The organism is Salinibacter sp. 10B (assembly GCF_002954405.1).
Classification (GTDB): Bacteria; Bacteroidota; Rhodothermia; order Rhodothermales; family Salinibacteraceae; genus Salinibacter.
Window position 1 is genome coordinate 3,257,801 of sequence record NZ_MQWC01000004.1, and the last position, 57,671, is coordinate 3,315,471.

50 protein-coding genes and 1 tRNA gene (1 of these 51 cut by a window edge) are annotated in these 57,671 nt (G+C 61.1%); 23 read left to right on the top strand and 28 right to left on the bottom strand.

The genetic code is table 11. The annotated features are described in order from the left end of the window. Positions 1–143: 143 nt before the first annotated feature. From BSZ35_RS13255 to BSZ35_RS13280, 6 genes are all read right to left on the bottom strand, one after another. Positions 144–500 (bottom strand): AraC family transcriptional regulator, encoded by a 357-nt coding sequence (locus BSZ35_RS13255; RefSeq protein ID WP_105012893.1) that lies wholly within the window; start codon positions 498–500, stop codon positions 144–146. A 41-nt stretch (positions 501–541) separates the two neighbouring features. Then, on the bottom strand, positions 542–1,771 hold the full coding sequence (locus BSZ35_RS13260) for an efflux RND transporter periplasmic adaptor subunit (RefSeq protein WP_105012894.1): 1,230 nt from the start codon (positions 1,769–1,771) through the stop codon (positions 542–544). 337 nt (positions 1,772–2,108) lie between these two features. Next, positions 2,109–2,585, bottom strand: a complete 477-nt coding sequence (locus BSZ35_RS13265; RefSeq protein WP_105012895.1) for a hypothetical protein — start codon at positions 2,583–2,585, stop codon at positions 2,109–2,111. Between the two features lie 364 nt (positions 2,586–2,949). Continuing rightward, the gene (locus BSZ35_RS13270) at positions 2,950–4,650 is read right to left on the bottom strand and encodes a spondin domain-containing protein (RefSeq protein WP_105012896.1); all 1,701 of its coding nucleotides are present in this window, start codon (positions 4,648–4,650) and stop codon (positions 2,950–2,952) included. 415 nt (positions 4,651–5,065) lie between these two features. Continuing rightward, positions 5,066–6,541: an ATP-binding protein gene (locus BSZ35_RS13275; protein WP_105012897.1), complete on the bottom strand. Its 1,476-nt coding sequence runs from the start codon at positions 6,539–6,541 to the stop codon at positions 5,066–5,068. Positions 6,542–6,666: 125 nt separating this feature from the next. Then, positions 6,667–7,407, bottom strand: coding sequence for a response regulator transcription factor (locus tag BSZ35_RS13280; RefSeq protein WP_105012898.1), 741 nt, complete (start codon positions 7,405–7,407; stop codon positions 6,667–6,669). Between the two features lie 460 nt (positions 7,408–7,867). Here BSZ35_RS13280 and BSZ35_RS13285 point away from each other — a divergent pair, with 460 nt between their 5' ends. Further along, positions 7,868–9,226, top strand: a complete 1,359-nt coding sequence (locus BSZ35_RS13285; protein WP_105012899.1) for a 3-deoxy-7-phosphoheptulonate synthase class II — start codon at positions 7,868–7,870, stop codon at positions 9,224–9,226. Between the two features lie 246 nt (positions 9,227–9,472). On the opposite strand, the gene BSZ35_RS13290 is transcribed toward BSZ35_RS13285, so the two are convergent. Beyond that, a complete protein-coding gene (locus tag BSZ35_RS13290) occupies positions 9,473–10,543 on the bottom strand; it encodes a M42 family metallopeptidase (RefSeq protein WP_105012900.1) in 1,071 nt (356 codons plus the stop codon). A 241-nt stretch (positions 10,544–10,784) separates the two neighbouring features. On the opposite strand from BSZ35_RS13290, the gene BSZ35_RS13295 reads away from it, so the two are divergent. Then, complete coding sequence (locus BSZ35_RS13295) at positions 10,785–11,495, top strand: response regulator transcription factor (protein WP_105012901.1); 711 nt, start codon at positions 10,785–10,787, stop codon at positions 11,493–11,495. A gap of 110 nt (positions 11,496–11,605) precedes the next feature. Here the strand turns inward: BSZ35_RS13295 and BSZ35_RS13300 are convergent, their stop codons facing one another. Beyond that, positions 11,606–12,268 carry an HD domain-containing protein gene (locus BSZ35_RS13300; protein ID WP_105012902.1) on the bottom strand — a complete coding sequence of 221 codons (663 nt, stop codon included), beginning with the start codon at positions 12,266–12,268 and terminating at the stop codon, positions 11,606–11,608. Between the two features lie 191 nt (positions 12,269–12,459). On the opposite strand from BSZ35_RS13300, the gene BSZ35_RS13305 reads away from it, so the two are divergent. After that, entirely contained in the window at positions 12,460–12,921 is a 462-nt protein-coding gene (locus tag BSZ35_RS13305; RefSeq protein WP_105012903.1) for a GNAT family N-acetyltransferase, read from the top strand. Positions 12,922–12,986: 65 nt separating this feature from the next. Here BSZ35_RS13305 and BSZ35_RS13310 read toward each other — a convergent pair whose 3' ends face one another. Together BSZ35_RS13310 and BSZ35_RS13315 are read right to left on the bottom strand one after the other, a co-directional pair. Next, positions 12,987–14,021, bottom strand: coding sequence for a peptidylprolyl isomerase (locus BSZ35_RS13310; protein ID WP_105012904.1), 1,035 nt, complete (start codon positions 14,019–14,021; stop codon positions 12,987–12,989). A gap of 305 nt (positions 14,022–14,326) precedes the next feature. Continuing rightward, positions 14,327–17,485 carry a basic secretory protein-like protein gene (locus BSZ35_RS13315; RefSeq protein WP_258096371.1) on the bottom strand — a complete coding sequence of 1,053 codons (3,159 nt, stop codon included), beginning with the start codon at positions 17,483–17,485 and terminating at the stop codon, positions 14,327–14,329. 237 nt (positions 17,486–17,722) lie between these two features. Between BSZ35_RS13315 and BSZ35_RS13320 the strand changes: the two genes are divergently transcribed. Together BSZ35_RS13320 and BSZ35_RS13325 are read left to right on the top strand one after the other, a co-directional pair. Further along, positions 17,723–18,070, top strand: coding sequence for a hypothetical protein (locus BSZ35_RS13320; RefSeq protein ID WP_105012905.1), 348 nt, complete (start codon positions 17,723–17,725; stop codon positions 18,068–18,070). Positions 18,071–18,285: 215 nt separating this feature from the next. Then, positions 18,286–21,132: a UPF0182 family protein gene (locus BSZ35_RS13325; RefSeq protein ID WP_105012906.1), complete on the top strand. Its 2,847-nt coding sequence runs from the start codon at positions 18,286–18,288 to the stop codon at positions 21,130–21,132. 320 nt (positions 21,133–21,452) lie between these two features. Here the strand turns inward: BSZ35_RS13325 and BSZ35_RS13330 are convergent, their stop codons facing one another. The 8 genes from BSZ35_RS13330 to BSZ35_RS13365 form a co-directional block, all read right to left on the bottom strand. Next, positions 21,453–21,713, bottom strand: a complete 261-nt coding sequence (locus BSZ35_RS13330; protein ID WP_146110100.1) for a DUF5996 family protein — start codon at positions 21,711–21,713, stop codon at positions 21,453–21,455. A 295-nt stretch (positions 21,714–22,008) separates the two neighbouring features. Further along, positions 22,009–23,247 carry a hypothetical protein gene (locus BSZ35_RS13335; protein ID WP_146110101.1) on the bottom strand — a complete coding sequence of 413 codons (1,239 nt, stop codon included), beginning with the start codon at positions 23,245–23,247 and terminating at the stop codon, positions 22,009–22,011. A 364-nt stretch (positions 23,248–23,611) separates the two neighbouring features. Next, entirely contained in the window at positions 23,612–25,408 is a 1,797-nt protein-coding gene (locus BSZ35_RS13340) for an ABC transporter ATP-binding protein (RefSeq protein WP_105012909.1), read from the bottom strand. Between the two features lie 144 nt (positions 25,409–25,552). Beyond that, positions 25,553–26,380, bottom strand: a complete 828-nt coding sequence (locus tag BSZ35_RS13345; RefSeq protein ID WP_105012910.1) for a sugar phosphate isomerase/epimerase — start codon at positions 26,378–26,380, stop codon at positions 25,553–25,555. Continuing rightward, a complete protein-coding gene (locus BSZ35_RS13350; protein ID WP_105012911.1) occupies positions 26,380–27,468 on the bottom strand; it encodes a Gfo/Idh/MocA family oxidoreductase in 1,089 nt (362 codons plus the stop codon). Before BSZ35_RS13350 ends, BSZ35_RS13345 begins: the two co-directional genes overlap by 1 nt. A 49-nt stretch (positions 27,469–27,517) precedes the next feature. Further along, on the bottom strand, positions 27,518–27,787 hold the full coding sequence (locus tag BSZ35_RS13355) for a hypothetical protein (RefSeq protein ID WP_105012912.1): 270 nt from the start codon (positions 27,785–27,787) through the stop codon (positions 27,518–27,520). Positions 27,788–28,180: 393 nt separating this feature from the next. Beyond that, complete coding sequence (locus BSZ35_RS13360) at positions 28,181–28,816, bottom strand: nitroreductase family protein (RefSeq protein ID WP_105012913.1); 636 nt, start codon at positions 28,814–28,816, stop codon at positions 28,181–28,183. 137 nt (positions 28,817–28,953) lie between these two features. After that, positions 28,954–29,238: a PLD nuclease N-terminal domain-containing protein gene (locus tag BSZ35_RS13365; protein WP_105012914.1), complete on the bottom strand. Its 285-nt coding sequence runs from the start codon at positions 29,236–29,238 to the stop codon at positions 28,954–28,956. 229 nt (positions 29,239–29,467) lie between these two features. On the opposite strand from BSZ35_RS13365, the gene dusB reads away from it, so the two are divergent. From dusB to BSZ35_RS13385, 4 genes are all read left to right on the top strand, one after another. Beyond that, on the top strand, positions 29,468–30,610 hold the full coding sequence (dusB, locus tag BSZ35_RS13370; protein ID WP_105012915.1) for a tRNA dihydrouridine synthase DusB: 1,143 nt from the start codon (positions 29,468–29,470) through the stop codon (positions 30,608–30,610). Positions 30,611–30,755: 145 nt separating this feature from the next. Further along, positions 30,756–31,652, top strand: coding sequence for a DMT family transporter (locus BSZ35_RS13375; protein ID WP_105012916.1), 897 nt, complete (start codon positions 30,756–30,758; stop codon positions 31,650–31,652). Between the two features lie 219 nt (positions 31,653–31,871). Continuing rightward, positions 31,872–32,315: an SCP2 sterol-binding domain-containing protein gene (locus BSZ35_RS13380; protein WP_105012917.1), complete on the top strand. Its 444-nt coding sequence runs from the start codon at positions 31,872–31,874 to the stop codon at positions 32,313–32,315. Positions 32,316–32,567: 252 nt separating this feature from the next. Next, positions 32,568–33,047 (top strand): phasin family protein, encoded by a 480-nt coding sequence (locus BSZ35_RS13385; protein ID WP_105012918.1) that lies wholly within the window; start codon positions 32,568–32,570, stop codon positions 33,045–33,047. A gap of 118 nt (positions 33,048–33,165) precedes the next feature. Here BSZ35_RS13385 and BSZ35_RS13390 read toward each other — a convergent pair whose 3' ends face one another. The 10 genes from BSZ35_RS13390 to BSZ35_RS13435 form a co-directional block, all read right to left on the bottom strand. Continuing rightward, the gene (locus tag BSZ35_RS13390; protein WP_105012919.1) at positions 33,166–34,539 is read right to left on the bottom strand and encodes a wax ester/triacylglycerol synthase family O-acyltransferase; all 1,374 of its coding nucleotides are present in this window, start codon (positions 34,537–34,539) and stop codon (positions 33,166–33,168) included. Positions 34,540–34,686: 147 nt separating this feature from the next. Beyond that, the gene (locus tag BSZ35_RS13395; protein ID WP_105012920.1) at positions 34,687–36,714 is read right to left on the bottom strand and encodes a S9 family peptidase; all 2,028 of its coding nucleotides are present in this window, start codon (positions 36,712–36,714) and stop codon (positions 34,687–34,689) included. A 166-nt stretch (positions 36,715–36,880) separates the two neighbouring features. After that, positions 36,881–37,081, bottom strand: coding sequence for a hypothetical protein (locus BSZ35_RS13400; protein WP_105012921.1), 201 nt, complete (start codon positions 37,079–37,081; stop codon positions 36,881–36,883). Positions 37,082–37,119: 38 nt separating this feature from the next. Continuing rightward, positions 37,120–38,268, bottom strand: a complete 1,149-nt coding sequence (locus BSZ35_RS13405; RefSeq protein WP_105012922.1) for a glycoside hydrolase family 18 protein — start codon at positions 38,266–38,268, stop codon at positions 37,120–37,122. A 204-nt stretch (positions 38,269–38,472) separates the two neighbouring features. After that, on the bottom strand, positions 38,473–39,645 hold the full coding sequence (locus BSZ35_RS13410; RefSeq protein WP_105012923.1) for a family 10 glycosylhydrolase: 1,173 nt from the start codon (positions 39,643–39,645) through the stop codon (positions 38,473–38,475). A gap of 359 nt (positions 39,646–40,004) precedes the next feature. Beyond that, positions 40,005–41,180, bottom strand: a complete 1,176-nt coding sequence (locus BSZ35_RS13415; protein WP_105012924.1) for a PAS domain S-box protein — start codon at positions 41,178–41,180, stop codon at positions 40,005–40,007. Between the two features lie 137 nt (positions 41,181–41,317). Beyond that, positions 41,318–42,514: a DUF445 family protein gene (locus BSZ35_RS13420; RefSeq protein ID WP_105012925.1), complete on the bottom strand. Its 1,197-nt coding sequence runs from the start codon at positions 42,512–42,514 to the stop codon at positions 41,318–41,320. Positions 42,515–42,616: 102 nt separating this feature from the next. After that, entirely contained in the window at positions 42,617–43,549 is a 933-nt protein-coding gene (locus tag BSZ35_RS13425; protein WP_105012926.1) for an MlaD family protein, read from the bottom strand. A 53-nt stretch (positions 43,550–43,602) separates the two neighbouring features. Beyond that, positions 43,603–44,379 carry an ABC transporter ATP-binding protein gene (locus BSZ35_RS13430; RefSeq protein ID WP_105012927.1) on the bottom strand — a complete coding sequence of 259 codons (777 nt, stop codon included), beginning with the start codon at positions 44,377–44,379 and terminating at the stop codon, positions 43,603–43,605. 249 nt (positions 44,380–44,628) lie between these two features. After that, the gene (locus tag BSZ35_RS13435) at positions 44,629–45,381 is read right to left on the bottom strand and encodes an ABC transporter permease (protein WP_105012928.1); all 753 of its coding nucleotides are present in this window, start codon (positions 45,379–45,381) and stop codon (positions 44,629–44,631) included. A gap of 284 nt (positions 45,382–45,665) precedes the next feature. Between BSZ35_RS13435 and radA the strand changes: the two genes are divergently transcribed. The 14 genes from radA to BSZ35_RS13505 form a co-directional block, all read left to right on the top strand. Further along, on the top strand, positions 45,666–47,048 hold the full coding sequence (radA, locus tag BSZ35_RS13440) for a DNA repair protein RadA (RefSeq protein WP_105012929.1): 1,383 nt from the start codon (positions 45,666–45,668) through the stop codon (positions 47,046–47,048). A 424-nt stretch (positions 47,049–47,472) separates the two neighbouring features. Next, a complete protein-coding gene (locus BSZ35_RS13445) occupies positions 47,473–48,384 on the top strand; it encodes a M23 family metallopeptidase (protein WP_105012930.1) in 912 nt (303 codons plus the stop codon). A gap of 102 nt (positions 48,385–48,486) precedes the next feature. Continuing rightward, positions 48,487–48,930, top strand: coding sequence for a polymer-forming cytoskeletal protein (locus tag BSZ35_RS13450; protein ID WP_258096391.1), 444 nt, complete (start codon positions 48,487–48,489; stop codon positions 48,928–48,930). A 131-nt stretch (positions 48,931–49,061) separates the two neighbouring features. Then, the gene (locus BSZ35_RS13455; protein ID WP_105012932.1) at positions 49,062–49,400 is read left to right on the top strand and encodes an AtpZ/AtpI family protein; all 339 of its coding nucleotides are present in this window, start codon (positions 49,062–49,064) and stop codon (positions 49,398–49,400) included. Between the two features lie 184 nt (positions 49,401–49,584). Beyond that, on the top strand, positions 49,585–49,884 hold the full coding sequence (locus BSZ35_RS13460) for a hypothetical protein (protein WP_258096394.1): 300 nt from the start codon (positions 49,585–49,587) through the stop codon (positions 49,882–49,884). 68 nt (positions 49,885–49,952) lie between these two features. After that, positions 49,953–51,182, top strand: coding sequence for a F0F1 ATP synthase subunit A (gene atpB, locus BSZ35_RS13465; RefSeq protein WP_105013842.1), 1,230 nt, complete (start codon positions 49,953–49,955; stop codon positions 51,180–51,182). A 77-nt stretch (positions 51,183–51,259) separates the two neighbouring features. Then, positions 51,260–51,490, top strand: a complete 231-nt coding sequence (gene atpE / locus BSZ35_RS13470) for an ATP synthase F0 subunit C (RefSeq protein WP_105012933.1) — start codon at positions 51,260–51,262, stop codon at positions 51,488–51,490. Between the two features lie 179 nt (positions 51,491–51,669). Beyond that, positions 51,670–52,161: a F0F1 ATP synthase subunit B gene (gene atpF / locus BSZ35_RS13475; RefSeq protein ID WP_105012934.1), complete on the top strand. Its 492-nt coding sequence runs from the start codon at positions 51,670–51,672 to the stop codon at positions 52,159–52,161. Positions 52,162–52,237: 76 nt separating this feature from the next. Beyond that, entirely contained in the window at positions 52,238–52,810 is a 573-nt protein-coding gene (locus BSZ35_RS13480) for a F0F1 ATP synthase subunit delta (protein ID WP_105012935.1), read from the top strand. Between the two features lie 66 nt (positions 52,811–52,876). Next, entirely contained in the window at positions 52,877–54,511 is a 1,635-nt protein-coding gene (gene atpA, locus BSZ35_RS13485; RefSeq protein ID WP_105012936.1) for a F0F1 ATP synthase subunit alpha, read from the top strand. A gap of 219 nt (positions 54,512–54,730) precedes the next feature. Continuing rightward, a complete protein-coding gene (gene atpG, locus BSZ35_RS13490; RefSeq protein WP_105012937.1) occupies positions 54,731–55,657 on the top strand; it encodes an ATP synthase F1 subunit gamma in 927 nt (308 codons plus the stop codon). Between the two features lie 118 nt (positions 55,658–55,775). Continuing rightward, positions 55,776–55,868 (top strand) — tRNA-Ser (locus tag BSZ35_RS13495). A gap of 205 nt (positions 55,869–56,073) precedes the next feature. Continuing rightward, complete coding sequence (locus BSZ35_RS13500) at positions 56,074–57,489, top strand: NAD-dependent epimerase/dehydratase family protein (RefSeq protein WP_105012938.1); 1,416 nt, start codon at positions 56,074–56,076, stop codon at positions 57,487–57,489. A gap of 154 nt (positions 57,490–57,643) precedes the next feature. Then, positions 57,644–57,671, top strand: partial view of an AAA family ATPase gene (locus BSZ35_RS13505; protein ID WP_105012939.1) — the start only. It continues 1,238 nt past the right edge of the window; 28 of the gene's 1,266 nt are visible here — the first part of the coding sequence; it begins with the start codon at positions 57,644–57,646; its stop codon lies off the right edge, out of view.

Below are 57,671 nucleotides of genomic sequence, written 5' to 3' on the forward strand. Positions count from 1 at the left end.
CTCGATCGATGGGGCGAGCATCCAGTCACCAGTTGAATGGTTACAAACGAAATAACACTCATCAACAAAATGCTTATCTCATTATAGGTTATTATATATGGTGTGTATTGTTAATTTTTACAAGTGGTGGAACCATGAAAAATCTAGTCCTCTTTTTTGTATTGTCGCCGGTATTCCCCCATCGTCATCCCCGTGTGTCGCTTGAAGGCTCGGATGCCGTTGCTATCGCTTGAGAATCCAACCTTCCAACAGATGACGTAGACCGGCTCGTCGGTTTCGAGGAGGAGCCACCGGGCTTCGTCGATGCGGACCTGCCGAATGAATTTCCCTAGCGGTATCTTCTTCTGCCGTCGAAATTGCTTCCGAAGGGTCTCATAGGAGACATCGACGACAGTCGCGACCTCCCGCGCCGTTTCGATTTCGCCGATGTTCTTCTCGATGTAGGAGGTCACTCGCTCGACCCGTTCGTTCCGGACGGTCTGAGAGGAGGAGCTAGACATATCAGGAATTACCGTCAATGTGAAAAGAAGGGGGGGAAGGGCTATTCCAGCCCGACCTCGCGTACGTCTGAAACTGTCACCGGCGCGTCGTGCGCGAGGGCAAAGTGTCCATCTACGGCAATTGAGTCGCCCGGCGCCACGCCCTTCGTGATCTCGACGTAGTCGCCCGAGCGGGCACCGAGCTCGACGTAGCTCCACTGCGCACGCCCTCCCTTGATGACGAACACGAGGTCGCGCCCCTGCCGCACGAGCACCGCCTCGTCCGGCACCACGAGTCGATCCTGCAGCCGCTCGGTCTCCAGCCGCACCTTTGTGTAGAGGCCCGACACGAGGCGGCCCTCCGGATTCGGAATGGAGACGGTGACCCGTCCGGTGCCCGACTGGCGCTCGACCTGCGGATTGACGGCCCAGACCTGCCCTACAAACTGGGCAGTTGAATCGTCCGCTGGGCCGAGGGCGGGAACGTGTACCTGAGCGGTGGCGCCTTCTCGAACGTGCACGAGGTCACTTTCCAGCACGTCCACCTCTACCTTCATCCGGTCGTCCCGCAGCAGGGTGCAGACTTCAGTTCCTGGGCTTACGTACTGCCCCTCCTCTACCTTGAGATTGGCGATGCGTCCGGAAAACGGGGCGGTAACCCGCGTTTGCCGCAGGTTGAGCCGGGCCCGCTCGACGGCCTGTCGGGCAGCGGTGAGGCCGCTCACGGCCGCCTGCGTGGCCCGACGCTCGTCGAGGGACGTGACGGAGGAGGTATCCGCCGACGCGAGGGGAACGGCAGAATCGCTGGCGTACTTCGCTTGGTATTCAGCGCGAGCTTTGAGCAATTTGGCCCGGGCTTCCTTGAGGGCAATGCGCTCCTCCTCGTGTTCGAGGCGGGCGAGAAGGGCTTCCCGAGACACGCGATCGCCTTCCTGTACCGCACGCTCGGTGACGTACCCCTCGGCTTCGGCGCGGAGCGTGGCTGTTTTCCACGGCGTGAGATGTCCGTTGGCCTGTGTTCGGAGCGGAAAGTCGACCCGTTTGGCCACCACGACGTCAATCACCGCTTCCGACGACGGAGCGTCCGCCTTTTCCTGGGCGGCGTCCTCGGCGGCCTGTCCGGTGATCATGGGCCAAAGTCCGTACAGACCCAGGCCCGCAATGGCCACAACGAGTAGAAGACCGGCGATGTGCCAGATTTGGAGGCCAGAAGGAGGAGACGTGTTGTCCTCCTGCGACGAAGTGGACGGTTCGGGATCGGACGAAACGGGATCCAGGTCGGTCGAAGACATACACACAATCGGCCGGAACAGGATGGTGCTGGGTGTCCCCCAGAGAAGATGAACATGAGGAGACTAAAGATAAGGTTACATTTAAGAGTAGTTACCCAAAGGAGATAATGTCAAAAAACGTACGTGTATGTGCGTATCCTATTAGATGAGGATATTGACGCGCTGGAGGGGGGACGGGGGAGCGTTTCGAAGAAGAGCGGATGCCTGCCCACCCCTTCCGAGACGGTGGAGGCGGTGGACGGCATCAAGGAAATGAGAACAGACGCAGCGACAGTGACGTCCCCGAGATAAATTGATCTATGAAAGATATGCAGTGCGGGGGAGGTCAGGCACGACATCACGAAGATAGCTGGACGGACCGGCCGTCCCGGCCCCGCATTCGTTCGTGCGGCGGGGGATCTTTCTTCTGCAGTCGCGAGCCGGCTCGTGCGACATACCCCTTCGCCAGAAAGTGGCGGAGGCAGCGTCGGGCCGTGTCCATCTCCATCCCCTCGCTCTCCGCAACCTGAAAGTAGGCGGGGAATGAGAAGGAGGGGGGCAGCGCCTGGTACAGCCGGTCGGCGATCGGGGGGACGGGCCGCGAGGATTGCTCCTGATCGTCCGCATCGGCAATCGACTGTTCAATCTCGTTGATTAGCCGGGAGTGCGTGAGGTCGCGTCGAAGTGTGCGATTTTCTTCCTGGAGTTGGTCGCGCTCGGCCTCTAGGCGTTCCTTTTGGGCGCGGAGTCGTTGTACGGCATCGGTAAGCGACTCAATTCGCTCCAGTAGCTGAGCGCGGGTCTTTTGAGGAGCAGACTGTGGTTTGTTGGTCATCGGTCCAGGGGACGGTTATGAATGATACCGGGCGAATGCCGGCGGTCCCCGTACATATCCGCGTCGCGTTCGCTGCAAGGAGGTAACAATTCCAGTCGGATTCTCCGCACGGGTCTTTTTCACTACGACAATTCCGCAAGCTGTGTTACGGGCGCAGAGGCTCCCTACAAGAAATCGGAAGCTTTGGATAAGGGGCTCTGAGGCAGAGGGGACGGGTTGAGCACGTCTGATCCGGAAACCAGCGGACGGTTTTTCGAACAGGCCGTTGTTTGTGGCAACACGGTCGCCCGCAAGAAAAAAGCCGCCCGGCGGTACGAAACCGCCGAGCGGCATTTGATTCGTTGAAGGAGGCGGCGGTCTGTGATCAATTTTGCGGGGTAATCGTCACTCGAAGGATGTTGGCCGTCTCCTCGTATTCGAAGCCATCGTCGTCCAGAAATCGATCCTCGTCCGCATTACGAACCGCGGCGATCTGGCCTTCGCCGTCGGGGCCAGTGTCGGGGCCGGATTGGCGCGGGGCCTGGTTGAGGCCCGTCCCCGGTTCCTCGTCGCCCTCGGTGCCGGCATCGTAGAGGATGACCGATTCGGTCATTGTCCCGTTAATCGGCGCATCATTTTCGAAGAGGGGCAGCCCCTCTGCCGGGAAGCTGTAGAAGAGGTCGTTGGACTGGATGTACATGGTCGCAAACGAGAGCCGATCGCCCGGCTGTCCCTCCACCGTGAAGGAGTAGGTGTTGCCCGGGGCAAGCGGGCCCGCCTCGTCCGCGCCGTTCGGCGTGTTGAAGATGCCCGCGTCTCGAATATCATCGGTTGAGGCGTCCAATTCCCCGGCCAAGGTCTCGGGCAGGCCGTCCTCTGCCACGCCCTCGATGCCGGCAGACGCACGTTCGCCGACCGTAAATGCCTGCACGGCGTCTGCGTGGGAGGCGTAGGCGCCCGGGGAGAGCGGCACCGTGGGGCCCGTAAGCGGCGCGGCGGCTTCGGCCCGCACGCTCGGGTCGCCGTCCTCGGCAATTTCCTCGATGCCGTCGATGCTTTCGGACTCCGCGGCATCCGGCACAAAGAAGGCGACCTCGTTCCCGTTGGGAGGAGCCTGGTCGAAGTGGGCCGCAAACGCACCCGGGGAGATTACGAGCGGGGCGCCGTTCACCTGACGTCCCCCACCCACGTTCTCAATTGTCACGGTAAACTGGATTGATCCGGTGGCGTCGTCCATCGTACTGGAGATGGTCATGTTGAGGCCGTCGGCCACGGCCGGGTATTCGAATCCATCATCGTTGGGCGTGCCGTCCCCGTCGGTGTCCGTGACCTTCACCAGGGAGCCGTCCTCGTCGGGACCCGTATCCGCTTCGCTCTGGCGCGGCGCCTGGTTGCTGCCCGTGCCGGGCTCCTGGTCGACCTCCGTCCCGGCATCCCAGTACGAGATGTGCTTCGTCACATCCGCAGGAGTGTCCATCCCGATGGGGGTGCCGTCGCTTTTGAAGAGGGAGAGGCCACCGGGGTCAAAGCCGTAAAAGATGTCATTCGACTGTACGAACATTGTGGCGAACGAGAGCTTCATGCCCGATCCTGGGATCTCGTTCGGGCCGGCGGTAAACGAGAACTGGTAGGAATTGCCCGGTGTGAGCGGGCCTGGGCTGCTAGCCCCCTGCGGGGTGTTGAACACTCCGGCCTTCGTGAGCGGTTGGGCGGTGCCAACGTTCTCGATGGTGACGTCGAACGTGGTCGGGGTTCGGCTCACCATCACGTCCATCGCGGTCGAGGCCGTCGTTCCCGAATCGTCCTCGACCGTAAGCTCGATGGTGTACGTGCCGCCACTGTCGAAGTCGTGCACCACGGTCTCGCCGGTGTCGGTGCTTCCGTCGCCAAAGTTCCATGCGTAGGAGGCAATGCTGCCGTCCGGGTCCATGCTGCCGGCGGCGCTGAAGGCGGCACTGAGGCCGCTGCGCGAGTCGAGGGAGATGGAAGCCGTCGGCGCTTGATTGGGCGGCGGCTCATCTCCGGTCATCCCGGAGCTGTCGCATCCGATCAGGCCGACGCTGAGGCCTCCGGTGCGGCCGGCCATCGCAGTTCCTGAATGTCTTCCCGAGGGCCTGGAACATCCTCACAGAAGAGTCAGCCCTTCTAACCGTTGTATGACAAGGTCTAACAGATCTATAACGCGCCCAGTGCAGTTGTGAATTGCTACTTGCTTCGACGGCGGTGAGGCTCGTGTGCCTCCGATCAATGAGGGGGACGAGAACGAATGGGGGACGAATCCCCTCCGATTTTGCCCTCGTGCCCAGGACAAATCAGACAACCGTGAGGGGGCGCGACGTGGCATTAGAAGCGTCGTTGGACGCCAACGGCGCTACGAAGGTTGTCTTCATGCTGGAATAGGGGGGCGGGGGGCTGACAGAATCGGGACCGTCCTTCTATCCGGGTTGGGGGAGCCGGTCGGAGAGTGAGGAGACTCCGCCGGTTGGTTTTCCGCCCTCATGTTAGGAGGAACGCGTGGGGGAAGCGACGAGGGGCAGAGAAAACCGGAAGGTAGTGCCCTCGCCGACGGTGCTCTCCACTTCCAGCGTGCGGTCGTGGAGTTCCAGAATCGTTTTTGCAATGGCGAGGCCAAGTCCCGCGCCGCCTTTCTCGCGGTCGCGGCTCTTGTCGACCCGGTAGAAGCGCTCAAAGATGTGCGGAAGGTCGTCTTCGGGGATGCCGGGGCCGGTGTCTTCCACCTCTACCCGTACCGCGCGCTCCCGATTGGTCAGCAGTACGCGCACGTGTCCGCCCTCCGGCGTGTAGTGAATGGCGTTGTCGATGAGGTTGGAGAGCGCCCGTTCCACAAGCCCGATGTCGGCCTCTACGCGGGCGTGATGTTCCGGCAACTCCGCCCGCAGCTCGACCGCCTGCGCCTCTGCCTGGGGCTCGTACTGCATCACGATGTCCTGCACGAGCTCGGCGATGGGAAAGGATTCGATCGTCGGTTCGACCTGCTCGGTTTCCAGCTTGGAAAGCTCAAAGAGTTCGCCTACGAGATCATTCAGCCGCTGGGCGTTGCGAAGGGCCGTTTTGACGTAGCGCTGACGCTCGTCCGAATCGAGGTCCCCGTCCTTCATATGAACCGTTTCGAGGTAGCCCTGGATCGAGGCGAGGGGACTGCGCAGGTCGTGGGACACGTTGGCGACCAGCTCGCGCCGCATGCGGTCGGCCTGGCGGAGTTCTTCCATCGTCTCGACGAGCGTGTCGGCCATACGGTTAAAGCAGGCGGCGAGTTGACCGATCTCGTCGTTGGCGCCCTCGTCGATGCGCTGGTCGAAGTGTCCCTGTTCGAAGTTGGCCACCACGTGCTGCATGTGCCGAAGGCGCTGCGTGAGCCGACGAAAGAGCAGGAGGCCCAGTCCCGCTACGACGAGCAGAATGAGCCCGAAGCCGATGAGCGCGCCCTGGATGATGTAGCTGTCCTCGATCATGCCCGCGACGGAGGCATACTGTTCACTGCCGAGAATGACATAAAGGTAGCACTGCTTGCGACCCATAATTTCGATGTGGGCTACCGAGAAGGGCTTGTGCTCGCCCTGATCTCGTGGGTCGTCACCGAGGATGGGCAGATCATCGCCCGACATGAACCGCCGGATCGGGGCCATGTCGATTCGTTGCTGGTCGATGGCAGTGGCGGAGGAAGCAAACGAGGCTTTGAGCTCTCCTTGCCGATCGAGGAGGTAGATCTCAATCCGCCGGTTGATGCCGGTCATGTCCGTAATTTTCTCGCGGATGCCCGCCCGGTCGATGCTGTCTTTGAGCAGGGGCTCGAATCGGGGCACCATTTCTTGTGCGAGCGTTCGATTGAGCTTTTGCTCCACCTCGTCCGCGTAGCGTTGTGCCGTCCGTCCGCCCAGCACGGCCAGCACGATCCCCAGGCCCACAATCATAACGAGGAAGAGCCCGGAAAGCTTGGCGTAGAAGCTGTTGAGCATGGTGAAAGCCTGAACGGTCGGGAGAAATAGGTCCAGCGGAGCGCCCAATTCGGGGCAGAATGGATTTCATGTTGCATATTTCGTATCGCGTGGCTGCCCTCGTACGACGCAATACGAAATACGGTCTACGAATCCTGTTCTGCCAGCTCCTCCCGTTCGGCGAAGCGGTAACCCACGCCCCAGACCGTCTTTACGTAGCGGGGGGAGGACGGGTCGGGCTCAATCTTGTTGCGGAGGCGGTTGATGTGCGTGTTGACGGTGTGGCTGTAGCCGCTATACTGGTATCCCCACACCTCGTCGAGCAGTTCTTGTCGGCTGTAGGCGCGCCCTGGATTTTGGGCAAACAGAAGCAGCAACTCGTATTCCTTACTGGTGAGGTCGACTGTATCTCCCTCGGCCGTCACTTTTCGCTTCGTCGGCTCGACGACGAGACGGCCAAACTCGATTGGGGACTCGTCGTCGGAGGGGGAAGGGCCCTCCTGGTCCACCTCCACACGTCGAAAAATGGCCTTCACGCGCGCCAATACCTCCCGAATGCTAAACGGCTTCGTGATGTAGTCGTCCGCGCCCAGCTCGAGTCCCAGAACCTTATCCACCTCTTCGGTTTTGGCTGTCACCATCAGGATGGGGGTATGGCACTTCTCCTGCCGCAGGCGCCGACAGATGTCGAAGCCATCCGTGCCGGGGAGCATAATGTCGAGGACGATGAGATCATAGCTGCACGCCAGCGCTCGTTTGAGGCCTTCGTCGCCATCGTCGACCGCATCCACTTCATGTCCCTCGTCGGTCAGATGCAGCTCTAGCAGGTCGGCGATGTCGGGATCGTCTTCGACGAGGAGAATGTGTTTGGGGGCAGGAGGCGTCACGGGGAGAGCAACGGTTGGGGGACAAGCAGCAGGGACGTTAAGGGCGGCAAGGAGAAAGGGAATTGCCCGTCATGAGTGGGACGAATGGTTCGGAGGCCGTGAGGGGGAGACTATACTGTCGGGATCGAGGGCATTGGCGTTACGGTTCGTCCTGGTAGGGCGTCGAGGGAAGGCCTGCAGCTTATACCAATGGCCGTGGATTACTTTACACATCGCCGGAGGCTCCGAATCGATTTCGGGTGCCTACTTCATCCGGATAAGATCCCGAATTGGGGGGAGGCCTCCGCTCTCAAAGAAAGCATGGGCGTTGCGTGAGGGGCTCGGAAATGTGCAATCATCGTCGGTAGGCGGTATGATTTTGTACGGAGGCATCCGGCGGGGAGATTCGCCTCCCGAAACGTGTGCGGTCCCCGCTCGTAGATCGGACAGTTCCGTAATTCCCCCAACACCTTGATGCACCATGGCGCACGATGTAGCGACGGATTGGACGCTGAGTTCGTGGCGGGCGAAGGAGGCCCTACAACAGCCCACCTACTCGGACGAAGCGGCATTGGACGAGGCTCTTGATCACGTGTCTAGTCTCCCGCCCCTCGTCACCTCCTGGGAGGTGGAGAATTTGAAAGAGGAGTTGGCGCGCGCCGCTCACGGGGAGCGCTTTCTGTTACAGGGAGGAGAATGTGCGGAGTCCTTTCAGGGGTGCACGGCCGACGTCATTACGAGCCGGCTCAAGATCCTGATGCAGATGAGTCTCGTGCTCACCTACGGGCTCAATACCCGCATCGTCCGTGTGGGCCGCTTTGCCGGGCAGTACGCCAAGCCCCGCTCGTCGGATACCGAAACGCGCAACGGCACGACACTGCCGAGCTACCGGGGCGATATCGTCAACAGCGTCGAGTTTACGGCGGAGGCCCGGGAGCCCGATCCCCAGCGCATGGTGGAGGCCTACGCGAGTTCGTCCCTTACGCTCAACCTCGTCCGGGCGCTCGTTAAAGGCGGCTTTGCCGACCTCCGGCATCCGGAGTACTGGGACCTCGACTTCATGCAGCACTCGCCCCTGGCGGAGGAGTACCACGCCATGGTGGATGCGATTGAGGATACGCTCGATTTCGTGGAGGCGGTGACAAACGAGAAACTCGACACCGTGGAGAGCGTGACCTTCTACACGAGTCACGAGGCCTTGCTGTTGCCCTACGAGGAAGCACTCTCCCGCACCGTGCCCCACAAGGAGGGAGTGTACAACCTTGGGACTCATTTGCCCTGGGTTGGCAAGCGGACCAACCAACCCGAGAACGCACACGTCGAGTACGCTCGTGGCATCGAAAACCCGATTGGGTTAAAAGTGGGACCGGACATGACTCCGTCCACGCTCAAGCGACTCGTGCGTACCCTTGACCCGGAAGACGAACCCGGCAAGCTTACGCTCATCACCCGTTTTGGGAACGACAAAATCGCCGATCGGCTCCCCGGCCTCATCAACGCGGTCCGCGATACGGGGCAGACGGTCCTCTGGATCTGCGACCCGATGCACGGCAACACCGAGAAGACCGACGATGGTACGAAAACGCGCCGGTTCGACAATATTCTCGGCGAGCTGGAGCAGGCCCTCGACATCCACGCGGCCGAAGACTCATACCTGGGCGGCGTGCACTTCGAGCTTACCGGTGAGAATGTGACCGAATGCATCGGGGGGGCCCGCGGGCTCAGCGAAGCCGACCTCGGGCAGGCCTATGAATCCCCGGTCGATCCGCGGCTCAACTACGAGCAGTCCTTGGAGATGGCATTCAGCATCGTACGCAAGTATCGCGAACTCCATCGGTAATACCGAATTCTGTTGCAGACTTCAGGTAGGAGGTACGGCGGTGCAATACGCAAAAGCTTCTCGGATCGTCGGCACCGTCAAGGAGGACACTAGTAGCGCCGCTGGACTCCAACGGCGCTACGGACGCCTGCGTCCTACCGGAATAGAGCTCCCGGAGTTGGTATAAGGTTGTACGTGTGTATGTATGGAGGGAGGTACGTCCATTGCCTTCATACGTACACACGTACGCCCCTGCACACTTCAGTCCTATAGGGATACGCCAAACTCGTCGTTCGGGGCGAGAGAGCGGGCAAACGCGGTGAGGAGCTGCACGCACTGCTCGATGTCCTCCGTATCGACGACCTCCACGGTAGAGTGCATATAGCGGAGCGGGACGGAGACAAGGCCGCTCGGCACCCCGCTTCGGCTTTTGAAGATGGAATCGGTGTCGGTGCCGGTGCGACGGTCACTGGGCTCGTGTTGAAGTGGAATGTCCTCCTGCTCGGCCACCTGCATGAGCCGCTGCACCACCTGTGGATGCGTGGAGGTGCCGTGTGTGATGGCTGGGCCCTCGCCCATCTTCACCTGCCCATGCTTCGTGCTGTCGATGCCGGGGGAGTCGGTGGCGTGCGTTACGTCGAAGGCCACCGCGGCGTCGGGCTGGAGGCGGTGGGTGATCATCGAGGCGCCGTGGCCGCCAATTTCCTCCTGCACCGAGTTGGCACCCTGTACGGTCCACGCGGGGGGATCGTCGGAGAGACGCTTCAGCACCTGCGCGATGATGAAGCCGCCCAGCCGGTTGTCGATGGCACGGGCGGTGATGCGCGTGTCGGAGAGCTCCGTGGGCGCCACGTCGAACACCATCGGGTGCCCCACGCGAATGCCGTTTTCGTGCACGCCGTCCTTGTTCTCAGCGCCCACGTCCACGAACAGTTCGTGCACCTCGGGCACCTTTTCGTTTTTCGTGTCGCGGATGTGGATGGCCGTGTTGCCCACCACGCCGGTCACGGGACCGTCGTCGCCCAGCACGCGCACCCGAAGGCCGCGGGCAATGGCGCGGTCGGAGCCCCCGATCCGGGTGACGTAGATGAATCCCTCGTCGGTAATGTGGCGCACCATGAAGCCGATCTCGTCGACATGGGCGTCGAGCATCAGCGTCGGGCCGTCGTCGTCCGCTCCGTGTAATGTGGCCCAGGCCGTGCCGTACTCGTCGGCATCCACGGCATCCGCGTGGTCGCGCACATAGTCGGCCCAAACGCGTTGCCCGGGGGCTTCGAAGCCCGTTGGACTTGGGGTATCCAGGAGGTTGAAGAAGAAAGACTTCGTCTCGTCGGTCATGCGATCATCGGGTACGGTCGGTGAACAAATCGTGCCAGTCCCATGATACGAAGGGCACCGGGGTGGTGTCCAATCGGGACCGGAATCGGTGGGAACGGCGGACGCCGATCTTCTAACCTGCCTGTTACGGACGGATCTTTGGGAACAGACCGTCGCTTCCGTATATTGCAGCCGATCCAGCAGACAGCTCCCGGCGGACCTCTCTGCTCGCCACTCTCACTCACGCAGTGCCTCTTCCATTATGTCGAAGACGACGGACCAAACCTATCATATGCTCATCGTGGAGGATGACCCCGACATCCTCATGGGGCTCAAGGAATATTTCGAGCTCGAAGAATACGAGGTGGAGACGGCAGAGGATGGGGAGGAGGCCCTCCAGAAGATGCAAGACATGGACAAATGTGATGTCGTTCTTCTCGACGTAATGCTGCCGAAGAAGGACGGCTTTGAGGTGCTCCGCGAGTCGCAGGAAATGGGCTTCAGTGCGCCGATTCTGATGATTACGGCCCGGGGAGAGCAGGAGTCGAAGCTCAAAGGATTTGGGTTGGGGGCGGACGACTACATCACGAAGCCGTTCAACGTGGAGGAACTGGCTGCGCGGGTCAAGGCGATTCTGCAGCGTACCATGCCGCCGTCCGAGGCGCCGATGGATGTGTACGAGATCGGGGACGTGGAGATCAACTTTACGACCCACGAGGCCTACCGGGATGAGGAGGAAGTGGAGTTCACTGCCCTGGAGTTTGACATTCTCCGCTATCTCATCCAGCACAAGGGACGCACCGTGACGCGGAAGCAGCTGCTACGAGACGTGTGGGGCATCGATGAGAATATCGTCACCCGCACCATCGATCGTCACATGGCCTCTGTGCGAAAGAAGATTGAGCCGGACCCGTCGGCGCCCACCTACATCGAAACCGTCTACGGCATCGGATATCGGTTTGACGACGAGTAGGACGTGAAGCGTGATCCGGGAGGCGTGACGGCTGTGCAGCACTCCTGCAATCACTCGTGTTCACGATATACGGAACGACACCTTCGTTCCCGGCGGGCAGGTAGCACCGATCACTGCTCCTCAATTTCGGACGCGAGCTGATCGAGGTACGACTGCATGAATTGCACACGGCGCTCGGCTTCCTCGCGTCCCGCGGTCGTTTGCATCGTGTCCGGGAGGCGAAGGAGCTTAGCGTAGAAGTGATCCAGCGAGTACGTAGCGTCGTCCGGAGCTCGAGACTCGCAGAAGGGGTCCTCCGGGTCATAGAAGGCCGTGCCAAGGTCGCCCCCGACCATGAAACATCGCGCAATGCCGACGGCGCCGAGCGCATCCAGCCGGTCGGCGTCCTGCACGACCTCCGCTTCGATGGTGTCCGGTTGCACGGTGCCCGAGTAGCTATGCGCCTCGATGGCGTGGCCGATTGCATCGATCCAGTGGTCAGGATACCCAGCGCCCCGAAGAAAGTCGGTAGCGGCCTCCGCGGCACGTTGTGCGGCCTGTGCCCGCCGAGGATCATCTTTTGGAACGACGACACAATCGTGCAGCCATGCCGCGGGGACGACCACCTCCAGGTGCGCGTCCTCGATCCGGGCCAATCGGCGAGCGGTGGTCACCACTCGTTCGATGTGGGCACGATCGTGTGCGGCGTCGGCGTCGCTCGTTTGTTCGTGCAGGAAAGCAGAAAACCGATCTTCCCAGGCGGACCATTCGTTGCTGGAAAGAAATTCAGGCATGAGGGGCTCTAGTTGATTTCAGAAGGGCAACGGCCCGAAGGCACGGACAGGGCGGGAAAAGCAGAAAGGCATTTCCTTTTGGGTCTGGGGTTGTGCACGCCTTCCGCCTTCCGTCTGTATCCGACAGAGGGAGCTTTCATCCTGCTTCGACCGAACCCGCTCGACAGCATACCATCTCCAGCCGCATCATCATGGCCTCCCTCGACATCATTCCGGTACAGAGCAACGAAGACTGGCAGGCCGTCCGGGCCATCCGGCGGCAGGTGTTCATTGACGAGCAAGACTGTCCCCCCGAGGAGGAGTGGGACGGCCACGACGAGACGAGCCGTCATGTGGTCGGGCGCGTCGACGGGCAGCCGGTGGCGACGGCTCGCTGGCGCAGCGTAGCTCACAACAAACAGATTGTGGCCAAGCTCGAACGCTTCGCAGTGTTGGCCGAGCACCGAGGGCAGGGATACGGCACCCAACTCGTAAAGGCCGTTCTTGCGGACGCCCGGCGGGCTGGGTTCGAGACCTTCCTTCTCCATGCCCAGGCCCACCTGGAAGAATGGTACGCCAGTCTCGGCTTCACGTCCACGGGGCACCGGTTCGAAGAGGTCGGCATTCCGCACGTCGAGATGATGCGGCACGAAGGAGACACGAACAATCAATAGCAAACGCCGCCCCTTCCGATGGGAGGGGGCGGCGCCTGAGCTTGCAATACGTGCCGGATGAGGAGTTACTCCTCATAAAGGCCGGCTTGCACGACGTCGGGGTGGACCCGCACGGTCGCGTCCTGCATGAGCTTCTCGACCTCCGTGTCCACGGCCTGTTTGCGCCGCTCCTGCATCATTTGCTGACGCGCCTTGCTCGTGTCCATCGGTTCGCCGGCGTTGGTGAGCCGGATGACGTGAAAGCCGTATCGGGTGCGGACCGGCTCCGATGCGATGTCGCCGGAATCGGCGAGGGCAAAGGCCGCCTTCGAGAACGAGTCCACCATCTGGTCTTTCGTGAAGAAGCCGAGATCGCCGCCCTCGCTGGCCGACGGGCCTTCGCTGTGCCGCCGCGCAAGGGCCCCAAAGTCGGCTCCGGCCTGTGCGCTGTCGATGAGAGCGGTGGCGGCCTGACGGGCCGAGTCGACCTTCGACTGCGGCGCGTTCTGCCCCGCCCGAAGCAGAATGTGTTGGGCGCGGATGCGGCGGTTCTCCTGGCTATACGACTCGACCTCGGAGGAGGTGGGCTCCTCAGCGTTGTCCGCCATTTGCTGCTGGAGGGCCTGCGTCTGCAACTGCTCAGCAATGTAGCTGCGCAGGGAGTCCATCGTCATGTTGTTCTGCGCAAGCTGCTTCTTGAGCTGGGCCTGGTTCTGGTAGCGCTGCTTGATTTGCTGGAGGCGCCGGTTGACCTGGGCACTGTCCACCGCTACGTCCTCTGCCTGGGCCTTGCCGCGAAGCATGTGTCCACCAGCGAAGCGGCGGACGAGGTCGCGGTGGATGGACTGGAGCGTGTCCGAATTGCGCTGATTGGGCGAGAGGCGCTGCATCTGCATCTTCGACCGGCGCTGGTACTGGCGGGCCGTCAGCGTATCGGAACCGTACTGGGACGAGACGACCACAGCGAGCGTGCTGTCAGAGAGGGGGTCGCCTACCTGGTAGGGTACGCCGTTGCTGGAGCTCGACCCTCCTGAGCCGCAACCGGTCAGGACAAGGGCGAGGGCCGCGACCGATAGGCCGAGGCAGTGAACAAGTCGATTGAACAAAGGAGATATACGCATCTGGTGGTTGGGTGCAGGGGTTGGTCGGAAGGACGCGGGACGAACGCTGAAGACGAACCGGGGGCCTGACGCCCCCAGGGAGAGGATGGATCGTTCGAAATTATCCGGTAGATGCACGCCCCCCCAGCGGACGTGTTTCTACAACTGAACGAAATCCCGATTTACACCCGGGTTTTTCTCTGGAGGCAAGGGGCAACTCGACGTTCGAAATTTTTCTCACGTTGCTTCTGGATGGCCTGGGGCGACGAGGGAGCGTTTTTCTGGGGGGAGAAAGCTCTTTCGAGTGGGGGCAATGGTACTCATCGTTAGAAGCCGGGAGAGATGCGAAAGCCCCACGTCCAGGTGGTGTCGCCGCGCTGGAACGGCCGGGCGTAATAGGCCTCCAGCAACAGGCTCCCCAGGATGTTGAAGCGGGCTGTGAGGCCGGTACTCACCACGGGAATGTTCGTTTTGGGGCTGTCGGTTGTAAACTGGAAGTCCGGGGCCTGGTCTTCGGTCCAGGCGACTCCGGCATCGGTAAAGGCTGCGAGTGTGGTTGGCACGTACCGAAAAGGGATGAGACTAACCGATTCCGGGCCGAGAAGGGGCACCCGGGCTTCGGCCCGAGCGGTGAGGGAGCGCGTCCCGAAGAGACGGTCGATTTCGGCACACTGCGAGCGGGTTGGATCATTCTGGACCGGCGTACACCCCTTCTCCGCCTCCCGGATGCCGTTGGAGATGGACTGCACGCCATAGCCCCGCACGAAGCCCTGACCGTACGGATACCCGATGTACTCGTTGCCAATCCCGAGCCCGTCCCCAAACTCGGCCCCATAGTTGCCCACGTGGAGGCCCTGAAATGCAAAGGTGACTGGGTTGGCGTAGAGGTAGCGCCGGAGGTCCGCCCGGGCAGTCACGAAACTTTGCTCTCCAACAGCCGGGGCCACCTCCAGACGCCAGCGTCCGCCTTGGATGGGCCCGGTCAGGCCATTTACCGAAAAGTCGCGCACGTACGCTACACTCGCGTTAGCGAGATAGGCGGGGGCCCGCTCCTGAAAGACCTGTTCTCCTAGGAGTTGGTTTACGTCGTCGACGGTGAGGTCCTGCCGGATGCCGATTTCACGCACGTTGAGGCCAAACCCGTAACGGGTGGCGCCCAATCCGAATTCAAACCGACGGGTTGGATCCAAAGGATAAGAGGTAAAGGCGCCGCTGGACGTGAGGTAGGCCCGGCGCACCACGCTTGCATACCCGGCAACGAGGCCGGACTCGTTTGAGATGGGGATGTTGTTTGATCCATACACAATGGGACGGTGCCGCAGCGATCCTCCCCAGTTCCGCTGGCCGCGTCGATTGATGTATGATACCCCTCCCCCAATGTCTCGAAGTGTGCCGCGGGCCAGCACCGAAACCGTGAGCGTCTGGTGTCCCAGCATGTCACCGAATCGGAAGCCGATCCCTCCCCCCACCTGGCTTCCGTATCGCCCCCCGATCGATACGCCAGCCTGCGGAGGGGAGATCGCTTCCAGGGAGAGCGACGGATCGTAGTCGTGGACATTGTAATCGGGCGAGGCAGGAGGGAGGCCCGTTCGTGCATCCGCCAGATTCTGCGCCACGAGGCCGGTGCCGAGGGCCGAAATGGGCGGCAATACGCCGGCGGTTGTCGTATCGGCGTCCCCTGCATCGGATGGGGCCCGCAGTGGCCCCTCCGCCGTCGTTTGTGGCAGCGGCGTTCCCTGAAGAGCGTCGGTCCCGAGCCGCACGCCGGTATAGCCGCCTCCGCCGTAGACCGACAACATCATCTCGCCGTTTTGCGCGGCGACCGACATGGCGGGCGACAGGGCCGAGATGCCGCTGACTCCCGTTTTGAGGTGCGTGACACGATGCAGGTCGCCACGGGCCCGGTTCAGTCGGTACACGTCCTTGAACCCGTCCTGATCGCTGATAAAGTACAGGCTTTCCCCATCTGGGGAAAACTGCGGATTGTGATGGAGGGCATCCCCGAACGGCTCGCGCACGGTGACCTCGGTGCTTTCGACGTCGATGAAGCCGAGATCCATGTTTGAGGAGGGGGCCAGCAGGTCGAGGTCGGTCTCCGCGCGGTCGGTCGTGACGGCAATGGTCTCGCCGCTGGGGGCCCAGGTTGGCTGAAGGTAGGCGTAGCGGTCGTTCGTAAGCTGACGGACCGCATCGGTCTTCAGGTTCAGCACGTAGAGGTCGCTGATTCCCCCCTCGGTGCCCGAGAATGCAATTCGGGATCCATCGGGGGACCACGCGGGATTCTTAAGGGCCGTTACGTTCTTTATCTGGATGCTGCGTTCAATTTCCTCCGTCTGCACGTTCCAGATTGTAAGCTGGTTGTCGCCCTGGGCAGAGCTGACAAACGCGAGGCGACGCCCATCGGGCGACCACGTTCCCGCCGAGCTGATGAAGCGCAGTGCGTTGAAGTGCTGCGTCGTCCCGGCGCGGTCCAGTTTCGCGATCACCTCGCCGGTCTGGGCGTCGGCCACGTACAGGTTGAAGCCGAAGAGCTGTTCGGCGGAGATGTAGGCCACGTAGCGCCCGTCCGGGCTCAGAACCGGGCCCACATTCGTCTTCGCTCCGGTCGTCTTGGGGCCGAGAACGGTCGTTCCGAGCGAGTCTGGGGAGGTTCGGCCCTTCATGAGCGGACGATAGGTGTCGCGTGTGGCCTGGGCCCACTCCTTCGTCAGCGAATCCGGCTTCATTCCAAAAAGCTCTGTGTAGGCCGAATCCAGGCCGACCTGCCCGCCCCGCTTGAAGAGATCCGTCACGGCCTGGTCGCCGTACTTTCCGGCGATATAGGCAAGATACGCCTGCCCGTAGCGGTACGGGAAGTAGGCGCGCGGATTGTTGAGCTGCTCGAAGGTGGGCATCGTGTCGCGGCGCACGGCATCGCGCATCCACATGGCCGTGTGACTGCTGCGGCGGCCTACCGACAGGTATTCGGCCATGCCCTCGACCAGCCACGTCGGCAGATTCTGGAGGCGAATGTTGAGGCTATCCGCATTGAGGGCGAGATCATACTGGAAGGAGTGGATCAGCTCGTGGCCCAGGACATGGTTCGTCTCGCCGTACGAGGCTGAGAAGGGCATCACCACCCGCTCCCGGATGGATTCCGTAAAGCCCCCCGTGCCCGGCCCAATGGCTTGCTGGGCCACGTTCGTTTGCTGAAAATCGGCGTCGTTGGCGTAGAAAATGATTGGCTTCTTCTCGTCGAAGCGGTGCAGAAAGACCTGTGAGTGGCGATCGTACCACCGCTCGGCCATGCGGGCAGCGTCGCGCACCGCTGCTTCTTCGGCCGGGTAAAAGTGGAAAATAAAATGATCCGTCTCCAGGGTTTTAAAATCGAATTCCTCGTACTGGACGCGGTTGCGTCCGAAGTACTGTGCGTCGACTGTCGGGGCAAGCACGAGGCCCGCGACAAGGGCGATCAGCAGGGCGGCAGCTGAGAGCCGGTATCGCATGAAGAGGGGGGAACTGTTCAGGAAAACAATGAACAGGGGGGCATCCCCATGACGATAAACCCAACGGGCCGCGCGGCAGGAATATTGTGGAAACGAAGGAGTGGGCGTTACGGATATGTGAGTTGTAGGGCCCGTTTCTTACGAGGTGGACAACAGGAGGAGATGTTGCGTCGTCAGGCCTTACGCTTCCTATCGTACTGTCGTCCGTCGCGGTTCTCAAGGACATTTCGTGTCCCTATGTCTTCCACGTTGCCCGCAGAGTATACGCCCATAGAAGAGTATGCCATCATTGGCGACTGTGCCAGCGCCGCCCTTGTGGAAATGAACGGTTCGATTGACTGGCAGTGGGCCACGTGGTGGCTGGGCGCTCTTCTCGGGACGTTCCACGGGCTGTTCATCCTAATCGTCATCATGCCAGCCCTGCCCGATGTTCATCCCCGCATGGCCGGAAAGCACCACGGACCCACGCCCACCCGGCAATTGGAACCGCCTGGATTTATGGCGCTCAACTACGGGCGCAACACCCCTGCGATTACGCTTATCGCACACGCCGTCTATGGCATTCTACTCGGGGCGTTTTACTGAGGGTCGGCAGGGGGAAATGGGAGGGCAGGTGGGCGGGCGAGTCCAACGCGCCGTCCGTGGATTTTGGGAAAGAATTCCGGTGGGGGACGAGTGCTGTGAATCCCGCCCGGGGGGCACGCATTTGATAGAGCCACTGTTGATGTTCATACTGAGGCGTTCGGACATTCTCTCTGCCTCCGTTGGACGCTCTGTCACCTATATCCCGCGCGCGGATCATGTCTCTTTTGCGATCAAGTCGCACCTTCCAGATCCTTCTGGGAATTCTCGGGGTCATTCTGACCACTCTACTGGTGGCGCCGGAGCTACTCGTGGAATATCTTTGGCTGGGGGAACTGGGCTACGAAGGGGTGTTTTGGACCATCCGGTCCACTCAGGTGCTGCTGTTCCTGCTCGTGTTCGTCATCGCTGGCCTCTACTTCGGGGGAAACTTCAACGTCCTCCTCCGCCGCATTCCGCCGTTGTGGGCTTCCCGCTGGGCGCAGGGCGGAGAGGCGCCCGATCTTGGAGGGGAGCCCCTTACCCGCGCTCGCCTCAAGCGCTTTGCGTACGTCGTTGCTGGGGTGCTGAGCCTCCTCTTTGCGACTGGCTTTTCGGGGCGTTGGGACGACCTTCTGCGGTTCTGGTATGCCGGCTCTTACGGCACGTCCGATCCCGTCTTCGGCCACGATCTGGCGTTCCACATGCTAGAGCTGCCCTTCATTCAGGCAATGCAAAGCGCCCTTGTCGGGCTGGTTTTTCTGGGCCTTCTGGCACTGGGCACCGGCTACGTGATGGCGGGCGAGATCGGCGTGCAGAACGGTCAGTTTAAGGTCAAGTCCGGGCCGCTGCGCCACCTGGGCGCCAACCTCATTGTGCTGTTGCTGGGATGGGCCTGGGGCTTTTATCTTGATCGATACGAGATGCTTCAGGAAGGGGGCAGTGGGGCCGTCTATGGCGCTGGGTATACCGACGTGAATGTGATGATTCCGGCGCTGTGGCTCATGATTGTGGCGACACTCGCACTGGTCGCCATCGTGGCGTACAATCTGTACCGCGAAAACCTGCGCCTTCTGGGCATCGGCGTGCTCGGATACGTGGTGCTGTTGGTGGGCGGGCTTGTCGTGGCCCCAACCCTCGTGACCCAGCTCACGGTGCTGCCGAACGAGCTGGAGGTGGAGCGCCCCTATCTGGAACACAACATCGAGCTCACGCGCGAGGCGTTCGATCTCAATAAGGTGCAGGAAACCTCCTATCCGGCCCGGCCCAACCTCACGACCCAGGACATTGAGAACAATGAGGAGACGATCGAAAACGTGCGGCTGTGGGACCCGCGTCTGCTGATTGACACCTACAAGCAACTCCAACAGATCCGGACCTACTACGAGTTTTACGATGTGGATGTCGACCGGTACGACATCAACGGGGAGTACCGGCAGGTCATGCTCTCGGCCCGTGAGTTGACCCAGCAGTTGCCGCAGGGCTCCAACAACTGGGTGAACCGTCATCTGCAGTACACGCACGGCTACGGCTCCGTGGCAAACCTCGTGGCACGACAGGGCACCGAGGGGTCGCCTGAGTTTCTGGTGAAGGACCTGCCGCCTGTGGCCAGCGACTCGAACCTCGCGGTGGACAACCCGGCCATCTACTACGGCGAGCGGGTGCCGACCTATCGGCTCGTGACTACCACTGCGCAGGAGCTGGACTATCCAAAGGGCGACGAAAACGTCTACACCACCTACGACGGGACGGGGGGCGTGAACATCGGCAGCTTCTGGCGGCAGCTCCTCTTTTCCTACTACACGGGGGATTTCAACATCCTGCTCACCGATTATCTCACCGACGACAGCCAGATCCAGTTCTGGAACAGCCTCAGTGAGCGGGTGCGCCGCGTAGCGCCGTTCCTCCAGTTTGACGGCGATCCGTACTTTGTGCTCAGCGACAAGCGGCAGTACTGGATTCAGGACGCTTATACCACGTCTCGCTCGTTCCCTTATGCGGAACCGATCCGCGATCAGCGCGGCTATGAGGGGACCCAGTACATTCGCAACTCGGTGAAGATCGTGGTGGATGCGTACAACGGCGACGTGTCTCTGTACGTTACCGATCCGGACGATCCCATCATCCAGACCTATCAGGACATTTTTCCGGATCTCTTCCAGCCGCTGAGTGCGATGCCGGAAGACCTGCGCAGCCACATTCGCTATCCGCAGGACCTCTTTGAGATGCAGATTGAGCGGTACAAGCGATACCACATGACGCAGCCGCAGATCTTTTACAACAACGAGGACCTGTGGACACGTCCCAACGAGCAGTACGCGGGACGGCAGCGCAAGATGGAGCCCTACTACATCATGACGAAGCTGCCCGGGAGCGATCGTCAGCAGTTTATGCTGATGACGCCGATGACGCCCGAAAACCGGGACAACATGATTGGCTGGATCGCCGCAAAATCCGACGCGCCCAACTATGGCGAGTTGGTGGTCTACAATCTACCGAAGGAGCGACTCATCTTTGGGCCGAACCAGATCGAGTCGCGGATCGACCAGGACACGGAAATCTCGCAGCAGCTCTCCCTGTGGGATCAGCGTGGATCGAACGTGGTGCGGGGGAACCTCATCGTGGTGCCCATTGAGGAATCCTTCCTCTACGTGGAGCCCATCTTCCTCATTGCCGAAAACATTCAGATCCCGCAGATGCAGCGGGTGATCGTGGCGTACGGCGATCGAGTGGCCATGGAGCCGACCCTGCGACAGTCGCTCAATACAGTGATGGGCGAACAGGTGGTGGAGCCGCGTCGGCAGCGGGCGCTCGCGAGTATGCAGCGAGCGGCGACTGCTGCTCAAGCCGCAGCCCCGCAACGCATTGAGGAGCTGGAGCGAGCGAAGGAGCTCATCCAGGAGGCCCGTGATGCACTCCAGAGTGGGGACTTCGCGCAGTTTGGCAACCGGTTCAACGAGCTCGAAGAGGTGCTGAGCAACGTGCCGGTGGCGGATACGACTACCGCGCCGGCGCCTGCGACTCCGGCACCAACGACGCCGGCACCGGCAGACACGGTGGCGGCGACGGAGGCCGGGACGCCCTAGTGGGGCATCAGGGGCTCCAGATCGGGTAGAACGCTACTTGTGGACTGAATTCATACCAACTCCGGGTGCTCTCTATTCCGGTAGGAAGCAGGCGTCCGTAGCGCCGTTGGACTCCAACGACGCTACACAGGTGGCCTTTCCCTCGTCTGACGGAGACTCCCCAATCCTACAGTCCAACGCTGTTTCTGGTGCCCTCCTTGACGGCGCCGACGACACGAGAGGGGGGCGTATTGTACCGCCGGACCTCCTGTCTGAAGTCTGCAGCAGGATTCGGTATCAGGCTGCTGAATGCCGTATTCAATACGGCTGCCCCTCCAATCTCAGTTTGACTGACCACTCGCCCGGTCTACGAGTGGGACGGGCCAAATATCGACTCCCAGGGCCATTTCTTGAAGTGTGGTCATTGTGGTCCGGTAGAAGGTGGCGACCGACATCGGTTCGAGGGGAAACGACCGTTTCGCCCCCTGATCATCGCCGATGTGGAGCTTGTGGTCGATGAAATCGAAGTCGATATGGAAACGTCGGTTGCCGTGCGGCATGGGAGAGGTGGTGAGTCCTCGGCAGGTGACGTATAGCGTCACGTTCTACCAGTGGTTGAGGAGGGACGTTTGCTCCAGACGAATCTTCCCGACGATTTGCGTCCACATGTGGGGGAAAGGGTCGGGTGCCATGCCTCGGGGGAAGGAAGTGTGGTCAGCCGGAAGACGAGGAAGTGGACATGGGAGATCGCGGGTCGGGAGGGGGGCACATGACGCGGCCGGTCCCTGCCTTTGCAACGCCATTCTACTCCGTTTCAGCACCATTGCTCCTCGTGCGTGTCCCAGTTCTGCCGGAGCTGTCGAGGGAGTAGGAAGTGGATCTAGGCCCAAACCGAACTCACGATCCCGAGTGTACGGCCGAGATTGGCGTGCGCACCACGCGCACGGTAGAGGCATCGGCGCTATCCGGCCCCACCCAGGCCCCGTAGAGCTGTTCCTTTCGCCGTACGAGTTGAGGAAACCCGACGCTTCGCGAGGCGGACGGCACGGTGCCGATGGTTTTGGGGGGAGATGTTGGGCCGTCAGGGCTCACAGCCCTCACCTGAATGACTCCTCGGTCCTCTTGCTCCCCCAGCCAACTCACAATGGCAGTGCCGTCGTCGAGCAGAACGGCATCAACCCGGCCCTTTGTTTGTCCGTCCGCTACGATCACGGGCTCGGTGAACTGGTGCCCCCCGTTGTCCGAGAATGCTGTCTTGACACGTGGCTTTCCGTTCGCTGCCGTAAACCAGGCGGCCACGACCCGACCATCCTGTGCTGCAAGGACCGGTCCATTGACGGGACAGCCCTCGATCTTCCATCCGTCGTCGTGCAGGGGCATCGGATCCGACCACTGTTCACCGTCGAACCGTACAAGATGGATGTCGCGGATTTCCTCGGTCGAACGGTCGCGATAGGCCACCAGGGCTTCCGCTCCGATCCGTACGGCACTCGTCGCACAGCACTCGCAGGTGCGAGAGTCCAGCACGGCCCGATGGGTGACAGTTCCCGTTGAGTCGAGAACGGCCCCACGGAGCGTCATCTCCCCCTGTCCGTGCCCGTCGTCGGACATCTTGCGTCCATCGAGCCACACGGTCAGCAATTGGTGATTCTCCCACGGGAGGAGCGAGACGAATCCATGCTCCGTCGGAGTGGCGTCTCGATGAGGCGTAACGGGCGGATGCCACGTCCCGTCTCCCGTCGTTTGGGTGATGCGCACGGCATACGCAAGAGCGCGTTCTCCGTTGCTTTCCAGGTAGTGGGCAGCGATGCGTCCGTCTGGCAGGGGGTGTACCGAGGGAAGATCGGCCCAGTTGACGAACCAGTCGGTCCCCGTCGCCACCGTCGCTGGGTCGGTCCAGCGTGTATCCGTTCGGCGTGTGTACCGGAGGGCGTACTGGTCCTCCCCTCCAAGGGGCGCCAGCCAACTCAGCCACATCGTCCCTTCAGAATCCACTTGTAGGCGCGGTTGCCCACTTCCCGGCGTCACAGGGGGCGTCAGCATCTCGGGAGAAAAAGACGGAGAAGACTTCGATCCGCACCCCGATCCTACACAGAGCAGGACAGTGACGAGAACAGCAAGAACAGAGAGGCGCATGAGAAGAGGGAAGGGAAAAGAGCGCTCGGGCCAACGAGGGGGGAGTTTAGTACCACATGAGGAACGCGCGTCGACGCCTCGGTCTGCCCATCGCCAGGTGGGGAGAGATCTCCGCGGGAAAGCGCCTGAAGGGGAAGGACGATTGGGAGCGGTCGCCGAGAGCGTCCGAGACGACAATAGAGACAAAAAAAGAACGCCGTCTCGAACCCCGAGCGGCGTTTTTTACATCCTCATCTACTACCAGTATAACAAAACCGACCCCCAGGTACGAGTAAACTAAGAGCAACGTTCTTGTAACGTGGTGGTAGAGCCGGTCGGGCTGTGGAAGTAAAGAGGAAAGGGACGAAATACGGCGGTCTTACGGCTATGCGATGCTCTCACTCGATCCGAGGGGGACGGAGTCTGCGTCGCGGCGTTGCAACGCCCGGAGTTCTGCGTAGCGACCATCTAGGGTCAATAATTCATCGTGGGATCCGGCCTCGACCAGTCGGCCCTCTTCCAGAACAAAGATCGTATCAGCGTCCTCAATGGTACTGAGCCGATGAGCAATCACAATCGACGTGAGTCGCTGACCGCGAGCAAAGAGACCGTCGAGGGCGTCCTGGATTACGGCTTCCGATTCGCTGTCGAGGTCGGACGTAGCTTCATCCAACAGAAGAATCTGCGCATCCTTGAGGATGGCACGGGCGATGGCTACCCGTTGCTTCTGTCCCCCAGACAGACGCACGCCGCGCTCGCCGATTTGGGTCTCATAGCCTTTCGGGAGGCGCTGGATGAAGTCGTGGGCGTTGGCCATCTTGCCGGCCCGTCGCACGGCCTCTGCGGATGCGGTGGGATCGGCGTAGCGGACGTTCTCGGCCACTGTGCCAGAGAAGAGCGTGGGGGCCTGCGGGACGAGAGCAATGCGTTGCCGGAGGGCGTTCAGGTCGAACGATCTCAGATCCTGTCCGTCGATCGTGACGCGGCCTTCTTGGGGATCCCAAAAGCGTCCAATGAGGCTGGCGGCTGTACTCTTTCCGGCGCCGGACGAGCCGACGAGGGCGGCCGTATCTCCCGGCTCGATCTGAAGGGATAGCCCTTTCAAGGCCGGCTCGTCGGCCTCCGGATACGTAAATCGGACCTGTTCCAGGGCCACTGTTCCAACGGGGACGTCCGTTTTGTCTCCGCCGTCTTCCGGGGCCGTACTTGTGAGGTCCGACAGTCGCTCCAGGGCCGCCATCCCAGCCTGCAGCTTATCGTTGAAGAACATAACCGACTTGATTGGGCCCTGTAGCTGTCGCTGGTACATGATGAAGGCCGTGAGCTCTCCAATCGTGAGACTGCCGTTGGCCGTCATCCAGCCCCCTACGAGCAGTAGGGCTCCGATGCCGTAGTTGGCAGTGATGTTGATGAGGCCCTCCATCGCCCCCACGTCCTTCCGTCGGTCCAGGTTGAGGTCAACGTACGTCTGGTTCTGTTCGCCGAAGCGCTCGCGCTCCTGGTCTTCGCTTACAAAGGCCTTCACCACGCGGATGTTAGAGATCGCTTCCGTGGAGGCGGCCGTCATGCGGGCCACCGTCTCTCGAATATCGCGGGAGGCCTGGCGGAGCGGGTCCTGGTAGTAGTACGTGATAGCGGCCAGGAGGGGGAGCACGACCAGGTTCACGAGGGCGAGGGTCCAGCTCATCGAGACCAAAATGACGGCCACGACCAGGATGGCGACGAGCTGGCCCGACAGGCGGGAGGCCGCGGCCTGAATCATGCCTTCCAGGGCATTGGGATCGTTTACCACCCGTGAGCTCAGAGAGCCCGACTGTTCATCGGCAAAGCGGGAGACGGGGAGCTTGAGGAGATGCTCGTAGGCCTGCATGCGCACGTCACTCACCACCTGCTGGGTGAGGGCGAAGCTCCAGAACATTCCCCCGTACTCCACCACCGCTCGAAACAGATAGAAGCCCGCAAACGCGAGGCCGAACCAGAGAAAGAGTTGCATTTCTCCCTGTGGGATGACCGTGTCGAAGGCATACCGCACAAACTGCGGCCCCACTGCCTCCAGTGCCGCCGAGAAGCTAATGAGGAGGGCTAAGGCTACGACGCGGGTCTTGTACGGCGCCAGCACACGCCCGAGCTTTTTCAGAATGGTGAGGGTCGATTCCCTGGACTCGTTGTCAATGTCGGACATGGCAGATCGGGGACAGGAGCGAAACGTCGGCGGCACGGAGCGGGACGAACCCACAATCGTCGATCAATGCACGACGGCATGCGCCCGACTGTTTAGGAAAATTCCGTTCCGATCTGAGAGGACGCTTGACGGCGAGAAGAGTGGTTAGCTCGTCTCCAGGTGCTGCCGTAGAAAGGAAAGACAGTCTGGCACGTCTGCTTCGTCGAGTCCATGCAAGACGAGCGGCACGTCGACACCCGTAGCACGGAGCTCTCGAAGGTAGTGCTCGTAATCCAGAACGCCGAGTCCGGCCGGGCAAAATGATCCATCGGGCCGTCGGTCTTTGGCGTGAGCCATGACCACATGCTCACCCAAGAGGGATAGGCCCTCTTTGACGAGGCGCCGTCGTTCGTCAGGAGCGGCCGTTTTGAAGAGATTGGCTGGGTCGAAGACGACCTTGAGGTGCGCACTGCGCATGGTCTTAAGGAGTCGCAGGCCCTTTTGGGCAGTATTCACCACGTTCGCATGTTCGGGCTCAAAGGCAAGCGTAACGTCGTACGTCTCCGCGATTGCAAGGGCTCGCTCCATGCTTTCACAGAGGTCGTGCCAGGCGGCGGAGGTGTCATTGTCTGGATGACGACGCCACTTGTCGTTTGGGTCGCGGGTGCCGGTGCAGAGCGTAATGACGTCCGTCCCCATCGCGTCACAAGCAGCTGCTAGAACCTCCAAGCGCCGGAGGCCTCGTGTGCGGACCGATACATCCGGATGAATCATGTTAAACGTGCCGGAAACAGCCACAAGGTCAAGAGAGCGGGCGGCCGCAGTGGTTCCGATGTGTTCGGCAACCGAGTCGGGAATGGTTTCCGGCATAGAGGGCCGGCCGGCACAAGACATATTGAAGTGGGTGAGGCGTAGCCCCTGTGCCCGAACAGCGTCAAAGGTCGCTTCGACTGTCTCCCGGTCAAACGTTTTGGCAAAGATGCCGACAGTCATTACAACGATCCCTGTACCTGGTTGAGATCCACCCATTGTTCGGAGTCTACGGACCGAGCGGTGGCGATCATGGCCCGCACAACGGCAATTCCGTCGTCAATGCCAGTCCCCTGTTGGGGCGTTCCGTTCAGAATCGTATTTGCAAAGCCCTCCACCTGACGGCGGTAGAAGTGGGCATCCGATCCTAACGGACGATGATATTGTTCATCTGACTCGGAGAAACAGTCGACTTCGCTTGCTTTGAAGTACCAGGGGTTGAAGGTTTTCCCCTGTACGCTTCCCTGCTCGCCGTAGATCTCAAAGCCCTCGTGCCAGTCCATGCGGACAGCAACCGTGAGGTCAAGGTGGCCCAGGGTGCCGTCCGTAAATGCGACGTCGATGAACCAGCAGTGCGGGCCGGCCTCGTTCGTATGACGAGCCCGCACGGCCTCGATCGACCCTCCCAGAAACTGGGTTGTATCGAAGAGGTGGCTCCCGTGGGCCCGCATGTAGTAGTGCGCGAGATCGGCCTTCGGGTCGTCCTCCGGCGTCCGGGCCTGATCGCTCTGCACAATGACCGGCTGTGTGGCGTCGGTCATGTCGTAGCGGTGGGAGCTATCTGCATACCACGCCTTGAAGGCGAACATCTCTCCCAACTGTTCTCCGATGAAGTCGCGGGCGTACTCTAGACCGGGGTCAAACCGTTTCATGTGGCCCACCTGCAGGACCACGTCGTTCATCTGAACGCGTTCGCGGAGATCGAGGCAGGCATCGAGGTCAGTGCCCAACGGCTTTTCAACGAGCACATGCTTCCCGGCCTCGACGGCCTGTCGGGCGGCGGGGACGTGGAAGGCATCTGCCGTAGCGACGATCACAGCATCCACCGATGGGTCCGACAGCATGTCCTCGTAGGAGCCATACTGGACCTGCGGCTGGTGTACGGCAGCCATGCGCTCCCGGAGGTCGTTGGCTACGTCGCACAGGGCGTAGAGCTCGGCATTGTCGGCCTTGCGACACGCTTCGAAGTGGGCGGCCTGAGCAACCGGCCCGCAGCCAAGGACGCCAATTCGGAGCGAGGAGTCCAGGCTGGACGAGACAGAGTCGGGCATGGCACGGGAAGGAAAGTCCGAGGACGGAGGAGAGTCCGTCTGGGAATGGTTAGGTCTGGTTCCGTGCCAGCAGTTTGACCGATCGCAGCTCCGTGAGGGCCGCCACCATCAGACAGTGCTCCCACGACACGTCGGCCGTAGTGCCGGCGTCCCCGTGGGTGGCCGCATCGAGTGCCGCCCGTTGCACAGTCTGGTCTACAAGGTAGGAAATGAGGTGCTGTGTCGACACAGTCGTGGTTGGGGAGAGCGACAGACTGTCGGCGTCTACATCGGCCAACTGTTCCTCGAAAAACTGGCGGACCCAACGAATCGCATCCATGAAAATAAGGGGCTAACTGGAAGTTGTGTCGAATGGTCGGACGGTATGCAGATCCGACGCACAGTGATCGCGACAGGAGACTTCTGTCGTAAGGTACAGTACACCTGGGAGAATCATAAACCGGGCAGGCTCACCCTGCCGCCGGTACAGCCGGAAGGTCGGCGTTTGCCCACGTCCGACGGGGGAGGACACCTCCCTGTAGTGCCCATCAGCTCTTGACGGGACTCTAATCTTAACCAAAAATCGATCCAGTTTCGTACTCCGGTTTGTGAAGTCCCGTGCGGGGGCACTCTCGTTACAGAAACGAGTCCTCTTTTCCTTTCAGCTCTGTTTGGGCCTGTTCGGGTGAATCTCATTCGCGGCGCCCGAGAATACACGTGAATAAAATTGTGTTCACTCGTCGACCACAATACTGGTGGGCGAGTCCCAGGTCGAACCGAATGCAAAGTCGCGGAGGGACTTACGCGATCGCTGCGACTGTTCGGACGCTTGCATCTTCTCGCTGAGCTGTTCAGGGGCGCCCAGATATCCCACCGCAAGACCCGTCATCGGTTCAAAGTCGGAAGGAACGTCGAAGGCCTCGCGGATGACCTCCTGTTTGATTCCAGCCATCTGGTGAACGTACAGGTCCATTGCCGTGGCCTGGAAGGTAAGGGCGGCGGAGGCGGCCCCCAGATCATGCGGGGCTGCTCGGTTCGACGTGTCGTTTCGGGAGAAGGCCTTTTTGTAGAGGCCCAGCATCAGGACCGGGGCGTTTTCAGCCCACGCTTGGTTGCCCTCCGCGAGACACGTCAGCACCGTCTCGTAGGTCTCCGGATCGTCGTGTCGAGAGGCGACGATGTACCGCCAGGGCTGTTCGTTGTACGACGACATGGTCCACCGCGCTGCTTCCAGCATCCGGCGAATCTTCTCGGGCTCTACGCGCTGGTCCGAGAAGGCACGCGGGCTCCACCGCTCGGCAAATATATCAAGGATGTCGTGATCGGGAGCAGCAGTCTTTCGATCGTCGGTAGCGGAGAGGGACTCCATGAGCGAGATGCAGAAAATCCGTGAGTGGGGCCATGAGAAGGTATTTGTACGTTCTATCCCGTGGTAGTCTTTTCTGGAACGTTTGTTTCAAATCCGGCATCCACAGATTTATAAGGGGGCAGCGTCCCGAGTGCGGATTACTCTCGTCCAAGCAGGAAGTACAGAATGATGCCGCCTATGGGGAAGAAGACGATGAGGAGGGCCCAGATCACCTTGTTCATTGTACTTCGACCCTCATCCCCCAAGAGATCAATGAGGGCCACGATGTCGAGGACGATGATCGCTGTGCCACAGAAGCCCCATCGTGGGCGCGTCATGCGGTCGATGAGGTCCGGGCCGCCGCAGCCGGTGAGCAGGACCGTGAGGGGAGCAAGGAGAAGCAGGAGGCGAGACGAGAGGGAGGACCGACGTTCGGTTGACATAGAGGTATGGGAATCCGTGGAAGAGGACTCGGCAGTCAAAGATACGTTTTGGGATTGGGAATTGGTACAGCACTCAGAGTTGAGTGTAGGGATAGAGGGATGGGCGTGGTGTTTTGCACGGAAGCAACCGCTGAACGTCCAACCCGACACGAAAATTCGGAACCACTGCCCGCGGCTGCTTCGTTTCTAGGACGTTCGTATTGCCAAGCCACCACTCCCTGTACCGACGATGCGCATCGGCCACCTCGACTTTGACGATCGGCCGCTTTTCCTCGCGCCGATGGAGGACGTGAGCGACCCTCCGTTTCGCATCCTCTGCAAGCGGTACGGCGCCGACATGATGTACACCGAGTTCGTCTCCTCGGCCGGCCTGTTGCGCGAGCAGGAGCACGAGCAGCAGAAGCTGGAGATTTTCGACGAGGAGCGGCCCATCGGCATTCAGGTGTGGGGGGGCGAGATCGAAGAGGTGAAGAACGCCACGCCGATGGTGGACGCCGCAGGGCCGGACGTGATCGACATCAATTTTGGCTGTCCGGTACGCAAGATTGTACAGAAGGACGGCGGGGCGGGGGTGCTGCGCAACATCGACAAAATGAAGCGCATCACGGCGGCGGTGATGGAAGAAGCCAGTCGGCCCGTTACCGTCAAGACGCGCCTGGGGTGGGACGACGACTCGATCCACATTGTGGACGTGGCGCGGATGTTGGAAGAGATGGGTGTGGCGGCGCTCACGGTGCACGCCCGCACCCGCGAGCAGAAGTACAAAGGCGACGCGCGCTGGGAGTGGCTCCGCAAGATCAAGGAGGAGGGCGTGCAGGACATGCCCTTTATCGGCAACGGCGATGCGCTGGACCCCGAAGCCATCGAGGCGATGTTTGAAGAGACCGGCGTGGATGGCGTGATGATGGGCCGTGGCGCGCTGGGCAACCCCTGGATTTTTGACCGGGCCAAGAAATACATGGAGACCGGCGAGCTGCCCCCACCGCCCTCGTGGGAGGAGCGCGTGCAGGTCGTGGCCGAGCACCTGTCGCTCAAGTGCGAGTGGCTGGGCGAGCGCACCGGCGTGATGGAGATGCGCAAAAACTACAGCAGCTACTTCAAGGGCTTCCGCAACGCCTCCACGCTGCGACACAAGCTGATGCAGCCGGAGACGAAGGAGGGCGTGCTGGAGGTCATGCTCAACTTCAAGCCCGACGCGCCGGACATCCAGATTCCCTCTGCCTCCCTTCCCGAGCAGACCGCCGATCCGGACGCCGTGGAGACTAAAAAGCCCGACGTGCCGGACGACCTCCCGTCGCCGGGGGGGGATGGCGCCAAGTCGGACGAAGAGGTCGGCACGAAAAAAGCCGAACTGCCGCCGTCGATGGCTTAAACGCCTGGATGCATGGAGGCGAGAACGGTTTGGCCTCCAGATTCCCCCTCGTCCCTCTCCGACGCTCAGTATCCGATTACAATCACCCCATCTGTCAAAAGTCGACTGAGCATCGGCTTCACTACTCTTCCGCTTCCCACCGCCTGTGTTCCGTTTCTCCCCCGCCGATCTCCTGCTCCTCCTCGTCGTGCTAGTATGGGGGACCGACTTTTCGGTGTTGAAGTGGGCCCTGGCGGCAATGCACCCACACGTGGCCAACGCGCTGCGTTTCGTTGTGTCGGCCGGCGTGCTGGGAACGGTGTACGGCCTCCGGTGCTGGTGGACTGGTACGTCGGTGTTCGATCCGATTCGGGCCAACTGGCAGGCCGTGATTCCGCTGGGATTTCTGGGCTTTGGGGCACACCAGGCCGCCTTCGTCGTCGGGCTCAACCACACGACTGCGGGCAACGCGGCGCTCATCATGGCGACCAATCCCCTCTGGACGGCCGTGTTGGGCTGGGCTCTCGGGACTGAGCGACTGGGGCGCGGCGGGTGGGGCGGCTTGCTGGTGGCGCTCACCGGGGCGGGTCTGGTCATTGCGGCTGGGGGAACCGACGGGGCCGTGGGCGGCGGCACGCTCTTCGGCAACGGCATGATGCTCGTCGCCGCCATCTTATGGGGCAGCTACACGGCGCTTGCAAAACGGCTCGTGGACCGGGCGTCGATCCTTGCCATGACCTTCTTCGGGGTGCTGGGAGCCCTGCCGGTCCTCCTGGCCGTAGGGGCGGTGTACGAGCCGACCGTGACGTGGGGGGCGGTGGATGGATGGGCCGTGGGGGCGCTCCTGTTCTCGGGCGGGCTGGCCGTCGGGCTCATGTTCGTTCTCTGGAATCAGGGCGTTCGTCGCGTTGGCTCCTCGAATACCGCCGTCTACTATTATCTCGTACCGGTGGTCGCGCTTGTAGCAGGGATCGTGATCCTCGGTGAGCCCATTACCGGCTTCCAGGTCGTTGGGGGTGGGCTCATTATCGGTGGTCTGGTGCTGGTACGACGGACGGGGTAGATAGGCGGGGGCAAACGAACGCGTTGGGCCAGAAAATGCCTGTGTTCTCCATGGAACCCCAGGGACGATGGCGACTTCGGAGGCATGAGGACGACGGCGATTGTGCGTTCCCGCGATCAGGACGTGCCTATCGCCTCGTCCCAACGGCCGCTTGCCACTCTCCCCGCCGCTCGGCTACACTACAAACACATCCTTTCATAGAACTATTCGTTTCCGCACATGAGTGACGACACACCCCGCTACTGGACACCCGAATTCGTCGAACGCTTCGTCGAGGCCATCAATAACGACGAGGAATTTCAAGACAAGGCGGGCTCCTTTTCCGAAACCGTCGAGCTGCGGTGTTTCGATACGCCCGATGGGGACGACGTTTCTGCGACGTACACGTTTGAGGATGGGCAGATCGTCGACGTGGATCTCTGGATTGACGAAGCGCCCTCGGAGCAGATGCGCGAAGAAGAGGTGGACAAGAGTGAGGTGATGGTCCGGGCCACAGCCCCGTACGACGTGTGGGTGAAGATGGACAAGGGCGAGATGGGATCGACCGAGGCTCTCGCGTCGCCGGATTATCAGATCGAAGGCGCCATGATGCGGATTATGTCCAACATGGGCGTCTTTCGTGGCATGAACAAGGTGTCCGCAAACGTTGAGAAGTCGTACTGAATCGTGAGGTGTGAGGTCGGAGCGTAACTTCCGTATTGGGCATGTCGTATTGTATGTGGAGGTGTTGAAGCGGAAGGCCTCCCGGCAATACCATCAGCGAGATCTCTCTGGGAGTGTTCGCAGAGAGCGAAATCCAGTGCCCATATCCACATACGTTCGGCAGGCTCGGTTGGGGAGTAGGCAGAAGAGCCTTCCTCCACCGATCATCTTTCGAAGAACCGGTTGCCCCTTCATTCGCAACACGATCCGATCATGAGTGACAACGGTTCCCCTAGCATCAACGTCACCCGCGGAAAGCGAACCCGACGGACATCTTCGTCGAGCAAACAATCGTCCGGGTCGTCCCTGCTTCCCGATCCGCTGTCGCTCGTATCGGGCGTGATGCAGCGGGCCCAGGAGTTGTGGTGGGCCGGCCTTGGGGTGGTCTCCGTAGCCGAGGATGCGGGCTCGAAGGTGTTCGACGCGTTGGTTGAAGAGGGAAAGTCCTGGGAGCAGGCCCAGCGCAAGCGCCGGGAGCAGACGGCCAAGCGCGTCGAGGAGTTGACGGACGAGGGGACGCAGGCGGTCGAGGCTGTGGAAGCACGGGTGCGGGAAGAAGTGAACGAAGCCCTTCACCGCATTGGGGTTCCGCACCGCGACGACATCAACGAGTTGCGGAACCAGGTCGACACCCTCGCCGAGCGGATGGATCAACTGGCGGATGCGATCGACAGCGACTCCAACGATTCATGACGTCACCGCCAGGGGGAGGAGCGACCACTTCTTTTCCGGGCAGATATTCACACGTTCGACGTGGGAGGGGCTGGTCATCGTGCGATGAGGAGCGTCCCATTGGAATGGAGAGGGAGGATCACGCCTCCGGAGAGAGGTCGGCGGCGAGTTCGTCGAACTCGAGCTCAAAGCCCTCTATGATCGTGTCGGGGTCGGGGACGAGGTGCCCGTCGCAGGCAATGCCGAGCCGTACCTCGCCGTTGTAGCTGAAGATGCTGACCCCCAGCCCGATGTGGCCGGCGCGGGGCACCCACGGCATCACGTTTTGCACACGGCGGCCTTTGATGTGCAGTTGCTCCTGCGGACCCGGTACGTTTGTCATCACCGCGCTTGCCTTGTTGCCAAAGAAGCGGACGGCCTGCTCTTCTACTTCGATCGGGAAGTGCCCGAGCGCTTCCAGAATCCCAAAGGCAGCCCCTGCCTCGGCAGAGCCTTTTATTTCATCCATCTGCTTCTTGACGCCCATTACGCGCTCCAACCGGTTCTTCGTGCCTACCGGGAGGTTGAGGAAGACGAGTCCGAAGTGATTTCCCAACTCAAAGGCTTGCTCCAGAGGGCGGAGGTTCACTGGCACGAGGGCGCGCATCACCACCCCGTCTGTGGGCTCGTCGTGGGCCTCCAGGTAGTGCCGAAGCGCGCCCGCCACAGCGCCGAGCAGCACATCGTTTACCTTGGCGTCAATCGCGTGGCCGATGCGTTTCACGGTGGTGAGGTCGAGCGGGCCGGACCACGTTGCTTTTTGTGCGACCTGCAGGTCGCCCTTAAAGACGGTGTCGGTGTCGGTCCCCAAGAAGGCGAACTTCGACAACGCAGCGCCGAGGCTCATTCCCTGCTTGGCGCGGTGGAGTGCATGGGAGGGATTGAGGAGAGATTCAGTCCCCTCTGCCAAAATTCGACTCCCGACGGTCGCCGTTTCTTTGAGGGTCTTCCATGCCCCCTCCACAAATCCCGAAAGGCGGCCCGTGTGCTCAGTGGTCGGGAAGCGGGCCGGATCGAAGTGCTCGTCGGTGAGCGAGAGCAGCACCTGCACGAGGGCGATGCCGTCCCCGATGCAGTGGTGCAGTCGCACAATAATCGCGCTGCCGCCGAGGTAATCCTCGATCAGCTCCATGTGCCAGAGCGGCTTCGAGCGGTCGAGCGGATCGCTCATCAGGTCGCTCACCCGCGCCTTCAACTCCTCCTGATCTGCCGCGCCCGGAAGAGCGGCTCGGCGCACGTGACGGTCCAGATCGAAGTGCGGATCCATCTCCCAACGCGGACTTTCTTCTGGGTCGCGCACGCGCTGGCGAAATCGGGTAAAGCCGAGTAGGCGCTCCTCAATCACCTCCTTCAACGTCCCCACATCTATTGGATCCTCAAGAACCAGGACCGCCGTAATCGTCATCAGATTCGTCGGGTCGTCCATGCGGAGCCAGGCCGCATCGACGCCGGACAGCGGTTCGTGGGTTTTCATGAGGAGGAAGGAGAGCGGTCGATGAGAAGAGGGAACGGCAGCCGGAACGAAAGCCCCAAGGGGGAGAGGCAGGAGAGTTTCCCATGTAGCCCTGGTATGATCCTGGTCTCGATATGTGCCGCGGGGACTGCATTTCGCGCGTTCCTGCTACCGATACCGGTCAAACCAGGCGAGCACGTGGTCGACCTTCGCGATCAGCTGGCTCGGGCGCTGGGCAATGAAGTGAGACGCCCCCGGAATTTCGACGTAGGCCGCCTCAACGTCGCGAAGCTTCAATCCGTTGTACAGTTGTTTCGCCTGCCAGGGGGGCGTCCGAAGATCGGCGCCTCCGACAATGACGACTGTCGGCGTGTTGATGCTTCCAAGGAGAGAGACAGGCGAGACCTCCCAGTATTCCATCGGGTTCTCCCACGGTTGTCCCGGATACCGGTAGTCGTGGTATCCATAGTAGTTGTCCGCCGCCAGCGTTTTGCTGATCCAGTTGGTGACAGGCTTTTGGACGGCCGCGGCTCGAAACCGGTCGGTCTTCCCAACGATCCAGGCGGCGGAGGTGCCTCCGGCGCTGCCCCCGGTGACGTAAAGGCTGTCGGCCGCCACGTAGTCTCGTTCCACAAGACGGTCGACACCATCGATGATGTCCTGATATTCGCCTCCCGAAAAGTCGTTGTACAGCAGGTTGCCGAACTCCTCGCCGTAGCTGGTGCTGCCACGCGCGTTGGGGTAAAACACGACGTAGTCGTTGGCGGCGTATAGCTGAAGCTCGGCGGAAAAGCGGGGGCCGTAGTTGCTGATTGGCCCCCCATGAATCTCGACCATGAGCGGATAAGTACGTTCGGGGTCGAAGTTTGGGGGCGTCACGACCCAGCCATGAATTTCGCGCCCGTCCGCTGAGGACGTGTATCGGATTTCTTCCACTTGCCCGAGGCGTCGATGGTCGAGCAGGTCGCCATTCAGGTCGGTAACCTGACGCGTCTCCTGCCCCCGGCGCGTGATGGCCAGCTCGCCTGGGTGAGACGGAGCGGTTTGGTTGAAGGCAAGACGACCGGCATTGGACACCGAAAAGCTACCTCCGCCGTAGGGGCGTCCGATCGACGTTCCCCCGATGTCTTCGGCGACTGGTGTGGCGCTGCCTTGTAGGCGGGTGTGGGCGAGCTTCGTTGTTCCCTCGTCCGTGTACTTCAGGTACAGGCCTTCTCCGTCCTCGTCCCAGGCAAGACTCTGAATGGAGCGGTCTAGGCCCGTTTCCACCGTGCGCCGGTTGGTGCCGTCGCGGTTCATTACGCGAAGGGAGGTGACCTGATAGGTCTGCACCTCGTCCTGATAGCCGAGGTAAGCAATGGTTTCTCCGTCGGGGGACACGCGCGGCGTATGAGCGGGACCGAAGCGATCGGTCAGGGCGGTACTCTCGCCACTGTCGAGCGCCACGCGGTAGATCTCGCTGTTGCGTCGCTCTCGTCGCCAATTGTCGTGCCGGTTGGCCGAAAACAACAGAGCCTCCCCGTCAGGCGTCCAGACGGGACGGCTGGAGTGGTGGTAATTCCCCGAAGTAATCTGTCGGGCGCGCCCTCCCTCGACCGGTACGACGAACAAGTGGTCAAATCCATGCTTCAAGACGCCCGCGCCGTCGGCCTCGTGGTTCAGGCGCGTCTCCACGCGCGGCGGTTCTGCCCAGTCGGCACCTTCCGGGGCCGTAGGCGGCGATACGAGCTTCGGTTCTGGCTGCGACACGTGGGCCGAAAAGGCGAGGTGCTCCCCGTCCGGCGCCCAGGAGAGCCCACTCGGGGCGTGCTCCAGTTGGGTCAGCCGGGCCGTTTTTCCGGAGTCGACCCAGTGCAGGTAGATCTCGGTGCCGTGCTCGGCACTGCTGCTCGTGAAGGCAATTTTACGCCCATCGGGCGACCAGCGAGGACTGGACTCGTTCGCCTCTCGTGTTGTCAGCTTCTCGTGCTCCGTGCCGTCTGTGTCCACGATCCAGAGGTGAGACGTTCGGCGATCCGCCATGACGTCCATGCCCCGCCGCTCGTACACCACGTGGTTGCCGTTTGGGGAGATGCGAGGACGCTCGACCCATTCGAGATCGAACACATCCATTCGAGAAAACGATTGCTCCTGGGCGTGTCCCAGAAGGGGCGTGGTGAGGACGAAAAGAAAAAGGAGAAGAGCCCTTCGGACCATTGGTTGTTTGGGGGGTGAGGGAAAGAAAGACGGCGTCTTCGACAGTATTAGGGACGGGATCAGCGTGCTCAGAGTCAAAGGGGACGGGCCGATTGAGCATACGGACGGCAGAAATAGGGAGAGACCTGCTCGTACGGCCGCTCCAGCATGATTACTCGTCACTGAATTACTCGTTACTGATTCGGGCGGCCGTGCCGAAGGGGGATCTCAGGTGGACAGCGTCGGCCGTACCGCCTGTGGCCGGCTCATTTGTGGAGGAGTCGCCGATATCGTCGTGATAGACGACGTAGTCGGTGTGGAAGGGCGCGAACGCAATCGCCACCTGCCGATGGGCGAGACGGTCCCCAAGCTGATTTCCCCGAATCACCAGTCGGGAGGAGACGAGCAGGCACGGACATCGGTCGGTTAGTGCAGGTGGTCATAGAGGGTCTGGAGAAGAGTGCCGTCGTCGGAATTATGCTCCCAGTACATGATGCCGGCAAGCCCACGCGACTTCACGAAGTGGGTTTTGGCGCGCAGGGAGGCCGGGGTCTCGTAGGTGATTAGCAGTGAGGAGTCGGCGTTCCAGAGGGTGGGGGCTTGCGCTGTGGAATCCCACCGTCGCACGAAGGCCTCCTGTTTGGCGAGACTGGCAAGCGTGTCGTAAGGATACCCGCCGCGCGATGCCTCATAGGACTGGTAGAGGCCTTTATTCGTCGGGGTCACCCCGGCCCATCCCCGTCCGTAGAAGGGCACGCCGAGCACCAGTTTCCGGGCGGGCACGCCGGCCTTGATGAACTGAGTCACCGTGTGTGCCGCTGACAGTTGCATTGTGTCGGGCGTCGCGGGCGGGTAGAGGTTTGCGTGATGGCCGGTGTGGGACGTCCAGCTTCCGTGGAAGTCGTACGTCATGAGGTGGACGTAGTCGAGCGGTTTGTGGGCAGCCGCCATATTGGTGTGTGCCAGATAGTCGGCGCTGGCCCCGGCAGCAATCGTGAGCAGGTACCGGTCGTCTCCAGTCCGGCCGTCGCGCCGGCCCTGTCTGTTGAGGTGGCGGCGTACGGTCTGCAGCAGGCGAGTAAAATTGGAGTCGTCCTCCGGACGGTAGACGTTGTTCTCGCCCTGCTGGCCGGGATATTCCCAGTCCAGGTCGAGGCCGTCGAGCTGATGCTTACGGAGGAGGGCAACGGCACTCCGCGCAAACCGGACCCGCGACGAGTCCGTGAGGGCGGCGTTCGAAAAGTAGTCCGACCACGCCCAGCCGCCGATGGAGAGCAGAATCTTGAGGTCCGAATGGACTGACTTGAGAGCACGAAGCTGAGCCAGATTGGCCGAGTCCTGTTCCGATTCCAGTACCACCCGACCCTCCTCCGTAACATTCGCGAAGGCGTAGTTGATGTGCGTGAGCTGGCGGGCCTCCTCGGGCGTGACGGCCACGGTATCGTGGACGTAGCCGAGACGTACGTACGCATCGGTGCTGTCCGGAGCGTCGGAGGTCCCGCCGCATGCGAAAAGAAATCCGACGGAGAAAATGAAGGCGCAGCAGCGCACGATTCCCGTGGAAGCGGGAGGCATAACAAGGGGGAACTGGAGAGGAAGGGCTCTATCGCGCTGTCATGTCACGGTCCCGGACGACCCAGACTTCCGGGGGGCAGCCCGAGCCGTCAGGCCCAAAACTCTCGCGAATCAGGTCCAGCGTTGCACGCCACGACCGATTTGTTCACAAAGAGGCATTCGGAGCCCCCGGCACGCCCGCCGTGACGCTGCCGGCCGGGTGAGTCATCCGGACTGTAGCGCGGACGTTGTTTCCTCAAAGACCGACCACATCGAGTCGTTCATGGCGCCGGCAGAAAAGAGGGTAACCCCTGCTGCATCGCCCTCGTGGGCCTTTTGGAGGAGACGCTTGAGGCCGCCCGGGGCTACGGCGCCCACGTTGAGTCCGCTGTACAGCGCCGTGGATTTTCCTTGTCCGCGCAGGCGCTCAATGCCGTCCCGTGTTTGATTGCGCACCCAATTGGCGCCCGCATGGTAGAAGTTGTGGTAGAGCATCGGGTGGACGTAGTCGAGGTCCCAGTGGTGCCAGCGCTGCCGCACGGCCTGCCAGTTTGGGAAGGTGGCCGCGGAGACCGCCTTGTCGTTCTCTCGGGCAATGGGGATGAGGCGGTTGTTCACCAGATTCGTAATGCTCTCGTACCGGAAGAGCCGCCACTGCGTATGGGTGGGCGGGTCGTCGAGGGCCATCGGATCGACGCCGTGTGCTTCTTCGAACTTGGACCGGCAGACCTCGCAGTAGCAGTAGTCGTACGGGGCCAGCTCCTCGTTCTGTACAATGCCGTACTTCGGCTGCAGAGCCTCCGCGATGATCACGTCCGGAAACCGAATGTAGTCGAAGTGGATGCCGTCGAGTCCGTCAATAGACGAGATCTCCTCCACCCGTCGCTCGATGAAGTCTTGCGAGCCGGGACGGTTGGGGCAGGTGAACTTGTAGTAGTCGACATAGGCCGGATGATCGACGGCCGATTCCCCATTGCGGTTCACCACAAACCACTCCTTGTGATTTTCGACAATCTCCGGAATCGTGCAGGGCATCGAGATCATCCAGCCGTGCACCTCGAGGCCCGCATTTTTCGCCAAGGGAAGAATTTTTTCGAGCCATTCCCCTTCTACCGGGAGAAAGTCGCTGCCGTAGTACGCGGCACTGTTGCTGTAGATCTGTGGCAGGATGGCGTCGATGTTATGGCTCCGCAGGCGCTCAAAGCGACGCTTCCATTCGTCGGCGGACACGTCGAGCTCCGGGGTCATCCACACCCAGTTCGTGGGGGCGTTTTCCGGGCGCGAAAACGAGGAAGGAGAGGAGGGAGTTTTGGATTTCCGGGGAGGAGAGGAGAAGCCGGTCGTTGCCCCTAGGGCACCGAGGCCGAGGGCCTTCAGGAAGTCACGTCGCTTCGTCATAAGGAAAGAGGCATGGAGTAGGAGAGCAGTGGCGAGGATCACAGTGTCCCGGCGCTTCGAGGGTTTGCAGCAACCAGGGATGGAAGCGGTTCCGGTCACCGAATCTCGAAGTGTGCCCGCTCTAGGTGGCGGGACGGGGCGTTGTTTTTCTTCCTGTGAGCACTCAATGATACGACCCCATCTCCGGGCGAATCAAGAAAGAGGAGCACTTTGGAACCGATCCCAGAACGAAGAGAGTGCGGTCGTGCTCGATACCCCCTCTATTCGAGATCCGGCTGGAGAGACGCACGCCGCGAATGGAAGAGCAGGAAGGCCCCATCATAGTGCGAACCGGGTTCGCCGACGGGCCGAAGGACGCCTCAGTTTATGGGAAGTGCGCAGCGGACGATCGTGCCGCCGCCGTCCGGCGAGTCGATCGTAAGTGTTGCGTCGATCAGGTCTGCACGATAGGTCATCAGGTGGAGGCCGATCCCGTCGTTGAGGTCCTTTTCGGCTGGATCGGAGGACAGACGGTGTTCTGAGCATAGACTATTGGACACGGCGTCGGGAATGCCGGTGCCGTCGTCGCGAATTTGCAGCACGATTTGACGTCCGTCGGCAGTGCTCGGGGCCGATGGGGGAGGGGCAGTGTCGGAAGGGGCGTCGGAGGGCTCCACCACATCGATGAGAACGTCCACCTGGTTCGGGTGGCCGTGCTGAATTGCGTTGCGCACGGCTTCCTGGGCGATGCGGTAAAGGTGGCCGGCCACCGGGCCGTCGAGAAGCCCCGATAGCTTCTCGTCGGGCAACTGAAGCTGGCATTTTGCCTCCGAGGCCTCTTCGTAGGTTTTGACGAGTTCAGAGAGGGCGCCCGGCAACTCCGCGGGGGCAAGCTGACCGGCGGCCAGAAGGTGGGACAGAGACCGGGCACGCTTGGAGGCCTGTCGAACATTACGTTCGATGGTTTCGAGACGCGAATGCAGGTCGGGATCGTCTACGTTTTGGTTTGAAAGGTGTCCGCGGAGGTTTTCCAACTTCATGGCTGCCGCCACCAGATCCGAGGCAAGGGTGTCGTGCAGCTCCTGGCCGATGCGTTGGCGCTCAGTTTCGCTCACCTGGACGACGTCCCGTTCCAGCTCCCGCCGTTGAGAGATGTCTGTCCCGGTTGCCACGACATACGAGAGGCCCGAGTCGGTTTCTACCACCGCATTAGACCACGTGAGGTAGCGGCGCTTTCCACTTTTGGTGATCCATGGGTTTTGGTGGTGCGATGGGGCGTCCCCATTCAGAAGCTTTCCCCAGTAGCGTCGGGTTTTCTCTTGCTCGTCTTCGGGAATGAGCACGTCAAAGATGATTTCGCCCTGCAACTCGTGGGTCTTGTATCCAGAAAGATCCTCACAGGCCGGATTGAGGTATTCCATGCGGCCCACGTCGTCGAGGACGAGCACCGCCGTGTCGATGACCTCAAGGACGGTATGAGCAAGGGACGGAGAGAGAGGTGAGTCCGTTGCGGATCCCCATTCAGTTGGACACTCCGGAGGCGGATCGGGGCTCATGGGGCATGAGCGGAAATGGAATGGAGACAACGAGTTGAGTTTTCGTTAAGATAAAGAGTTGAGCGTGTTCCAAACAAGTGTGGGGACATGCGCGCGGCGGACATGGGAAGGCATAGCGCTCCTCCGGGCGGGCATCTTCAGGTGGTGTCGCTCGGGGAGTCCGAACGGAAGAGGGCCTCGTCGACGGCGTAGACGACAAGCCCAACCGTGGTGACCACAGCGAGCGACACGGCGGGGGCCCAGATGATGAGGCCCCCGATGATGCCGAGCACGGCTCCGAGGTACTTGATGTAGTTGAGTTGCTCGTTCGTGGTTCGGCGGAGCAGCATCTCGAGTTGTTGCTCGTCGTAGGCCCGCACGTTCTCGAACACGATCCGCTCGACGTCGAGCGTGCCCACGAGTCGGAGAATGACCTGCGTGAGCAACTCTTCAATCGTATCCCCGTGCCGCTCCAGGTGAGCGGGCAGCCGATCGAGTACCGGGTCCAACTCATCGAGAAGGGGGCCGACGGTTTCGGGCAGGCGCCGGGTGGCGGCTCGGAGTCGCTCTTGAAAGTCCTCCTCCCCGAACAGCCGGTAGGTGCGGAAGGCCACGCCCGGAAGCCCCTCCGCGTTTTTTTCCATCTGCTCGGCGGTAAACTCTGCAATGCGATCCTGGACCGCCGGGCTCGACAGCACATCGCGGAGCACGCTGCGGAGGAGCGTTTTCGTTTCCCGGCGCACCTCATCGTCGGTAATCACGTCGCCGGCCATGGCCACCAGCACGTCGCGATACTGGGCCGCGAGGCCGCTCTCGCGAATCTTCTCCATGATGATGCGCTTGTTGATAAGCTCATCGCTCACCGCCTGGGCAAGCCGGAAGGCCACGCGTTCGCGTTGGGCGGGGACGAGGCCTTGTCCCACGATGGGCCGCTCCTGGCGGGGGCGGAAGAGCATCGTGATGGCCAGCCAGTTCGTCCCGAACCCAATGAGGCCGCTGACGGTGGTGTAGCGCAGCAGGTTCTCCAGCGTGATCGAGTAGCCCGCCACGGAGAACGTTACGCCGGGGAAGTCCCACGCGAAGGACAGAGCGAAGAGGGCCCCGAGAATCCATGGCAGTCCGCGAAGCACGGGCAGCCAGCGGGCGTAGCTGCCGGTGCGCTTCGGGGGTTCCTCTACGCTCGGGGTCCCATCGGCAGATTCGGGGAGATGGTGCGACACGGTGGCGAGCACCCGGTCGCGCAGGCGGTCCAAGGACGAAGCGCTGGCGGAGGACGATCCGTCACTCGCCGCGGACGAGGGCGACGGTTCGGGAAGGTCACTCGACGAAGCGGAAGCGGGGCGATCGTCGGGCATAATCGAGACACCGCGATCGAGGGGAGAGAATCGCCGAGTTTGGGAGGAGGGGCACGCTCGATTGAACCACAACGCCCGAACGCGCCCCCAAAACGCTCCATGCTAAAATACTTTCACGAGCGTCATGTCTTCTAAATAGCGGCTGGGATTCTGCTGGAATTCCTCCAGGATGCGGTTAGTGTTGGTCGCCGCCGAGTCCAGCTTCATGTACAGGCTCGGGTCGTTTACGAGGCGCCCCGCGGTGCCCGTTCCTTGGTTGAGCTTGGTTGTAATGGTATCGAGGCTGGCCGTCGTCTTTTCGAAGGAGGCGAGGCTTCGGTTGAGGCGAGACAGCGACTGATTTAATCGGCGGACGGCCACGTCGAGAGAGTCTCCATTTTCTCCGGTAAAGTCCTTCAGGTCGTCCGACACGCCTTCTAGGTTTCGGAGCAACTGCTGGATGTTGTCCTTCTCCGCCTCCGTGACCTGTTCGAGGTCGCCCGACATCTTGCGCAGCGATGACAGGGTCTGCCGAAGGTCACTGTCCGGGTTTTGGAGAAGGCGGCGTAGCCCGCCGATAGTGGTATTCGCCCCGGTGAGGACGCTGTCGGCCTTGGAGGCGAGAGCGGGCGCCTGCTTGGTGAGTTGCCCTAGAGACGAGCCCTCCGGGGGATTCGGGAGGGTGGAGCCGGGAGAGATCTGTGGGTTCTCGTTGGGGCCGGGGGTGATGCTCACGTGGACCCCTCCAAGCGCGCTAATGCCGGTCACCTGGGCACGGGAGCCCTTGGGAATGCGGGGACCGCGCTCCATCTGAAGACGAACACGAACGGCCTGCGTCTCGGGGTTCAAGTTCACGCTTTCAACGGAGCCGACCCTCACGCCTTTCATGCGCACCGGATTCCCGGACACAAGCCCGCCGGCATCCTCAAACTCGGTGTACAGCGTGTAGGAGCTACCAAACAGGGGAAGGTCCTGAAAAAAGCGAATCCCGGCAAACGCCGCAAGCGCCGTGAGGACGATGGCGAGGCCGACCTTGAGTTCGTTGCTGTATTGCATGCGGGGAAAGAGGGAACAGAAGGACGAGATGAAAAGAAACCGAGGCCGTCCCGTCAGGATGAGGAGCCCGACAGGGAAGTGGCCGTGGACGTCGTACCAATTTTGTATTCGCTGGCTTTCACGAACGAGTTGAGATTCGGGTTCGTGCAGCTATGGATTTCCTCCACTGGACCCACCCACTCCAGGTCTTGCCCGTGAAGGAAGGCCACACGGTCCGCCACCTCCAGTACCGAGTGCATGTCGTGCGTGATCACGACGCTCGTCACGTTGAGCTCCTTGGCGAGGTGGTTGATGAGGTCGTTAATCGTGTTTGAGGTTTCCGGGTCTAGGCCGCTTGTCGGCTCATCATAGAGAATATACTCCGGCTCCATCGAGATGGCCCGCGCCAGGGCTACCCGTTTTCGCATACCGCCCGACAGCTCCGAGGGGTTTTTCGGGCCCACCCCAGAGAGGCGCACGAGATCCAGGCACTCCTCGACGCGTTCGTCGACTTCCGCGTCGGTGAGGGTCGAGAAATAGCGGAGTGGGAAGGCAATGTTCTCAAAGGTCGACATTGAATCGAAAAGCGCGCCTCCCTGAAACAGCACCCCGAACCGCTTGCGCATTTCGCGAAGGTGGCTGTAGTCGGCGCAGCAGAGATCTTCTCCGTCCACGTACACGTGACCGGTATCCGGCTTCAACAGCCCGACCAGGTGCTTCATGAGGACGCTTTTGCCAGAGCCTGAACGCCCAATAATCGCGAGCTTCTCCCCCTTCTTCACGTCCAGGGAGACGTCGCTGAGTACCTGAAGGTTGTCGAAGCTCTTCGAGATGTTACGAACTTCAATCATAGTACAAGCGGCAGCCCAGGGAGAGCCGACATCAGATGCTGGAAGTACGTGTAGCGGAGGAATCGTTCATTGCATACGCTCCCGATGCGGAAGCTATCCGGGATTGGGCGCAGGTGTGGCTGCACGGAACGGAAGAGGACAAATCTTTCGGAAGCGTTACAGGGCGATCGTACCACGGGCGGGCAGAGGGAGGCTCCAAGTCGGAGCCGACCCGCTCGCTGGGGGACCCGTCCCGTCATGAGCGTGCGCTTACAAAAGCAGCATGGCGACGAGGAGGTCCGCCACGAGAATGAACACGCAGCTCAGTACGGCCGCCTGCGTAGTGCTATCGCCCACGCCCACAGCCCCCCCGCCGGTATAGTAGCCTTTGTAGCAGGCGACCGAAGTAACAATGAAGCCGAATGCAAGTGATTTGACGAACCCGATGAAGGGGTCAAGGAGACTGAAGAACTGGCGGGCCCCTGCCAGAAACTCGCTTGCACTAAGGAAGCCCCCAACGTGGCCGGTAAAGATGCCCGTGCCGATGCCCACGATGCAGGAGACGACGTACAGGACTGGAAACATCACGACGCCTGCCAACACGCGCGGGAGAATGAGGAACCCGACGGAGTTTAGCCCCATCACCTCCAGTGCATCGATCTGCTCCGACACTCGCATGGTCCCGAGCTCGGCCGCAATGCGGGCGCCGACTCGTCCGGCCAGAATAAACCCGGCCACGACCACGCCCAGCTCCAGCATGATGGACGGAGCCACGATGGATCCGATGATTGTTTTCGGGATAAAGGGTGTTTCCAACTGGTAGGCCGTTTGCACCGTGAGGACGGCCCCGGAAAAGGCCGCCGCGAGGGCAACAATTGGAATCGAGTCGATCCCAATGCGCACCATCTGGATGAAGAGATTCTTCCAGTACATGCGAAACTCGTCGATCGATGCAAAGGCTCGGCCCATGAGGATTGCGTACTGGCCGAGGGCACGGAACGGAGAGAGCAGAGAATCGAGCAACGCGGACGCGGCGTCTGGTGAAAAGAAGACCTGAGGGGGACAACAGCGACGTCCCCAATGCGTATTGGCGTGTGCGCCGAAGGATGCACATTCAGTCCGTCGGCGAGGTTCCTACTGTCTCAATCACGATGGGATATCGGGGAAACAGGAAAGAGGCTCCAGCGGCAAACAATTCTCCGTACGACTCATCGCGATAAGACAATCGAACGGAGGGCTCCGGCGCGTGATGCCGCGCCCGGGCGGTCCACCGGTGTTTTCGCACAAATCTTCGTTTAACAAAACCAATGGCGAAGTCGAACCCCCGGTACGTTTGTCAGGAGTGCGGACACGAGGCCTATAAATGGATGGGCAAGTGTGCAGGCTGCGGTGCCTGGAATACGCTTGTTCGCGAAGAAGAGCCCGATGAGGTGGAGGCACAGGTGCCCGACCTCACCTCTAACGCGCAGAGCAGCAACGGAACGTCGACACATGGAGCGCCGGAACGCCTCACGGAGGTGGAGATGGAGGGCGACGCTCGCCTCGCCACCGGCATTGAAGAGCTCGACCGCGTGATGGGCGGGGGCATCATGCAGGGCTCGTTCAGCCTCATCGCGGGCGATCCGGGCATCGGCAAGAGCACGCTCATGACCGAGCTGGCCGGCTACCTGCCTGATCGCGACATCTTGTACGTGACGGGGGAGGAGTCGAAGCGACAGGTGAAGCTTCGCGCTCAGCGCCTGGAGGTGGACTCCGATAACCTGTATCTCCTGGCCGAAACGAACGTGCAGCAGATCGCCGACGCGGTGGAGGAGGTGGCCCCGGACCTCCTGGTCGTCGATTCGATCCAGACCATCTACCGGCCCGATCTGTCGAGTGCGCCTGGATCGGTAAGCCAGGTGCGCGAAAGCACCGCCTCGCTGCTGAAGCTTACGAAGGAGCGGGAGTTTTCGACGTTTCTGGTGGGGCACGTCACGAAGAAGGGGACCATTGCCGGGCCGCGCGTGCTGGAGCACATGGTGGACACGGTCCTCTACTTTGAGGGTGATCAGCACCACGCCTATAGAATCCTGCGGAGCGTAAAAAACCGGTTCGGCGCCGCCAACGAGATAGGCGTCTTCGAGATGCGAGAGACGGGATTGCACGAGGTGCCCAACCCGAGCGAGCTCTTTCTCTCGGAGCGCGGGTACGGCGTAAGCGGATCCACGGTCGTCTGCTCACTGGAGGGCACGCGGCCGCTGTTGGTGGAGATCCAGGCCCTCGTAACGCCCACCTCCTACAACACACCGCAGCGCACGGTGACCGGCTTTGCGTCGCAGCGCCTGCAGATGATTCTGGCGGTACTGGAGAAGCGCTCCGGCCTCGCCTTCAGCGACCACGATGTGTTTGTAAATGTGGCCGGCGGTGTCACGCTCGACGAGCCCGCTGTGGACCTCGGGGTGGCCATTGCCGCGGCCTCGTCGTTCCGCGACATTCCGGCGGATACCGGCTCGGTGCTCATCGGCGAGGTAGGATTGGGCGGCGAGATTCGCACCGTCAGCCAGATCGAGCCGCGCCTGAAGGAGGCCGCCAAGCTTGGTTTTGAGCGCGCCGTGGTCCCCGAGAACAATCTCGACCGCATTGCCGGAGCGTACGACCTGGACGTGACTGGGGCCGAGCAACTGAAGGGCGTGGTGGATTTGGTGCTGTAATCCGTTTATAATCCGAGGTACGTCTCTTCTGCCGTAGCGGCATTCTGGGGAGCCTCCGTGTTTCAGAACCTGTTTTAATTTACGCCCGTCTCCACATCCGATGCCGATATTTTCGTAGACCAAAAGCACATCGGAGCGTATACGCCTGCATCCCCGGCGGGGAGGAACGGGTCCGCAGTCGTAGCGTCCTGCCGAACTCACAGCGTGTGAAATTAAAACAGCTTCTCAGGGCGGGTCCCAACGCTAGATTTGGCGGTCGATCCCCAGTGAATCATCGCCCGGCCGTTGCCAACATGTTCAGAGAGGAGCGGTCCGTTCCAGGCCGCACTGTTGCGTCCACGTAGAGGGAAAGGAACCTCTCGGTACCGCTCTGTCGTTGGACACGGTCACCCAACTCTGCACTGCTTCACAGGAGGATGGTTCTATGTGGTCGTTCCTGACCGATTTGTTTCGCCGGCCCGGCTCGACCCACACCGTCGTAGTGATGGACGGGGAGGAGGTTGGGCGCACCCGTCGCTACGAGGTGCAGCCGAAGCGACTTTTCATTACATGGAGCGTCAGTTTGCTGGTCACCATCCTTCTTGGGGCAAGCCTCGTTGCGTTTACGCCCCTTCGCACCTACATCCCGGGCTATGGGACGGAAGAGTTGCGGCGGAATGCACGCCTGAATGCCATTCGCGTAGCGGCCCTCCAAGACTCCGTTGCCGTGCAGCGTCACTACATCAAGCGTCTGCAACAGTTGCTAACCGGTCAGGTCGACTCCGTCGCGCGAACGGCCTCGGCGAACGTTCAAGCCCAACCGACCCGCGAACCGCAGACCACTGATCGCGCCGTGCCGGATCCCGACCAGGACAATCCCAACACGCAAGCACACGAGCAGCCCGCCATTTCGGCGACGAGCTTTTCGGTGACGGCCCGTTCCCAGAAGGGGGGCGCCGGCCGGTATATAATGCCGAGCCTCTCGCTGCCAGTGGAGTCGCCGGTGGAAACCGGATTCCCAACCCGAAACTTCGATGCGAGCGACGCTCATTTTGGGATTGACCTTGCCGTGTCGGAGGGCTCGCTCGTGCGGGCGGTGGGGGAAGGATACGTCGTACTGTCCGATTGGACGCAGGAGGGCGGCTATACGGTTGCAGTGCAGCACTCCGATGGATATCTTTCCGTCTATAAGCATAACAAACGGTTACTCAAGCAGACCGGGGACCGCGTCGAAGCCCGAGAGGCCCTGGCCGTCAGCGGGAACTCGGGAGAAGTGACGACCGGGCCGCACCTGCACTTTGAATTGTGGAGGAATGGCCTCGCGCAGGATCCGCGCCCCTACGTTACCGGTTGGTAGTGTGCCGTTGGGCGCATTGCGAACGCCACAGTTGACTTTACACCGTTCCACGTTCCTATGGGACTGTTCAACAATTCCTCGAAAGAGACCGAGTCCACGTCCATGCCTGATCAACAGAATCCCGCCCAGGACCAGATTAATCTCGTCGGTAAAGGGACGGTCTTCGAAGGGACGGTCCGTGCTGAAAATGATGTTCGGGCCAGCGGTCAGATCGTCGGTACCCTTCGGGTTGAAGGGAAGGCCATGATATCCGAGAGTGGCTCCGTAGATGGGGAGATTATTGCCACAAATGCTGATATTGCCGGTCGCGTACAGGGCGAGATTGAAATTGAAGAGCGCCTCGTGCTGAAGAGTACGGCTCAGGTCGACGGCAACATTAAGACCGATCGACTCGTCGTGGAAGAAGGCGCACAGTTTACGGGCGAATGCGAAATGGGCACCCCGATTTCCGTCAATGGGGAGCCAGAAGAAGAGGCCCCCACGGATGAGGGACCGGGCGTTTCGCCTGAGGAGGGAGAAGAGCCCGCCGAGGCGTCGTCTGCCTAAATCTCGACTGCCACGTTGTGGGCTCCGCGCGTGGGGACCGCCCATGGCGTGTGCGAGTGTGCCTGCTCGCATTCGGGAGACGACGGATCTCCAGGTGTGGAGGAATACTCCAGACAGCTAGGCCGATCGGTATGTCCGCTTCGGACGATCATAGAGCAGACAGCGGCCGCCGAGATGCCTCTGCGGCTGCTGATCGAGGGGACCGGTCAACGAACAAAGACTCTCCTCCGCCCTCCGGATCCGGAGGGCTGGAAGACTGGGTGACGGCCCTACGAGAGATGGCCCCCTATCTAGATCTTGGATGGCGGCTGGCTGGGGCAGCGGCGGGGCCCCCTTTGCTCGGGTATTTTCTCGTAGATCTTTGGTTTGGGACCTTGCCCTGGGGCGTCCTGACGGGGTGTGTGCTCGGCCTAGCGGCCGCCGGGCTCCAGCTCAAAAAGTTGCAGGATGAGTTTGGACGGTCGGAATAAGGGATTTTGAGGATGTTGAACCGGCAAGCTGGGGACTGCGCATTTCTTTCATGTGCGATTCACCGCTTCTCATAAGTCCTCCATTGACCGGCTTCCTACCTTCTGATTGGTAGCATCGTACCGGTGCCTCCGGCGTGAGGGTGGGAATACTCTCGCACACTCCAGTGCATTCCTGGCACAACGCATGGGTTTGTGGCTTGGCATTGCCGGCGGTGTGAGTGTGATGGTGGGGCACACGCTGCTCCGCATCCTTACACATCGGTGGGCATTGCGTCGGTCGGAGGGGCGGGCCTTCCTGCTCTTTGAGTTGGGAGGGCTTGGCATCCGGATGGCGCTGGTCCTGGGGGCCGTAGGACTTGTGCTGGCATTTGTGCCGGTTCACGAAGCGGCATTCGTGGGAACGGTGCTTCTCCTCCTCGTCGTGAGTATGGTGGTCGAGGTCCGACTCATTGTGCGTCGGATCGATCAGGGGGCGCTGGGATGACGGGAGTGCCCGGTGCGGCGACGAGGGATCATTTTTTCTGTTTCACGTGCTTGTTTGTCACGCGCATCATGGTCACACGCATCCGCTCGTTTGCAGTGGTCGCGCTTCTCCTGCTTGGGATGGGCGTGGCCGTGACGCCTTCCGCTACTCATGCGGCTGAGGGAGAGGGCGAATTGACCCTCGAAGGCATCGTCAACAACACGATCATTGGGCACGCCACCGATGGGAATTACCTCAACCTGAAGCCCTTTGGCAGCCCCGAGCTTCCGCGCATCATGTTGGCCCGCACAGCGGGAGGGAATTTGACAATTGATGCGTACGGAAGTACGAAGAGCCTGCTGAAGAATGGGCCCTACGGCCTGAGGCACCACGGTGACGGGGCGGACGGCGGACACGCAGACGTCATTACGGATCCGGCTCAGATTGAAGAGGCGATCGCGTCTAAAGAGCACCTCCATAGCTCTGTGGCGCGCACGAGCGGGCACGTTGTCGCCGACTTTTCGATTACGCGCCACTTCGTGCTTTCCTTTCTCGCGTTCCTCATCGTGACGGCCGTCTTCGTGACGTTGGCGCAGCGATACAAGGAGGGCATTGGGCGGACGACAGCGCCCCAGGGAACCTTGCAGAATATGATGGAGGTGATGGTGGTCTTTATCCGCGACGAAATCGCAAAGCCCAACATTCAGGGCGAGAAGTGGCGGACCTTCCTTCCGTACCTCCTTACGTCCTTTTTCTTCATTCTGGTGGCCAACATTCTCGGCCTCGTCCCCTTTGCGGGGGCTCCGACCTCCAACATTGCCATCACGGGCGTGATGGCCTTTATGACATTCATTATCGGCCTACTGTACGGGTCGAAGGATCACTACCTCGAACTGCTCACCGGTCCGCCCGACGCTCCGGCCTTCGTGCGCGTCATCCTCGTGCCCATTGAGATCATCGGTCTCGTGATGCGGCACCTGGCGCTGGCCATTCGTCTGTTCGCGAATATGCTCGGGGGCTCGCTGATCATCTTCAGTCTCCTTGGGCTGATCTTCATCATGAATGTGGTCTTTGGCCAGGCGGCGGCCTGGGGGACCACCGTCATTAGCATAGGATTCACGGTCTTCATCTTGTTGGTGAAGCTGCTCGTTGCCTTCATTCAGGCGTACGTCTTCACCACCCTGTCGGCGCTCTTCATCGGAATGTCCGTTGAGGAGCATCATCACGACGGTCACGAATCGGATTCCTCCACGGGTCAGGGCGACTTTGAAAGTCGGCTCGATGCGGTGGAGGATGCTGTGGAGCCGACAGCCGCGTAACATCGGCCGCTCGCTTTTGCGGCCTGTTTTGCATCACCATCGTAGTTGCACTCCTACTTCATTAAGAAACGCTCATCATGGATCCCGCTGCTCTCGCTTATCTCGCTGCAGGTCTCGGTGCCGGAATTGCGGCCATTGGGGCTGGTATTGGAATTGGCTGGCTCGCTAGCTCGTCGATGGACGGGGCGGCCCGACAGCCCGAAGCCGCTGGTGACATCCGCGGCCTTATGATTGTTTCCGCTGCTCTGATTGAGGGTGTTGCCCTCTTTGCGCTCATTATCTGCCTGCTCCTCGTGGTGTTGGTCTAACTCACTTTGTTCGGCCATGGCCGCTCATTCCCTCCCGTGGACGGGTGGGGATGGGGCGGCACGACCGATTCGGGCGACCCCCCGTGCCCTTCGTTTGCCAAAGCAGGGGCCGTTTGCGGATCGGTAGGCCACTGTTCTCTCCTGCGACTGCCTCTTTTCGCGCATAGCTTTTCGGTTCCATGGATCTGATTGCCCCTGAGCCCGGCCTCATCTTCTGGAAGTCTGTTGCGTTCCTGATCTTCCTGTATGTGCTTTATCGGTTCGGATGGGGGCCGATTACCCAGTCGCTCGAAGAGCGTGAGGAAGAGATTGAAAGCTCGATCCGACGGGCCGAAGACGCTCTTGCTGAGGCCAAGGAAATTCAGGCCGAAAACAAGAAGGCCCGACGCGAGGCCGAGCAAAAGGCACAGAAGATCCTGCGCGAGGCGCGCGAGTCTGCCGAAGAGTTGCGGGAGGAAGAAGAGGCCAAGACGCGCAAACGCATTCAGCAAATGCAGGAGCAGGCTCAGGCCGAAATCGAGCGCGAAAAGCAGGCCGCCCTTGAGGAACTGCGCGATGAGGTGGCCGACCTGGCCATTGAGGCCGCCCAGAAAATCATCGAGGAGGACCTGGATGCGGATCAGCACCGCAAGCTCGTGCAGGATGCGCTCGACGACTTCCCGACAAATTAGTGCGTTTGAAGGTTGAATGGTTGAGCGGTAGAACGTCGCAACCTTCAACCTGTCAACGTTCCAACCTTCAACCCATATGAGTCAAAGCACAGTTGCCCGGCGCTACGCCACCGCGCTTTACGAAGAGGCCGAAGAGACCGGGGCCCTAGAGAAGGTCGACGAGGACGTTCTCATGCTCCGCGAGAGCCTGGAGTCCAACGACGAGTTGGCTCGTTTCTTCGAAAGTCCGGTTATTCCCCAAGAGAAAAAGGATTCGATTCTCCAGACTCTTCTGGGCGACCGGGTCGACCAGCTCGTTGTGCGGTTTCTGCGCCTGCTGGTGCAGAAGGACCGGGAGACGATGACGAAGGCAATCCTGGATGCGTACCAGTCGCTCCGCGACGAACAGCAAGGCATCGTGGATGCGCACGTGACGACGGCGCACCCGCTTTCCGATGAGGTTCAAGAGACTGTGGTCGACACGCTGGAAGAGCAAACCGGAAAGACCGTTCGTCTGCATACGACGGAAGATCCGGATGTTATCGGCGGCCTCATTATCCGAATTGGCGATCACGTGTTCGACGGAAGCGTCCGCAACAAGCTTTCCAACCTGCACGACCGGCTGCGCGAGTCCTCACTTGCCCTCGACGTGAACGGGCAGGCTGCGTAGACGATCGATTGGGGCCGACCGCCCCGGCTCTCGACAAGTCTGTATCATTCGATTTCCGAGCATCTTATGTCTAACGGCTCCATTCGACCCGACGAAGTCACCGATGTCCTCCGCCGCGAGCTCGGCGGCTTCGAGACCGAAGCGGAGGAGTACGAAGCTGGTACCGTCCTCCAGGCCGGCGACGGCATTGCCACGCTTTATGGCCTCAGCAACGTGCAGGCCGGCGAGCTCGTGGAGTTTCCGGAGCAGGACGTGGACGGTATGGTCCTGAACCTGGAGGAGGACAATGTCGGGGTCATTCTCTTCGGCGACGTTGACGCCGTAAGCGAGGGTGACGAGGCCCGGCGTACGGGCGAAATTGCCTCCGTGGGCGTCAATGAAAATATGCTGGGTCGCGTCATCGACCCGCTTGGGCGTCCGCTCGACGGGCAGGGACCGATTGAAGGGGAGAAAATGACGCTCCCCCTGGAGCGGAAGGCGCCGGGCGTAATTTATCGCGAGCCGGTGGAGGAGCCGTTGCAGACCGGCATTAAGGCCATCGACTCCATGATTCCGATTGGCCGAGGGCAGCGTGAGCTCATCGTCGGCGACCGGCAGACCGGGAAGACGGCGCTACAGATTGATACGATCATCAATCAGAAGAGCACGCACGACCCGGAGACCGACAGCGAGCCGGTGTACTGCGTGTACGTGGCGGTCGGGCAGAAGGACTCGACGGTGGCGCAGGTCAAGCGCGACTTGGAGCGCAACGGGGCAATGGAGTACACGGTCATTATTAACGCCTCGGCCTCCATGCCGACGCCCCTGCAGTACATTGCGCCGTTTGCGGGCGCCTGCATTGGCGAGTACTTCCGCGACACGGGGCGTCACTCGCTCGTCTGCTACGACGACCTCTCGAAGCAGGCCGTGGCGTACCGCGAGCTTTCGCTCCTGCTGCGTCGTCCGCCCGGACGAGAGGCATACCCGGGCGATGTCTTTTATCTCCACAGCCGCCTGCTGGAACGGGCCGCCAAGATCATCGACAACGATGAGGTGGCCGGCCAGATGAACAACCTTCCGGAGCCGCTGCAGGACGAGGTGGAAGGGGGCGGGTCCCTCACGGCCCTTCCCATTATCGAGACACAGGCGGGAGACGTATCGGCTTACATCCCGACGAACGTGATCTCGATTACGGACGGTCAGATTTATCTGGAGACCGACCTCTTCAACTCCGGCATCCGTCCGGCCATTGACGTGGGCGCGTCGGTCTCGCGTGTTGGAGGCTCAGCGCAGGTGAGCGCCATGAAGGACGTGGCCGGCACGCTGCGCATTGACCTCTCGCAGTACCGCGAGCTGGAGGCATTTGCAAAGTTTGGTTCTGACCTCGATCCCTCGACCCAGCGGCAGCTGAACCGGGGCGAGCGCCTGGTCGAAATCCTCAACCAGGACCAGTTTGCGCCGGTCCCGGTCGAGGAGCAGATTGCCATCATCTACGCCGCCATTAACGGGCACCTCGACTCGGTGCCGGTTGAGGACATCGAAGAGTTTGAGGATGAGTACATCGAGCGACTTCAGCTCCGGCACGAGGACGTGCTCACTGAGATTCGGGAGACGGAAGAGATGTCCGAGGCTGCGGAAGAGGCGTTTGAGGAGGTCGCCGCCGACCTCGCCGAGGTCTATGCCGAGGAGGAAGAAGAGGAGCAGGAGGACGTGCTTGCGTAGGGACTGCCTGGACTGCTTGATGCACAGAGCGTTCGCGTTTGACGGAGGAGGCGTTCGGGCTGCGAAAGAAGGAGAGTGGATTTCGTAGCTCGTGGTGTCCGATCGGGGGCTAGACGCCAACCCGATTCAAAATCCGCACGATGCGCGGTGTGAAACAGGCAGGCGGCAAGAGTTTCTTTCTGGTTTGATCGTTATCTGCATTCCCCAGTCGTCTGAATCATGGCGAACCTTCGCGAAATCCGAAACCGGATCGAGTCCGTCGAAAATACGAAGCAGGTGACCCGTGCCATGAAGATGGTGGCGGCGGCGAAGCTGCGGCGGGCGCAGGATCGGATCTTTCAAACCCGTCCGTATGCGTACAAGGTAGGCGAGCTCATCAGTCACCTGAAGCGCGAGCTTGACCCTACAGTGCACCCGTTCTTTACGGCGCCGGAGGAAAGCGAAGGGGTGCTGGTCATTGTCGTGACCGCCGATCGGGGGCTGTGCGGTGGGTTCAACAGTAGCATCATCAACAAGGCCGAAGCTCTGATTGAACGGGAGTATGCGGAGGAGAAACAGAACGACGATCTGTTCCTTCTTTGCGTGGGCGAGGAGGGGCATCGGCACTTCAAGAAACGAGACTACCGGCTTGTAGGGGACTACCAGGGGATCTTTGATGGTCTCAACTTCAACATTGCCAAGCAGATCGTGCAGGATGCTGTGGAAGGGTTCGAGCGCAGCATCTGGGGAGACGTGAAGCTCGTCTACAACGAGTTCAAAAACACAATCGTCCAGAATCAGATTGTGGAGCCCCTGCTTCCCATTCCCGAGGAGCGGTTCGAAACTCCGGTCATGCAGGAAGAGGCAGACCTTTTCGACCTTCCTGACAATGGACAGGCCGTGGATTACATCTTTGAGCCCAATGCTCGTGGCCTGCTCGACGAACTCGTGCCTCGCTTCCTCTACTATCAGATGTGGCGGGCACTTTTGGAATCCAATGCTGCCGAGCAGGGGGCCCGCATGGTGGCGATGGACAACGCGACCGAAAATGCTAAGGAGCTGATCGACGACCTCACACTCGAATTCAACCGGGCCCGCCAGAGTGCCATTACGATGGAGATCCTGGATATTACCACTGGGGCCGAAGCGCTTGAGGATTCTGAATAGGTGGGGGAGCCCAGGCTTGCGACCTCTCCCCAACGGAGGCGCTCGGAAGAGGGGGGACATCACCAGACCTGGCATTGCAACAATATCGAGAGCACGACATACGACATTGATGGTTCGTGGAGAGGTGGCCGAGTGGTCGAAGGCGCTCCCCTGCTAAGGGAGTAAACGGTTTAGCGCCGTTTCGGGGGTTCGAATCCCCCCCTCTCCGCCATTTTGTTTGTGCCGAATGGGTCCGCTTCTACGGCGGACCCTTTTTCTTTTGCGATGAGGTGTCTAGCTCGCGGGGGAAACGCTTTTGGGCCGTCGGGAAGTCGACTGATTCGTAAAGAACCTGCTCTCCCCCGGAAAGGCCGCGTCGTTTGGGAGTTGGGCTGTTGTAGAAAAACTCGAGATTGATCAATCGGGGATGGATCAGTATGGGCGAACGTCCAACGGTGGCCATTGCCGGTGCCACTGGTTTCATCGGAACGGCCCTACGCCGAGCGCTAGCGGACGAGTACGACCTCATCGGACTCACGCGATCGCCGGTGCGGGCACGGGTGAATGCGACGGCCGCGTCCGGCGAAACGTGGCAGCACTGCGATCTTTTTGATCCCTATGCTGTGTGGGATGGGCTGAAAGGCGCCGATTACGCCATTTACCTCGTTCATTCGATGCTTCCGTCCGCCCGGCTTACACAGGGGAACGTGGCGGATCTTGATCTGCTGCAGGCCGACAACTTTGCACGCGCGGCGGAGGCACAGGGGGTTGAACAGATCCTCTACCTGGGGGCTCTTGTCCCGGAGGACGCATCCGATTTGCCCTTTCCCCTTCGTCGACGGCTGGAGGTTGAGCAGGCCCTTGGGTCGACCTCCGTTCCCCTCACGACGCTCCGCGCCGGTCTCGTCGTAGGACCGGGCGGCACGTGGCTCCGATTGCTACTGAATCTGGTGCGGCGGCTGCCGGTGATGGTGCTTCCCTCATGGACGCGCGCCATTACACAACCCATTGCCCTTCGGGATGTAGTACGGGGACTCGCGCGGGCGCTTGGGGACGAGAGAACCTACGGGGCAACCTATGACATTGGGGGGCCCGACATTATGAGCTATCGCGAGATGCTTCTCCGCACGGCCCGCGTGCTGGGACTGGAGCGACACACCACGACGGTGCCCATGGAGTCGCCCCGGCTGTCCAAACTCTGGGTGCGCGTCTTTGGCGGAGGGCCGTGGGCCCTTATCAGCCCAATTATCGACAGCCTGCGATATCAGACGCGCGTCCAGCCCAACGAAATGCAGACGTGGCTGCAGCAGGACAGCACTCATTTTGAAGAGGCCGTAGCGGCCTCGGTCGACGAGAAGGGACGCCCGCTTCCCAATCCCCGAGATGAACTGCGGCCCCGGGAGGACGAGATCATTCGGGCACAGAGTGTGGCACGGTCCGTTCAGCGCATGCCGTGCCCGTCCGGCTTTACGGCCCGCGACATTGCCAACGAATACCTGCGCTGGCTTCCTCGGCTCGGCTGGCCCCTGCTTCGGGTGCGGGTGTCTTATGGACGTGTAGCCCGTTTCCAGTTGCGCCCCTCAGGACATACGCTGCTCACGCTTCGCTTTGCCGCTGATCGTAGCCCAGAGGGGCGACAACTGTTTTTCGTGACGGGGGGGCTGCTCGTTGAAAACGGGGAGCCGTCCGGGCGACTCGAATTCCGGCAGGTGATGGGGGGAGAGGCTGTTCTGGCGGCCGTGCACGACTTTTCCCCGCGGCTGCCGTGGGTACTGTACAATAGCACACAGGCGCTCGTGCACCTGCTCGTCATGCGACAGTTTCGGCGCCACCTCGCCCATCTGTCCGAGTAGCGAAGGGAAGGCCGCACCGGAATCGGCGGTGCACGGTCAACAGGATCAAAGAGTGGTGCAATCGATCGTCCCTCCCCCTTCCGGCAGGACCATTTCCGGGCGGTCTCGCATAACTTCTCCTCTCATTCGTCCTCGGTGCCCCGTTTCCAACTCAATGGCGACGTTTACCGACGCCCCCTTCA

Excerpts from the sequence above, each read along its gene's own strand:
- BSZ35_RS13255 (WP_105012893.1), bottom strand. The coding sequence starts at position 500 with ATGTCTAGCTCCTCCTCTCAGACCGTCCGGAACGAACGGGTCGAGCGA.
- BSZ35_RS13260 (WP_105012894.1), bottom strand. The coding sequence starts at position 1,771 with ATGTCTTCGACCGACCTGGATCCCGTTTCGTCCGATCCCGAACCGTCC.
- BSZ35_RS13265 (WP_105012895.1), bottom strand. The coding sequence starts at position 2,585 with ATGACCAACAAACCACAGTCTGCTCCTCAAAAGACCCGCGCTCAGCTA.
- BSZ35_RS13270 (WP_105012896.1), bottom strand. The coding sequence starts at position 4,650 with ATGGCCGGCCGCACCGGAGGCCTCAGCGTCGGCCTGATCGGATGCGAC.
- BSZ35_RS13275 (WP_105012897.1), bottom strand. The coding sequence starts at position 6,541 with ATGCTCAACAGCTTCTACGCCAAGCTTTCCGGGCTCTTCCTCGTTATG.
- BSZ35_RS13285 (WP_105012899.1), top strand. The coding sequence starts at position 7,868 with ATGGCGCACGATGTAGCGACGGATTGGACGCTGAGTTCGTGGCGGGCG.
- BSZ35_RS13290 (WP_105012900.1), bottom strand. The coding sequence starts at position 10,543 with ATGACCGACGAGACGAAGTCTTTCTTCTTCAACCTCCTGGATACCCCA.
- BSZ35_RS13295 (WP_105012901.1), top strand. The coding sequence starts at position 10,785 with ATGTCGAAGACGACGGACCAAACCTATCATATGCTCATCGTGGAGGAT.
- BSZ35_RS13300 (WP_105012902.1), bottom strand. The coding sequence starts at position 12,268 with ATGCCTGAATTTCTTTCCAGCAACGAATGGTCCGCCTGGGAAGATCGG.
- BSZ35_RS13305 (WP_105012903.1), top strand. The coding sequence starts at position 12,460 with ATGGCCTCCCTCGACATCATTCCGGTACAGAGCAACGAAGACTGGCAG.
- BSZ35_RS13310 (WP_105012904.1), bottom strand. The coding sequence starts at position 14,021 with ATGCGTATATCTCCTTTGTTCAATCGACTTGTTCACTGCCTCGGCCTA.
- BSZ35_RS13315 (WP_258096371.1), bottom strand. The coding sequence starts at position 17,485 with ATGCGATACCGGCTCTCAGCTGCCGCCCTGCTGATCGCCCTTGTCGCG.
- BSZ35_RS13320 (WP_105012905.1), top strand. The coding sequence starts at position 17,723 with ATGTCTTCCACGTTGCCCGCAGAGTATACGCCCATAGAAGAGTATGCC.
- BSZ35_RS13325 (WP_105012906.1), top strand. The coding sequence starts at position 18,286 with ATGTCTCTTTTGCGATCAAGTCGCACCTTCCAGATCCTTCTGGGAATT.
- BSZ35_RS13335 (WP_146110101.1), bottom strand. The coding sequence starts at position 23,247 with ATGCGCCTCTCTGTTCTTGCTGTTCTCGTCACTGTCCTGCTCTGTGTA.
- BSZ35_RS13340 (WP_105012909.1), bottom strand. The coding sequence starts at position 25,408 with ATGTCCGACATTGACAACGAGTCCAGGGAATCGACCCTCACCATTCTG.
- BSZ35_RS13345 (WP_105012910.1), bottom strand. The coding sequence starts at position 26,380 with ATGACTGTCGGCATCTTTGCCAAAACGTTTGACCGGGAGACAGTCGAA.
- BSZ35_RS13350 (WP_105012911.1), bottom strand. The coding sequence starts at position 27,468 with ATGCCCGACTCTGTCTCGTCCAGCCTGGACTCCTCGCTCCGAATTGGC.
- BSZ35_RS13355 (WP_105012912.1), bottom strand. The coding sequence starts at position 27,787 with ATGGATGCGATTCGTTGGGTCCGCCAGTTTTTCGAGGAACAGTTGGCC.
- BSZ35_RS13360 (WP_105012913.1), bottom strand. The coding sequence starts at position 28,816 with ATGGAGTCCCTCTCCGCTACCGACGATCGAAAGACTGCTGCTCCCGAT.
- BSZ35_RS13365 (WP_105012914.1), bottom strand. The coding sequence starts at position 29,238 with ATGTCAACCGAACGTCGGTCCTCCCTCTCGTCTCGCCTCCTGCTTCTC.
- dusB (WP_105012915.1), top strand. The coding sequence starts at position 29,468 with ATGCGCATCGGCCACCTCGACTTTGACGATCGGCCGCTTTTCCTCGCG.
- BSZ35_RS13380 (WP_105012917.1), top strand. The coding sequence starts at position 31,872 with ATGAGTGACGACACACCCCGCTACTGGACACCCGAATTCGTCGAACGC.
- BSZ35_RS13385 (WP_105012918.1), top strand. The coding sequence starts at position 32,568 with ATGAGTGACAACGGTTCCCCTAGCATCAACGTCACCCGCGGAAAGCGA.
- BSZ35_RS13390 (WP_105012919.1), bottom strand. The coding sequence starts at position 34,539 with ATGAAAACCCACGAACCGCTGTCCGGCGTCGATGCGGCCTGGCTCCGC.
- BSZ35_RS13395 (WP_105012920.1), bottom strand. The coding sequence starts at position 36,714 with ATGGTCCGAAGGGCTCTTCTCCTTTTTCTTTTCGTCCTCACCACGCCC.
- BSZ35_RS13405 (WP_105012922.1), bottom strand. The coding sequence starts at position 38,268 with ATGCCTCCCGCTTCCACGGGAATCGTGCGCTGCTGCGCCTTCATTTTC.
- BSZ35_RS13410 (WP_105012923.1), bottom strand. The coding sequence starts at position 39,645 with ATGACGAAGCGACGTGACTTCCTGAAGGCCCTCGGCCTCGGTGCCCTA.
- BSZ35_RS13415 (WP_105012924.1), bottom strand. The coding sequence starts at position 41,180 with ATGAGCCCCGATCCGCCTCCGGAGTGTCCAACTGAATGGGGATCCGCA.
- BSZ35_RS13420 (WP_105012925.1), bottom strand. The coding sequence starts at position 42,514 with ATGCCCGACGATCGCCCCGCTTCCGCTTCGTCGAGTGACCTTCCCGAA.
- BSZ35_RS13425 (WP_105012926.1), bottom strand. The coding sequence starts at position 43,549 with ATGCAATACAGCAACGAACTCAAGGTCGGCCTCGCCATCGTCCTCACG.
- BSZ35_RS13430 (WP_105012927.1), bottom strand. The coding sequence starts at position 44,379 with ATGATTGAAGTTCGTAACATCTCGAAGAGCTTCGACAACCTTCAGGTA.
- radA (WP_105012929.1), top strand. The coding sequence starts at position 45,666 with ATGGCGAAGTCGAACCCCCGGTACGTTTGTCAGGAGTGCGGACACGAG.
- BSZ35_RS13445 (WP_105012930.1), top strand. The coding sequence starts at position 47,473 with ATGTGGTCGTTCCTGACCGATTTGTTTCGCCGGCCCGGCTCGACCCAC.
- BSZ35_RS13450 (WP_258096391.1), top strand. The coding sequence starts at position 48,487 with ATGCCTGATCAACAGAATCCCGCCCAGGACCAGATTAATCTCGTCGGT.
- BSZ35_RS13455 (WP_105012932.1), top strand. The coding sequence starts at position 49,062 with ATGTCCGCTTCGGACGATCATAGAGCAGACAGCGGCCGCCGAGATGCC.
- BSZ35_RS13460 (WP_258096394.1), top strand. The coding sequence starts at position 49,585 with ATGGGTTTGTGGCTTGGCATTGCCGGCGGTGTGAGTGTGATGGTGGGG.
- atpB (WP_105013842.1), top strand. The coding sequence starts at position 49,953 with ATGGTCACACGCATCCGCTCGTTTGCAGTGGTCGCGCTTCTCCTGCTT.
- atpE (WP_105012933.1), top strand. The coding sequence starts at position 51,260 with ATGGATCCCGCTGCTCTCGCTTATCTCGCTGCAGGTCTCGGTGCCGGA.
- atpF (WP_105012934.1), top strand. The coding sequence starts at position 51,670 with ATGGATCTGATTGCCCCTGAGCCCGGCCTCATCTTCTGGAAGTCTGTT.
- BSZ35_RS13480 (WP_105012935.1), top strand. The coding sequence starts at position 52,238 with ATGAGTCAAAGCACAGTTGCCCGGCGCTACGCCACCGCGCTTTACGAA.
- atpA (WP_105012936.1), top strand. The coding sequence starts at position 52,877 with ATGTCTAACGGCTCCATTCGACCCGACGAAGTCACCGATGTCCTCCGC.
- atpG (WP_105012937.1), top strand. The coding sequence starts at position 54,731 with ATGGCGAACCTTCGCGAAATCCGAAACCGGATCGAGTCCGTCGAAAAT.
- BSZ35_RS13500 (WP_105012938.1), top strand. The coding sequence starts at position 56,074 with ATGGGCGAACGTCCAACGGTGGCCATTGCCGGTGCCACTGGTTTCATC.